Raw genomic sequence first — 44587 nt, 5'->3', positions numbered from 1 at the left:
AAGCGCTGAAAGCATCTAAGTGCGAAGCCCCCCACAAGAAAAGATCTCCTCCTTTAAAGGTAAGACCCGTGGAAGACTACCACGTTGATAGGTCGGAGGTGGAAGTGCAGCAATGTATGGAGCTGACCGATACTAATAGGTCGAACGCTTGACCAATGGTTTCAAGTAAGGAAGTAAAGGAAAGAAAAGTTTACGCTTGACATTATTCAGTTTTGAAGGTACAATACTTTCACAAAGAAAATCCGGTGACTATAGCGAGGAGGTCACACCTGTTCCCATCTCGAACACAGAAGTTAAGCTCCTTAGCGCTGATGATACTTGGCGGGTGACTGCCTGGGAAAGTAGGACGTTGCCGGTTTTTTTAGGCCCTATGGTCAAGCGGTCAAGACACCGCCCTTTCACGGCGGTAACCCGGGTTCGATTCCCGGTAGGGTCACCATAACGAAAAGTCGATTTGCATTTAGTAAGTCGGCTTTTTTTCTTTGTTTTTTCCGGATGAGCGGAGCAAGAAAAGGCTTTGAAAGTACTTGCAAAATTTAACTTGTTATAGTATAATTTAACCTGTTGATTCGCATTTAGATGTTGAAATTTGAATGCTTATACGCGCCTGTGGTGGAATTGGCAGACACGCTAGATTTAGGTTCTAGTGGGCGACCGTGGGGGTTCAAGTCCCTCCAGGCGCACCAAACTATACGAAAGCATCTCAGCTGTAAAAACTGGGATGCTTTTTTCGTGCCAGCATTATCTGCGCTTGCCTGACAAATTTTCAGCAGCCTAAGTATCCGGTGCGGCGTATCGGAAGTGTGGAAATGATTGACATATATCTCCGCGTCAGGCATAATAAAGATATCTGATTATAGTATTATTATTTGAAATGAGGAAGACTATGAAAATGAAACGTATGATAGCCTGTTGTCTGGCCTTTATTATGGTTGTGACATTAATGCCGGCGGTAACATTTGCGGGAACGCAGCCGGAAACACCAAAGACTTTGCAGAAAGCGGATAAGAGCTTAAAGTCCATGGAGAAAAAGGGAAAGAAAGTACGGCCGAAATCTGCGACCACTAAAGAGTATGATGACGAATATTTGTATGGCCCTATGACTGTAGCGGCTGAGCCTTACGACTACAATTCGATTTTGCTCATGTGGGATGACGATGAATATCCGGAAGGCTTTCTGGTTTGGAGGACAACAACGCCCTACAATCCCGACAGCTGGGAGATTGTAGGTGAAGTCTGGGGAGATGATTACGATTTCCTGCTTGGTTACGATTTCTGCAGGATCGATACAGGCCTTAAGACGGGAACGACTTATTATTATATTATTGACTCATGGGATTATTCCTTAGATGCATACGATGATGACGGATTCGTGTTCAGCAATTCCGATCTGATGGTTTCAGCTCGCCCGACTTTAGGCAAAACAACAAAGGTTAAAGCTAAGTCGAAAAAGCGGAAGCAGGTAACGGTAACCTGGAAGAAAGTAGCCGGCGCAAGCGGTTATCAGGTTCAAAAATCCTATAAAAAGAACAAAGGATATAAGAGTGCGGGGACAGTAAAGAAAAAGACCTCAAAGACCATTAAAAATTTAAAGCGTAAGAAGAATTGTTACGTGAAAGTAAGGGCTTACAGAACGGTTTCGGGCAAAAAGGTTTATGGACGCCTGTCAGGAGCCGCAAAGGCAAAAGTAAAATAGAAGGAAACCATCAGGCATGGTTTTGAGTATGAAAGACCCGGGCGCGTTTGGTGCGCTCGGGTCTTTGATGATTAGGATATGGTTACTGATCTTCGCTTCCGCCGAAGGAGTTTTCGATTTTCTTGGCAGCCTCGCCCATTCCGCCGGTGATGATATTATAAAAATTGTTGTTTTCATCAATTTTATCCATTACCCATTGACCGTCTTTTTGCGATAAAGACAGTGTAGCTGTACCGGTATAGTCCTTCTTCATCTTGGACAACTCTGCCGATAGGATCTCCGCGGCTTTATCATTGATCTCCTTTTCGGAGCTTCCGCTCAATGCCATGGAAAAGGCCTGCTTGAGGAATTCCGTTGCAAAATCTGTGAAAGCTGATCCGAGATCGTAGGTTGTGATAGCTACATCAACAGTAGCTTTGTCCCCGTCAATTTTTTCGTTTGATACTTCATAATCGAAGTCAAAGAGCTTATCTTTCATTTCTTCGTTATAGATCTTCTGCAGTGCGTCATCGGCTTTTTCCGCGTCGGTGGATTCCTTCTTCTGCGCTTCCTTCAGCAGATCGATTTCACCGTCGGGGTAAACCGTTTTCAGCGTTTCTGCGTTTTGGCTCTTAACGGCCTCCATAAAATCCTTTGTGACATCGGTAGGACTGGGACTTCCGCATGCGCATAACCCGAGCACCAGGACCATGCTTAAAATGATTCCAATAATTTTCTTCATAATTTCCTCCTGAAATAAGTAATATGATTTTCCCTGCCCCCTCTTTTGTAAAGTTCCTTTCTTACTAAAAGATTATACACTAAGACGGCGCAAAAAAACAGATGACAACGGTGCGGGCTTCTGCGATAATGGGATTAACGGAATTATCTATTTTTGTTCAAAAGGAGGACTTATGGAAAATCAAAATAATCCCAACACGCAGGATCAGCAGCAACCCCCTTATTCCCCTTATGTTGCTCCGCCGGAAGTGAAGAAATGGAACTGGGGTTCCTTTATGTTCAATATCTGGTGGGGGATCGGCCATAAGGTATATTTGCCGCTGCTGTGCCTGATCCCTTTATTCAACCTGGTATGGGTTTTTGTCTGCGGAGCAAAGGGCAACGAATGGGCCTGGAAAACGGGTCAGTATGCCACGCCGGAGGAGCTGAAAAAAAGCCAGGAATCGTGGAGCAGAGCAGGACTTGTTTATTTTATCGTTATGGCTGTATGCGTCATTCTTTATATTGTACTCTTTGGCAGTATGATCGCCGCCATTTTTTCCGGACATGGCCACATGGAGCCGTGGGATGACTTTGGCTATGATGATTATTATGATCTCTAAAGCTCGCCTTAGCCGCGAATTCAATTGAAATAAGGGACCTGCCGGAAACAATCGAAGTCCGGGCAGGCCCCTTATTTATTTTTAGGATAATTATTTGATGGAGCTTTTTATATGCTGGTCCACCACGCTGCGGGCCAGCTTTGGTTTATCGGTTATGATTCCTACCGCTCCCATTTTCAGATAGGATTCCATGGATTGTTGTTTGTCAACGGTCCATACATAGACCGGCAGATAGGCTCTGTTGCATTCAGCGATAAAGCTGTTTGTAGCCATGCTCTCCTCAATAATGAGGAAATCCACATTGAGCTGGCGCAGAGAGTTGAGCCTGGCCTGGCCGAGATTTCCATATACGCAGTAGCCCACCGTATATTCCGGATAATGGGTTTTCAGATCTTCCACCAAACCGTATTCAAGGGACATGATCTCGCAATTCTTCTGGAAATGGTTTTGTTCCACCACCTGGGTTACAGCCTTTACAATATCCCTTTTCTCATGACCGTGAAGCTTCAGCTCAATCAGCAGGTTGATCTTTCCGCGGGAATAATCAATAACCTCATCCAATGTGGAAATCTTTCCTGTCTTATCGTTTTGTTTCAGCTTCAGCCTGGATAATTGACTGGCGGTCATATCATAAACATTGACGTTTTCTCCTGCCAGACGCTTGAGATTATCGTCATGGATAACCATGGGCACTCCGTCCTTGGAAAGCAGGATGTCAATCTCGGCATAATCCGCTTTCGCATCGATCGCGCCCTGAATGGCTCCCAGCGTATTCTCTACGCCAAGCTCACTGCCCCGGTGTCCGACAACCACCTGATCATAGGAATTTGGCTGGCTGTAGAGGAGCCCGAAGATTCCCAGGAAGAGCAGCACACAGACAATGGCCCAGATGGGCTTTTTATGGTTCTGGTAAAAGGGCCGCTGCCGAATCCAGCCGGAAATGGCCAACACCGCACGTTTTAGCGCGTTATAGATCTTCGAGGCGATACCCTGCGTCCTTCTCAATCTGCGGTCGATCGTAGGCATTGCTTCTTCATTGAGACTCACTTTTCCCCGACACTGGAGATACAGCGCCACCAGGAACGAAAACAAAAGAAGCATCAGGCAGATTTGCAGGCACTCCGTAAGGAGAAGCTGAAGGAGGCTTTTCCAGGCAAAGAAGAAGTTTCCTAAGATTTCCACGGGTCCGGCATCGGAAATCCCCGCATAGTAGGTGGGAAGCACTCCCGGAAAGAGGAAAAGCACACACCAGAGAACGAAAATGATAATCAATGGTACGGCGTTCCGCAGTTTCATGGATAAAAGCAGCGCCAGACTGCTCCGGCAGGCCCGGCCGAATTTGCGGCGGCGAAGGACCATGGAAGGAATAACGAAGATCAGACAGAAAAACAGCAGGTACATGAGGACATAGAAGAAAACCATCAGGATGCTGCCGAATGTGGACTTATACAGCTCTCCGCTGATAAAATTGGGAATATCGCCTTCGGGCCGGATGGAGGGGGCGATCCCCATTCCCACCAGCGGGAGCAGACCGAGGACATACAGGATGAAGCCAATAATACCAAAGCTCTTTAGACTTTTGAAGGTGGTCAGAGCCAGCTTTGAGGCATTTACAAGGGTCAGGGGAGTCCCAATATAGCGGTAATAGATCATCAGTACGATGACCGAAAACTCATAGAAGGCCAGGAACGCGCCCAGCAGGCACAGCAGGATGGTAGCGATGATACCTGCCGCATTGGTGAAAAATCCGGCAATATCTCCATTGAAAACCACGTCATGGCCGCTGATCTGCAGCGCCTGCTGCATAATCAGTGACAGCAGGGGTCGAAAAACCAGCGTGCAGACCAGTTTATAAATAATTTCAAAGATCAGGAGAGCCGGCAGGACATGAATAAACGTCATCACTGCCGTTCCGATCATATTTAAAGTTGGTGATTTAACCCGTTTCATAAAAATACCCCAGTCGTTTTCTTTCCATTATAGGCGCTGCGGCCGAAGAATTCAAGTCCGTATCAGGCGGGTATGAGATCAAAGCTTTCGGGCATACTGAAAGCAGGAGGCTCTGGATGAGAGACGGTGGATACAGATGGTTTCGCATTCTCCTGCATATGATATTTACGGCTGGCGTGCTGGCAGTACTCGTGCTGAGCCTGCCGCAAATGATGCTGCATTTACAGGACGAAGGCGGAGCGGCAGAAGGCCCTGCGGTGGAGATGGTCTCACTGAACAAAATATTGGAGAAAAAGACGCTGAATCAGGAGGACTATCGGCTGATCTTTCAGCAAACCGGTTTGGGAGCGCCGGCTGTGGAATCCCTGAAAAACGCCCATGGCTATCGCAGGAAAAAAATCGAGGCTTTTCAGGCGGCAAATTTTTCGCAGCGGCACATTGTCTGCACAAACGCGGGAATATCTATCAGGCAGGACCGATGTCTCCCGGGGAATGGAACAAAGGTCCCGTTGGCTCCGGTGGAAGACGGAGACATTTTAGTTTCTTTCTCGTCTCATTCTCTGGGATGGCGGCACGGTCACGCGGGGATCGTAACTGACGCCCAAAAAGGAATCTGTCTGGAAGCTCTGACTTTAGGGTGCGAATCGGAGCTGAAAGACCTGGATCATTGGCGAAATTATTCCAACTTTGCTGTTTTGCGGCTCAAGGGAGCAGATGCACGCAAGAGAAAGGCCATTGCCTCTTATGCCGGGCAAAACCTGCAAAACATTCCCTACAGCCTGCTAAGCGGTATTTTTAAGGAAGAGGAACCTGAATCGGATTGTTGTTCCTCGGCTCAGTGCGCCTATTTGATCTGGTACGCTTTTGCGCATTTCGGGTATGATCTGGATGCGGACGGCGGTCGAATCGTAACGGTGGCGGATCTTGCCCGCAGCCCATCGCTGGAGATTGTTCAGTGTTTTCACATAAATCCGGAACATTTTGCTTTTCAGCTTCAATAACCCAAATCAGTCAAAATCGGTCATGTAATTTGAATGAATTTGAATGAAAATGATTGACTTTGGAAGATGTGGTGTTATAATAAAACCGACAGGAGGGGAAGAGATGTTACAGGATGAACGGCATGAAAAAATATTAAAGCAGCTGAAAACGCAGCATGCGGTCAAGGTAACCAGCCTGGCGAAAGAACTTGGAATCAGCGAATCCACCATAAGGCGCGATATCAACGAACTGCACCAAATGGGCAAGCTGAAACGGGTATTCGGCGGAGCTGTTTCCATATCAGGCGATATGGCCTCGGGTGAGACGGACGTAGCGGTCAGGTCACAGATCAACATACAGGAAAAAGAGCAGATCGCCAGATATGCCGCTACCATGATTAACGACAATGACTTTATTTTTATTGACGCGGGGACAACGACCGAAAGGATGATTGAATATCTGGAAAAGAAAAATGTTACATATGTGACCAATGGCATTGTCCATGCGAAAAAACTGATTCAAAGGGGATTTAACGCATATATGATAGGAGGCCTGCTGCGGCCTTCCACAGAAGCAGCCATCGGTACGGCGGCTATTGACTCCATCCGGAAATATAATTTTACAAAGTGTTTTATGGGAACCAATGGAGTCGATATCGAGAGGGGATTTACAACGCCGGACATCGGTGAAGCGGCAATAAAGACAGAAGCGATGAAACAGTCCTACATATCGTTTGTGCTGGCAGATCATGCAAAGTTCGGGCTGATTTCTTCCGTGACCTTTGCGGGACTGGACGATGCCTGTATCATTACGGATCGGACGCCGGAGCAGCAGTACTGCCAGCACACGGTCATTAAGGAGGTGGAAGGCGTATGATCTATACCGTTACCTTCAGCCCGGCTATCGACTATGTAGTATACATGGATGACCTGAAACAGGGGGAGACAAATCGATCGAAACGCGAGACGTATTATTTTGGAGGTAAAGGCATCAATGTATCTACGGTACTCAGCCGTCTGAACGTCAAAAATACGGCTATGGGGTTCGTCAGCGGTTTTACCGGGCAGGCTCTGGAGGAGGGGCTTTGCGAGGCAGGCCTTGATACGGATTTTGTACATCTGGAAGAGGGGATAACCAGAATCAACATTAAGATCAAGACCGATCAGGAAACGGAGATCAACGCTCAGGGGGCGGCTATTCCAAAGGAAAAGCTGGAAGAGCTGCTGGGCAAGCTGGATGCGCTTTCTCAGGGGGACACGCTGATTGTATCAGGCAACGTTCCCAATACGCTGCCGAAGGATATCTACGAAACCATGCTGGCAAGACTGGACGGAAGGGGGATCCGGCTGGTGGCCGACGCAACGGGCCCTCTTCTGAAAAAAATACTGAAATACCGGCCGTTCCTGATAAAGCCCAATAAAAGGGAGCTGGAGGAGCTGACCGGAGGCGAAATTCGTACAGAACAGGAGCTTGCCGTAAGAGCGAAGGCCCTGCAGGATCAGGGAGCGCGGAATGTACTGGTCTCGCTGGGCGCGGACGGAGCGTATTTGCTCTGCGAAGACGGGATATCCTATAGGAGGGAAGCCATTGAGGTAAAGGCAGTCAATACCGTGGGAGCAGGGGATTCCATGATAGCCGGGTTCCTAGCGGGTTATTTAAAGAACGGCGATTACCGCTGCGCGCTCCGCCTGGGAGTCGCGGCAGGAGCCGCTACGGCCTGCAGTGAAGGTCTGGCGGAAAAAGAAACGATCATGGAATTGTTCCAAAACAATTAGATGAAAGAGAGGGAGAAGGGACATGCGTATCATCGATTTATTGCAGAAGGGGTCCATTGTACCCACAGCGCAGGTAAACTCAAAAGCGGAGGCAATTGATCTGCTCGTCGATTTGCATGAACAGGCCGGAAATCTGGCCGACAAGAGAGCATATAAAGAAGGGATTCTGGCAAGAGAGGAAGAGGGGACTACCGCCGTAGGAGAAGGAATCGCCATACCCCATGCTAAGAGTGAAGCAGTGAAAAAAGCGGGATTGGCAGCGATAACAGTTCCTGAGGGGATCGATTATCAGGCGCCTGACGGCAAACCTTCCTGCATTCTCTTTATGATCGCGGCTCCGATGGACGGAGATCTGCATCTGGAGGTGCTGTCGAGGCTCATGACTTTACTGATGGATATGGAGCTGAGAGCGGAGCTTTTGAAAGCACAGACTGCGGAAGAGTTTCTTTCCGCCCTTGACGCCAGAGAAAGAGAACGTTACTCGGAGGAGGGGGCGCAAAGGGAAGAAACGGCGGTTTCGGAAAAAGAGAGCACGGAGGCTCGTGAAGGGGGATACCGCATTCTGGCGGTGACTGCCTGCCCGACCGGCATCGCCCATACTTACATGGCGGCGGAGGCCCTGGAGAAAAAGGCCGGAGAAATGGGATACACGCTCAAGGCGGAGACCAACGGGTCCGGCGGCGCCAAAAACGTCCTGACGCCGGAAGAAATCCAGGCAGCTGACGGAATTATCGTCGCCGCTGATAAAAACGTTGATATGGCTCGTTTTGACGGAAAGAGAGTATATAAGACCAATGTATCGGCAGGGATTAATCATCCCGAAGAGCTCATTGAAAAAATCATAAAGGGAGAAGCGCCGATTTTCCACCGGGAAGGGGATGAACCGGCGGAGGCTGAGACTGTCGGCAGGGAAAGCGCCGGCCGTCAGATCTATAGGCATTTGATGAACGGCGTATCCTATATGCTGCCCTTTGTGATCGGCGGAGGCATTATGATCGCGCTGGCCTTTTTGATCGATACGATTGCCGGCGCGCCCCGGGACAGTGATTTCGGAGCTTATACGGCGGCAGCCGCTTTTTTTAAAACCATAGGTGGCATCGCGTTTGGTTTTATGATGCCGGTGCTGGCCGGGTACATCGCACGGAGCATTGCCGACCGGCCGGGATTGGCCGTCGGTTTTGTAGGAGGCTCCATCGCTACGCTGGGCTGCACCTTTGCCAATGTGGCGGGTGATCCGGCGGCTGTTTCGGGGTTCCTGGGGGCCTTAATCGCAGGCTTTGCGGGCGGATACATCGTGCTGCTTTTGAAGAAGCTTTTCTCCTTCCTGCCCAGCAGTCTGGAGAGTATGCTGCCGGTGCTGATACTGCCGCTTTTTGGCATTATCCTCATGGGCGCGTTCATGTGCTTCATCAATCCGGCGGTGGGAGCGATCAATACGGCGATTACCAACGGCCTTAACTCAATGGGCAGCACCAGCCAGATCCTTCTGGGATGTATTCTGGCAGGCATGATGGCCATTGATATGGGAGGACCTTTCAACAAGGCGGCCTATGTGTTCGGCACGGCGGCTATCGCCTCCGGCGGATTCAATGTCATGGCGGCGGTAATGATCGGAGGAATGGTTCCGCCCATCGCCATTGCCCTGGCGACCACATTCTTCAAACACAAATTCACAGCCGAGGAGAGAAAGGCGGGACTGGTCAACTATATTATGGGGCTCTGCTTTATCACAGAAGGCGCGATTCCTTTCGCCGCATCCGATCCGCTGCGGGTGATACCTTCCTGTGTGGCAGGCTCGGCAGTGGCAGGCGGAATTTCAATGGCAATGGGCTGTACGCTGAGAGCGCCCCATGGGGGCATCTTCGTATTCCCGGTGGTGGGCAGCGTAGGCGGCTATCTGCTGGCGCTGGTTATCGGCTCGCTGGTGGGAATGATTTTACTGGCGATTCTTAAAAAAACAAAGACAGCAGCTTAGAGGAGGGGAAAACAATGGTATCGAAAAAACTTAAAGTTACGAATTCCGAAGGCTTTCATATGAGACCGGCGACAAACTTTGCCAATGCCATGGCAAAATACAGTTCGGATATCAAAATCAAGTTCAACAATATGGAGGTCAACGCAAAGAGCGTGATGAACCTGATCGCGGCCTGCATCAAATTCGGCGCGGACATTGAAATCGTGTGCGACGGCGCAGATGAAGAGGCTGCGCTGCAGGAAGCGGCAGGCATGATAGAATCCGGTTTCGGAGAAGAATAGATGGGGTGATCCAGATGCTGAAAGGTATTTCCGTTTCGGACGGGATTGGAATTGGTAAAGCATATATTGTAAGACAGGGGAAACCGGAGTACACTCCCGTTTCCGTGGCTGATACGGAGGCAGAGGCAGCGCGCTTTCACCAGGCTGTAACGTGCTTTTGCGAAAGAACCGAGGAAATGGCTGAGAATATGGAACAGACTGTCGGTCAAAAGGACGCGGCCATCATCCGGGGACATATTCAAATGCTGAAAGATCCTTACATGCTTGCTCAGATTGAAGAACAGATTAAAGAGGGGACCTGTGCGGAAGCGGCCTGCGAAAACGTTCTCAACACGTTTATCGAGATGTTCTCACAGGTGGATGACGAATTGACCAGGCAGCGTGCCACCGATGTGGAGGATATTAAAATCCGCATGCTGGGAATACTCCTGGGAACAGAGACTCAGACTCTGAGGGATATCCCACCGGAAAGCGTACTGGTGACAGAGGATCTGACGCCCTCCATGACTGCTGAGATGGAGAGCAGGCATGTAGTGGGGATTGTCACGGAAAAGGGCGGGAAAACTTCCCATTCCGCGATTCTGGCCAGAGCGCTGGAAATTCCGGCAGTGCTTTCCGTCTCCGGCGCGGCGGCCCAGCTGAAAGCTGGAGATACTGTGATCGTGGACGGCAGAGAGGGACTTGTGGTTCCACAGCCGGATCAGAGGACTCTCAGCAAATATCGGAAGCAGAAAGCAGCTTACGAGGCGGAGCAGGAAGTCCTTTGCCAGTATATAGGCAGGGAAACTGTGACAGCTGACGGTGAAAGAAAAGAAGTCTGCTGCAATATCGGAAATCTTAAGGACGCGGCTGCGGCTGCTGAAAAGGACGGAGAAGGAATCGGTTTGTTCAGAAGCGAATTCCTGTTTATGGATAAGAAAGATGCTCCCGGGGAAGAAGAGCAGTTTGCCGCATATAAAAAAGCAGCTGAGGTTTTCAAAGGAAAACCCGTGATTATCCGGACCCTGGATGTGGGAGGCGATAAGGGAATTCCGTATCTTTCCATGGGGCAGGAGGATAATCCGTTCCTGGGGTTCAGAGGTATTCGCTACTGCCTTGCACACGGCGATTTGTATGATACGCAGCTGAGAGCGATTATCAGGGCCAGCGCCTTCGGTAAGGTGCGGATCATGGTTCCGCTGGTGACCGGAGTGGATGAGATCAGGGCGGTCAGGGAGAAAGTGCAGATAATTACTAGAGAATTCGAGCAAACAGGGGTAGAATATGATAGGAATTTGCAGGTGGGGATCATGGTTGAAACTCCCGCCGCCAGTCTGATTGCCGACCTCCTGGCGGAGGAAAGCGATTTTTTCAGCATCGGTACCAATGATCTGACCCAATATACGATGGCTGCGGACAGGGGCAATTCCCAGGTGGCATACCTGAACAATCCATATGAACCGGCAGTGCTGCGCTCGATTCGCCGGATCATCCGCTGCGGCAAAGAGGCGGGAATCCCCGTGGGCATGTGCGGAGAGGCGGCGGCCGATCCGCTTTTGACTCCGCTGCTGCTGGCCTTTGGCCTGGATGAATTCAGCGTCAGTCCCGCATCGGTATTGGCGACCAGATACAACATTTCCAAATGGACGAAGAGGGAGGCAGAGGCGGCAGCTGACCAGGTTATGAAGCTTAAAACCGCAGATGCCGTAAAAGCCTTTTTAATAAATTTAAACAAGTGAAATTCGAAGGAGGATGAACACGATGACAAAGATTGCAATTAATGGGTTTGGGAGAATCGGAAGACTGGCGTTCAGAAAGGTTTTCAATAATGAAGATTTTGAGGTAGTGGCGATCAATGACCTGACAAAACCGGAAATGCTGGCATATCTGCTGAAATATGACAGCGTGCAGGGAGCATACAGGGATCATACGGTGGAGCACGATGAAGAATCCATCACCGTAGACGGAAAGCAAATCAGAATCTATAAGGAATCCGATCCTAAAAATCTGCCGTGGGGAGAGCTGGGAATTGATATTGTCCTGGAATGTACCGGATTTTTCGCTTCCAAAGCAAAATCACAGGCTCATCTGGACGCGGGAGCTAAGAAGGTGCTCATTTCCGCACCGGCAGGAAACGACCTGCCTACTATCGTGTACGGAGTAAACCATCAGACTCTGACGAAAGATGACCATATTGTTTCCGGAGCATCCTGCACGACCAACTGCCTGGCGCCGATGGCAAAAGTCCTCAATGAGTACAGAGAGCTGAGAACCGGGTTCATGACAACCATCCACGCCTATACGGGCGATCAGATGATCCTCGACGGACCGCATAAAAAAGGCGATTTCAGACGTGCCAGAGCGGGCGCCATCAATATCGTACCCAACAGCACCGGCGCGGCAAAAGCTATCGGTCTGGTAATTCCGGAACTGGCAGGAAAGCTGATCGGGTCAGCTCAGAGAGTGCCGGTTCCATCCGGCTCCATTACCATACTCGATGCGACCTTAAAGGACGAAACGGAAAGCGTAAGCGTAGAGGGAATCAATGCCGCTATGAAGGCAGCTGCCGACGAATCCTTCGGATATTCAGAAGAAGAACTGGTATCCAGTGACGTGATCGGAATGAGCTACGGCTCTCTGTTCGATGCCACTCAGACTCTGGCAGAAAGGTGCGGAACCAGGATTTATGAGGTCCGCGTTGTAGCCTGGTATGATAATGAGATGAGTTACGTTTCCCAGCTGCTTAGGACGCTGGGCCACATGGCAACCATGCTGTAAAGCAGATATTATCGCCGCACCGTTCATACAGCGGCCGGCGGCCATATAAAATTAAACGAATGAGGACGGGGAACTCCGGCGCGCCACTGGCATCGGAATTCCCTGTTTTCTTTTTGCTGTCTCGACAGACTGCCTGTGAATATGTTAAACTTTTGTAAGGAGAAACGCTATGACAGATAAAGAGCTGAGAATCGAAAATTACAGAAGACAGAGGCAGGCGATGCTGGATGCCGGATATAGTGAGCATGTGGAGACCATATCCGTTATAAAGGCCAATATATGGGCGCTGGTGACCGCCGGGCCCTTTGTTGCCGCGGCAGCGGTGCTGTATCTGACGAAATGGGGCGAAATCCTCATTTCGATCCGTATCGGAGGAGTGATCCTGTTTCTTTTGCTGTTTCTGCTGTCGATCCCCGTACACGAAGGCCTGCATGGGCTCACATGGGGCATCTGCTGCCGGAATCATTTTCGGAGCATACGCTTTGGCATTATGAAAGAGTCCGGCACGCCCTACTGTCACTGCATGGAACCGTTGGGCTTCGGCAGCTATATAGCAGGCGGGTTAATGCCCTTTCTGGTTTTGGGTATCGGCTTGTTTTTGGTCAGTCTGTATGTACATAGTTCACTGGTTCTGCTGCTGAGCATGATGAACATTTTATGCGCCGGCGGGGATACTACCATCGCACTGCTGCTTTTACGGTACCGGGACGCGGAAATCCTGGATCATCCTACAGAATGCGGTTTTGCAGCGTTTCGTAAAGAGAAAGGAAGTCAAGACAATGAGTGAGAAGAAAATTTGGGCAATGTATTTCAGTCCTACGGGAACGACGGAGAAGATCGTTCGGTGTGTAGCTGATGTTCTGGCGGGAAACGATCAGGCGGAAGTCTTTGATTTTACCCTGCCGCAAAGCAGGTCGGAAGGGAAAACCTTTACAGAGAAGGACGCCGTAGTCTTTGGCGTTCCGGTGTATGCAGGACGAGTGCCCAACGTACTTCTGAAATATCTGGATACTGTGCAGGGCGGAGGCGCGCTGGCTGTGCCGGTTGTGTTATACGGCAACCGTAATTACGATGATGCGCTGATCGAGCTTCGGAACATTTTGGAGAAGAACGGTTTTCACACCATCGCGGCAGGGGCTTTTATCGGGGAACATTCCTTTTCCAAGATTCTGGCGGCAGGGCGTCCGGATGACAAGGATATGGAGCTGGCTCGGGATTTTGCTTCAAAGATTGTTCTGGAGAACCGTGGTATGATCCAAGTTAAGGGGGAAGACCCCATTCGCGGGTACTATCAGCCCAGGGACAGAAAAGGCGTATTTATTGACATCCGTAAAGTGAAGCCGCTGACGGCCGATAGCTGTACGGACTGTAAATTGTGCGCTCAGGTCTGCCCGATGGGTTCGATTTCCTTCGATAATGTAAGGGAGTTTACAGGAATTTGCATAAAATGCGGTTCCTGCATAAAAAAATGCCCGCAGGGCGCAAAATATTATGAGGACGAAGGCTATCTGTATCACAAGCATGAACTGGAAGAAGGCTATACGCGCCGTGCGGAACCGGAAGTTTTTCTTTAATACTTTGTCTGCGTCGGACTTTATACAAAGAATTCATAGATGCCCAGAATTACAATGAGAATGCCGGAGATTAGCTCTGAATAAGAACTCAGGCGGTTACTTTTGAATTTCTGGCCAATCTTTACGCCAGTCGTCAGCAGGAGCATACTGCAGAGAAATGTGCAGAGGGATGTGAGCAGCACGGGAAGGCCGGCAATGTTGGCCCCTATGCCGAAGCCCATGTTGTTGATCATCAGCACGAAAGCAAGGGCCAGGCTCTGGCGGGTAGTTATGGATATGAGGTTTCCGTGTCCTCCCTGAGGTTCTTTTCCGGCTGTCTGCCGGGACGCTTCCTCACGAGGTTCAGCGCTGTCGGAACCGCCCTGATCTGACGCTTCGCTCTTTCCCGGACGGGTGGATTTTTTCCTTTTTCGGAAAAAGCCGGCGATAAACCACAGTCCCATGATAATGAGGATGCTGCAGCCGATCAGTGCTGCAGTTTCTTTTTTCAAAAAGAGGGCAACGATTGTACCAAGGGACATGGAAATAAACGTTCCGCTGCTGGTAATCAACGCAATGAGCAGGTTGCGCGCAAAGCTGATACTGATTCCGCGGATTCCATAGGCGATTCCAAGGGGAATATTGTCCATATTGGCAGAAATAGCAAATAGAACAGCTGAAATAACATGCATAAGCGACCTCCGTTTTTTTGACACTGCTATATGTATATGAATTCATATCAAAGGAAGGTTCGGGATAAAATGAAAAATATGTTTGAACAAGTCTATGCAATTGTAGCGAGGATTCCTTCGGGGAGGGTGACTACTTATGGTCAGATCGCACGGATGCTGGGAAATCCCAGACTGTCAAGAGCAGTGGGCTATGCGCTTCATGTAAGCCCGGATGGACTTCCATGTCACCGGGTCGTGGATCGGAACGGTAAACTGGCGGATTCTTTTTTTCATGACGGAATCAATGAACAGCGCCTGCTCCTTGAAGAAGAAGGCGTGGCCTTTACGGAAGAAGGGCGGGTAGCACTGGAAAGCTGCATGTGGTACGGAGATTCTGACAAATAGGCCGGGATATGGGATAGAAGGGGAGCAATCTGCGCACACTAGGGAAAGAGGAGTGTGAACAGAATGAATGAGAATAATTTCAATGCGGAACTTTTGAATTTTGTCTATCAGAATTCGCAGATGGGCGTTGATACGATCACGCAGCTTCTTGATATCGCTCAGGAAGAAGCTTTTAAAGAGCATCTCCACGCCCAGCTGAAGGAATACCGGCAGATCCATGATAAGGCGGCTCAGATGTTGGAAGCCAATGGCTTCAACGAGGAGGGTCTGTCTGCCTTTGAAAAGATTCGGACCTATCTGATGATTAACTTTCAGACCCTGTCCGATGACTCCACTTCCCATATAGCGGAAATGCTGATGGTCGGGAGCAATATGGGGGTTATCGACGCCATCAAGAATATCAGGAAGTACAAAGATCTGGCGGAACCGGACATCCTGGATCTGATGGAGCATCTGAAAAAATTTGAAGAAAATAACGTAGAACGGTTTAAAAAGTATTTGTAGCGGAATATGCGGTATCTGTCCTTTTTCGGGCGGGACCGCATTTTTTCAATGAAAAAAGCAAACCCTTCGCAGAGCCTGCGATGTTTGCTTAAAAGAGGGTGCTTTTAAATTGTGATCTGACATTCAGGTGTCAGATTTTTTGCTGCGCGGAACATGCCGGTCCCACCCGGCGGCAGCAAATTCCGATCGGATTGCTTTGCCGATCTTCGTCGTGCCCGGCTACATAGCGGCTTGCCGCAAGGAATCCTTATCGACTTTCTTTTCCTGAAGAAATTTGGACCATTCTATAGCAGCGCCTAAATCGTTTTCCAGGATTTCAAAATTCCGCTGAGCCTGTCTGTGCAGCCGTGCGAAGTTTTCATGCATGGTCTGCTCCAGGGAGTCAACTCTATGCTCCGAGGTGAACATTCGCTGTTCCAGGGCAGAAACTCTTTGTTCCAGGGCATCGACTTTCTGTTCCAGGGCAGTTGTTCGTTTCGAAAGGTCTTCGAATTTGCTTTCAAGGTTAGTGACCCGAACTTTTACCTCTTTCACTTCCTCGTAGATCAGAACAAGCATTTCTTTGATTTCATGAAGTTCCTGTGTCATTTTGCACTCCTTTCCCATTATCTTAGAGACAATGTATATTTCTATAAATTAGATGTCCTTATTATAGCAGGGAGGAAGAAAAGTTACAAGTGAAAAATTGTAAAAAAATTACAATTACAGACAAAAGATTGTAAACTAAAAATAAAAAAGAGTTGACAATGTGAGCGGCGCAGGTATACTAAGAAATAGATTTACTGTTTCATGTTGGAGGTGCGTTATGTCGAAGGCTTTTTCTGCGCAGAACATGGTTTTGTGCGCTCTTTTTACGGCCCTGATCGCAATAGGGGCTTTTATCAAGATTCCCGTTCCCGTGGTACCTTTTACGCTGCAGTTTCTGTTTACCACTTTAGCGGGACTGTTTTTGGGACCCGGGGTTGGAGCCGCCAGTGTGATTTTGTATCTGGCACTGGGGCTGGCGGGGCTCCCGATCTTTGCGCAGGGCGGCGGACCGGGATACGTGCTTATTCCCAGCTTCGGTTATCTGATCGGCTTTGCGGCAGGTACGTGGATTACCGGAAAAATGACGGAGAAAATAGCTGCTCCCAGTTTAAAGCAATTGCTGACGGCTAACTTTTCCGGACTGGCGGTCGTGTATCTGATCGGCATGGCCTATTATTACCTGATCTGCAATTATGTTCTGGGAACGCCGATCGCTTTCTGGCCGCTGTTCCTGTACTGCTTTTTGATGGCAGTTCCGGGAGATATTCTGATCTGTGTTATCTGTGCCTTTCTGGCCAGAAGGCTATTGCCGCAAATAAGGAGGTATGTGAAATGATTGATAAGAGCGAACTTTTAAAACTGTCCCGTCTCCCGCTGGATCGGTTGTGCGAAGAAGCGAATCAGCTGCGGAAGGAAGCGTGCGGCAATGGCTTTGACCTTTGCACCATTGTCAACGGAAAGAGCGGCCGCTGCAGTGAGGACTGCAAATACTGTGCCCAGTCCGCGTGCTACCGGACGGATATCCCGGAATACCCGCTGATGGGAAAAGAAGAGATCCATAAAGAAGCGGTACATAATCAGAAGAAGGGCGTGGTGCGTTTTTCCGTAGTAACTTCGGGAAGGCGATTGTCCGACCAGGAGGTTGAACGGCTCTGCGACGCGTACAGAGAGATTTCACGGCAGGAAAAGATTTCCCTCTGCGCTTCCCACGGGCTGCTCACGGAAGAACAGTTTCGGAAATTAAAGGCCTCAGGCGTGGAGCGCTATCACAACAATCTGGAAGCAAGCGAAGGCTTTTTCTCTCGGATCTGCACAACCCATACCCAGAGGGATAAAAAAGAAGCGATTCTCCGTGCGAGAAAGGCCGGACTCTCCATATGCAGCGGGGGAATCATAGGAATGGGCGAAACCATGGAAGACCGGATCGATCTGGCCCTGGAGCTGAGAAAACTGGAGGTGGGATCCGTGCCGATCAATATTCTGAGTCCGATTCCGGGGACGCCTCTCGGGAGGCAAAAGCCGTTGGACAATGAAGAGGTTTGTCGGACTGTGGCCCTTTTCCGCTTTACCCTGCCGAAAGCTTCGATCCGGCTGGCCGGGGGAAGAGGGCTCCTGCCGGACAAGGGCAGGCAGGCCTTTTGTTCCGGGGCCAACGCAGCGATTACAGGCGATATGCTGACTACTGCCGGAATCAGCATTGAAACGGATTTAAAAATGATAAGAGAACTTGGATATGAGGTGGTGAAACGCAATGACTAAAGGACTTTTTATTACAGCAACAGGAACGGATGTTGGCAAGACTTATATTACCGGACTGATCGTAAAAAAAATGCGCCAGGCGGGATTTGAAACAGGGTATTACAAAGCAGCCCTGAGCGGAGCCGTCCGCCAGGGGGAAACGCTGATTCCCGGAGACGCGGAATATGTGAAACGGACCGCGCAGCTGGAGGCCCCCCTCGAATCGATGGTATCCTATGTGTACGAAACGGCTGTTTCTCCCCATCTGGCGGCAGAACTGGAAGGATGCCCGGTATCGGAAGACAAGGTGCTTGCCGACTACGAAAAAGCCTGCCAAAGCTATGACTACATAACTGTAGAGGGCAGCGGCGGGATTATTTGTCCCATTCGGCGAAAGCAGCCGCAGCTGATGCTGACCGATCTGATCCGGGATATGGGCCTGGGGATTCTGATCATCGCTCCCGCAGAGCTGGGAACCATCAACAGCACAGCGCTGACCATAGAATACGCCCGGGCAAAAGAAATTCCGGTGAGGGGAGTCATCCTGAATTTCTTCCATCCGGGTGATCCGATGGAGGAGGATAACAAACGGTTTATCGAAGAATTCACCGGCGTGCCGGTTTTGGCCTGCGTGAAGGAAAATGACCGTGACATCGACATAGAGCCGGAAGTTCTGGCAGGGCTTTACCGATAAGGAGGAATATATATGGAAAATAGAAAGAACGATTATATCTGGCATCCGTGTACGCAGATGAAGGATCACGAAGACTTTCCCCTGGTTATGGCGGACCGGGCCGAAGGCGTCTGGATCTACGATAAAGAAGGGAAACCCTATCTGGACATCATCAGTTCCTGGTGGTGTACGCTGTTTGGGCACAATAATCCGCGGATCAATCGTGCGGTAAAAAAGCAGCTGGATAAAATAGAGCACGTCATATTTGCCGGCTTTACCCACGAACCGGCGGAGGAGCTTTGCAGGAGACTGGCCGGGCTCCTGCCCAGGGGGCTGGAAAAGTTTTTTTTCGTAGACAATGGTTCCACAGCCGTGGAATGTGCCATGAAGATGAGTTTTCAATACCACCGGCAGACAGGACATCCTGAAAAGCAGCGCTTTATGACCCTGGCCGGCGGATACCATGGGGAAACGTTAGGCGCGCTGTCCATGGGCGGGATGGATTACTATTCCAGGATGTTTCAATCCTTACTGCTGCCTGCCATCCATGTCCCGGGGCCGGACTGCTATCGCTGTCCTTATGGGAAACACAGGGATTCCTGCCAGGCGGAATGCATCGAGGGCGCAGAAAAAGTTTTCGAAGAATACGGTGAGGAAACCACCGCCTTTCTCATCGAACCGATGTTTCAGGGGGCGGCCGGAATGCGGATTTACTCGCCGGTGTACTTACAAAAGCTGCGGAAACTCTGCGATCGGTACAATGTGAATCTGATCGCGGATGAGATCGCCGCCGGCTACGGAAGGACGGGAAAGCTCTTTGCCTGTGAGCATGCAGGAATCAGCCCGGACTTCATGTGCCTTTCCAAGGGACTGACAGGGGGCTATCTGCCCATGGCAATGACGGTGACGACTGCAAAAATCTATGATGCCTTTTATGCCGACTTCAATGAGAAAAAGGCCTTTGTCCACAGTACCACCTACAGCGGGAATCCCCTTGCCTGCGCGGCGGCCGTCGAAGTGCTGAATATTCTGGAGGAAGAGGAACCGCTGCAACATACGGAGGCCGAATATCTGACCAGTGAACTGAAAGCAGCTCTGGAAGGACATAAAAACGTGGGTGAAATACGGAGTATCGGGCTGATCAATGCCATTGAGCTGGTTGAGGATAAGGGGACAAAGAAAGCCTTTGATCCGGAAAAGCGGGTGGGATATGAAATCTATAAGGAAGCCATGGGCAGGGGACTGCTGCTGCGGCCCATGGGCGATGTGCCCTATTTTAACCCGCCGCTGAACATCAAGAAACAGGAGATCGACCGGGCCATAGAGATATGCAGGGAAAGTATCGAAGCGGTTTTAGGTTAAAAAAGCTTGATCGGGGAAGGGTAATCCTATAAAATGGTTAAAAAACAAGCCGAAAAGGCTGGGACTTAGAGGTAGGATAAAATGAGTAAATTATTTCAGGAATTTAAGCTTAAAAATCTGACTTTGAAAAACCGGATTGTCATGCCGCCCATGTGTATGTACTGTGCCGGTGAAGATGGAATGGTAACGCAGTGGCATGTGATTCATTACGGGACAAGAGCAGTGGGAGGAGCAGGACTCCTGCTTGTGGAAGCTACGGGCGTGTGTCCGGAGGGCCGTATTTCATCGGAGGACCTGGGGCTGTGGAATGACGATCAGATCGAAGGCATGAAACGATTGGTTGAAGCCGTCCATGACAACGGAGCCAGGATCGGAATTCAATTGAATCACGCGGGAAGAAAATGCACAGCTGAGGGAATGGATATCGAGGCGCCCAGCCCGATCCCCTTTGACGATGAAAGCGCTACGCCCAGAGAGATGACGGCCTCCGATATTGACGAGACTGTAGAGCAGTTCCGACAGGCCGCGGCCAGGGCGGAGCAGGCGGGGTTCGACTTGATCGAAATTCACGGAGCCCACGGCTACCTGCTCAGCGAGTTCCTTTCGCCGCTGACAAATAAAAGGGACGACCAATACGGCGGCAGCGCCGAAAACCGGGTGAGATTCCTCGGGCGTGTAGTCGATGCGGTAAAGACTGTCTGGCCGGAGGAAAAACCGCTGCAGGTCAGAGTTTCCGCGGAGGATTATGAGGAAGGGGGAAATCGAGCGGAAGACTTGGGCGAGATGCTGAACCTTATCAAAGGAAAAGGCATTGATATTGTCAATGTCAGCACCGGAGGCGTGGTTTCCGCCGCGCCCAAGGCTGTAAAAGGATACCAGATTCCCCATGGGGAAGTGGTTAAAACGATGACCGGCCTTCCAGTGATCGCCGGGGGCCTGGTGACGGAAGCGCAGGAAGCGGAAGAGATCATTGCCTCGGGAAAGGCCGATTTGGTCTATATCGGAAGGGAGCTGCTGCGCAGCCCTTACTGGCCTTTGAAGGCTGCCGGAGAATTGGGCGCTGATATCCCATGGCCAAAGCAGTATGAACGGGCAAAACGATGACAGGAGATGGATTTTTGAAGGCCTTTGTGCTATAATAGATATATATGTGCAAAGGAGTACGGCGGGAAATGAAGGATGAAATTTTAGAAAGAAATCTCAGATTCGCAGAGGCGAATATGGAGTTTGAAGGATTTGAAATCGACGGCAGACTGCGGGAGATGGGCCGCAGGATTCTTTCCGGAGAGTGCAGCGCCGATGCGATAGTCAGCAGCTGTCTGTCCCGGTACGGCGGAGACGCGGAGTAATGGGCGGCTATTTCGTGGAAGGGGCAGATGTCCTGGAAAATAAGCTGGGAATCGACGATCCGGTCAGACTGAAGAAAATTGAAACAGAGATTGTATACGCAAGAATGATTGAACTCACCAGAGAAACCTACGACGGTGAGTTTAATTTTAGGCTTTTAAAGCATTTTCATTACTGCCTGTTTTCAGACATCTATTATATGGCCGGACAGGTGCGGACTGTACGTATCGCCAAAGGAAACAGCGTTTTCTGCTACCCGGAAAATATTGAACAGCAGCAGAGACGGATCTTCGGAAAGTTGAAAGAAGCTTGTTATCTGCGGGGGCTTGCTCGAGAGGAGTTTTTGGAAAAATTTGCTGATCTGGCGGGAGAGCTGAATGCCCTGCACCCTTTTCGGGAAGGAAACGGCAGGACAATCAAGCTGTTTCTATATAAATTGGCCCAATCGGCGGGCTGGCACATCGACTACGGGGCCATCGACGCGTCTGAACTGATGGAGGCCGACATAGCAGCCTTTTACGGGGACCCGAAAAAGCTGATGAAACTGATCGACAAAAATCTCTGCCCCTGGGAAAAGAAATAATTTTTTCATGTATAAGGGTGTTGCGAAAAAGGAGGAAAGAATATGAGCAAGGAACTTTGGGAAAAAGCAGTGAGCTTCCACGGTCATGAATGCGGCGGGATCGCGCTGGGCGTGCGGGCCTGCATGGAAGCGATCCGCAGACTTGGCATAACCTTTTCCCGGGATGAAGATCTGGTGTGCGTGACAGAAAACGACGCCTGCGGCGTAGATGCGGTGCAGGCTATCCTTGGGTGTACGCTGGGCAAGGGAAATCTGATCTATTACGGGACCGGAAAGATGGCCTTTAATTTCTATAACCGGCAGACAGGCGAAAGCTTTCGTATGATCGCAAAGCCCAAAAAGTCGGGCGGCAAAAAAGGTAAGGAATACATAGACTTTGTTCTCACCGGTCCTCTGGAAGAAATCTTTGACGTAGGAGAAACGAGATACCGTCTTCCGGAGAAGGCCAGGAGTCTGAATACCGTCATCTGTGAAATCTGCGGAGAAGGCGCTCCTGAGACAAAGATGCGGCTGCAGGATGGAAAGAAGGTCTGCCTGGAATGTTTTAATGATTACAGCAGGGGGTGGTAGCCGGATGGACTATATCAAGCTGGACAAAAAGGCCATTACCAGCTGGCGTATCGGCAGGGCTATCTCTTTTGTAATCCTGCTTTTGATCTGCTGCGCCCTGTGGGCAGGCAGTATCTTTATACCGCAGACAGAACCGTATCGCTGGATTTTGCAGCTGGTATTGGGTTTGCTGATGCTGTACAAGCTTTTGGGAATTCTGATTTACCCTTTGATCGAATATCGGCAGTGGGGCTATTACATAACAGAAGATAAGGTGGATATCCGCCATGGTATCTTCTTCGTTACCAACACCATTATTCCCATCATTCGGATTCAGCATATTACCGTAAGCCAGGGACCGATCAACCGCAGGATGGGGCTGTACGGAGTGGAAATGTCGCTGGCCAGCAACAGCTTTAAAATTGAATGTCTGGCGAAAGAGGTGGCTGACGAGATCGCGGAGAACCTGAAAAACAGGCTTTACACCAGGCTGGAGGCCAGGGAGGAAGGACAATGAGATTCGGACCGAGACGGGGACATTTCATGTTCATTTTTGAACGCTTCTTTCGGGACTTCGGGTTGCTGCTGGCAGCTGTGGCCGTTTCCCTGATTCTGCGGGATTATCAAAAGCTGCTGGAAAATATTCCGGTGCTGATCGTTGTGCTTTTCGCACCCATAAGCAGGCTGATTCAGTATCTTTTCACCTATTACAGCATTGACGATGAAAAGCTGCTGGTGGAGAGCGGGTGGCTCAAAAAGAAAACGCGGGAAATCCCTCTTTCCAATATAACGACTGTGGATTTTTCCCAGAATATCTTTTTTCAGCTGTTCAAAGTCTACAGCGTGAATGTAGATAACGCCAGCAGCATCAGCGGCGATTCAGGAAGGGTCAGGATGGCCTTTAAAATAGATGACGCTGTACAGGTGAAGAAGCTGCTGCTGTCCAAACGGGAGCAGCCGGAACAGGAGCTGCACGATGACCGTATTTCCGAAGATACCAGCGGCAATACGATCCTGGCAGGTACGGGAGAGATCCTTTTGATGGGGCTGCTCCGTTCAAAGGCTCTGGTTGTCATACAGCTGCTGGCTTACGGCGGCGCGGCCATCAGTGTGATTTCCAGGATTTTTCTTTCCAGGAGTGTTGACGGACAGGAAGTGATGCTGGACTATTTTTTGAGCATTTCCGCGCCCCTGCTGATCGCGGCGGTAATCCTCGCACTTTATTTGGTGGGAGTAGCCATCAGCGTTATGCTGACGATGATTAAGTATTACGGGTTTCGTATTACCAATCGGGAAACCTCTGTTTTCATTGAATACGGACTGCTGAATAAAAAGACCCATACGCTGATTAAGGAAAAGATCAGCGGCGTGTCGTACAATCAGTCGATCCTTATGCGGATTTTCAAACGGGGGACCCTGGAAGTCTTTGCTGTCGGGTATGGCAGCGGCGGAGAGGATAACCAGGAGGCGGCGGTTCTTTATCCCGTCCTGCGGAAGGAAAAGCTCTACGCTTTTCTGGGCCGCTTTTTACCGGAGATCGAAGAACCGAAGGCCTATACAGCTGCGGGACCGAAGGCCTTTCCTTATTTTTTTCTCTGCGGGCGCTTTATCTGCTGCGCCCTGCTTTTGGCAGCTGCGGCAGGAAGCTTTTGGTGGCCCATGCATCCCATGCTCCGAACAATCCTGATCGCAGCATGTGGGATGATTTTTGTGGGAGCCTGCGTGTCCGTGATCCTGGAATATACCAATACGGCGATTACAGGAGATTCAAGGACAATCTCCCTGACCTGCGGAGGTTATACGAAGCGCACGGTACATCTGAAAACAGAAAAGGTGGAGTCCGTTGAGGAGCGGGCAACCCTGCGAAAAAAACGGAGAAAGCACATCACCACCATAAGGCTGGGCGTTCTGGCTCCGGCGGCGGCAGCGCATCAAAAAGTGCGCAATCTGGAAATGAAAGCATTCGAAGGAATCAGAGAAAAGCTGATCTACTGATTCCGGAAAGGAACTTATGTCACAGCTTACACAGCGGGCAATGGCGGCATCTCTGAAAAAGATGCTGGCGAAGAAAACACTGGATAAGATCACAGTCAAAGAAATCGCCGATGACTGCGGCGTGAAAAGACAGACCTTCTATTATCATTTCAAGGACATTTATGACCTGCTGGAATGGACCTTTCTCCAGGAAGGGGAGCAGTTTATCGACAAGGAGCGCATCTGCGAGAACTGGCAGGACGTGTACCTGGAAGTGTTCCGCTATATTGAAAACAATAAGAACTTTACCATAAACGCTTACAATTCCGTGGGCCGGGAGCATTTGGAACGATATCTCTACCGAATTGTCTATGATCTGATCGCTCTGTTCATCAGAGGTATGGAGGGATCGGAAAAGATCGCCAAAGAGGATCGGGATTTCATCTGCGATTTTTACAAATACGCGCTGGTGGGCATCATTCTGGAGTGGATCGGAGGAGGCATGAAGGAGGACCCGCAGCGGATAAGCAGCAAATTGAATAGGCTGCTTAAACGCCACATGGAAGCAGATCTTTTTGATTCGGAAACCGATTAGTTTTTGACAGACAGGGGGCAGTGTTAAAATTTTTAACACTGCTCTTTTTTTGTCTATGGCGTAACCGGTTTCAAAGGCATAAAATGAACAGGATTTAAGAGGAAAGAAGGAGGCCGGATATGTTAAAGTTCGGAGAGAAAGTAGTAAAACACAGGAGAGTCATCTTAGTTGTCTGCCTGCTGCTTTTGATTCCGTCCGTTCTTGGGATGATCAAAACCAGAATCAATTATGATGTGCTGACCTATCTGCCCGGCGACATTGAGACCATAAAAGGCCAGGATATCCTGATGGATGACTTTGGCAAGGGAGCCTTTTCCATGGTTATGACAGAAGGCCTTTCCACCAGTGCGAAAGTGGACCTGGAAGATAAAATCAAAAAGGTCGATCATGTGGATTCGGTTATCAGTTATGAAACTGCGCTGGACCCATCCATTCCGGAAGAGATCCTGCCGGACAAATATAAGGATGCCATACAAAAAGGCGATACATCCCTGATGGCAATTTTTTTTGACACATCTACCTCTGCGGATGAGACCATGGATGCCATACGGGATATCCGCCGCTTGTCCGCCGAAAAATGTTTTGTCAGCGGCATGTCTGCTGTTGTTACAGATACAAAGGATCTGGCGGAGCACGAGGAGCCGATCTATGTCATGATCGCAGTCGCCCTGGCAGCCATTGTTCTGGCGATCTGTATGGATTCCTATATCATACCGGTTATATTCCTTGCCGGAATCGGCATGGAGATCCTGTACAATCTGGGAAGCAATTACTTCATGGGCGAAATCTCCTATGTGACCAAGGCCCTCAGCGCAGTGCTGCAGCTGGGCGTAACCATGGACTATTCGATTTTCCTCTGGCACAGCTATCAGGAGGAATGCGAAAAGCTTCCCGGCGATAAGCCTGCTGCCATGTCCCGTGCCATCGCCCATACCATAACGTCGGTTTCGGGCAGCTCGATCACAACCATTGCCGGATTTATCGCCTTATGCTTTATGACTTACAAACTGGGGCTGGACTTGGGAATCGTAATGGCCAAAGGCGTCATCTTCGGTGTTGTGGGGAGCGTAACGATTCTGCCCTCCATGATTCTGGCCTTTGACAGGCTGATCGAAAGAACCATGCACCGGGAAATCATACCTGTCATGGATCGGCCGGCGGCTTTCATTATACGACATTCACGGCTTTTCGGACTTTTGTTCCTGATTCTGTTGATACCGTCTCTGATCGGATATACCAGGACCGATGTCTATTACAATCTGGATGCCAGCCTGCCGAAGAACCTGGACAGTATCGTGGCAAATGAAAAGCTGGATAAAGAATTTGATATCGGATCTACCTATATGATTCTGGCTGACGCCGATCTGTCAACCAAAGCGGCAAACCAGATGACGCAGGATATTGAGAAGGTGGACGGTGTGAATACCGTACTGGGGTTCAATTCCGTTATGGGACCGGCCATTCCCAAAGAAATGATACCGGACAGTGTGCTGAATGAACTGCAGGAAAACGGGCGGCAGCTGATGATCATTAATTCTAAATATAAGGTAGCTACAGGAGCTGTCTATAAGCAGATAAAAGAAATCAACAAAATTGCCGATAAATACGATCCCAAGGCAATGGTTATTGGAGAAGCTCCCTGCACAAAGGATCTGATTTCCATAACCAACCACGATTTCAAGGTTGTAAGCTTTATTTCCATCATTGCGATTTTCCTGATTATCGCCATTAATTTCAAATCGGCATCCCTGCCGGTCATACTGGTGGCTGTTATTGAGCTGGCGATCTTCATCAATATGGGAATTCCGTTTTACACCGGCACACGCCTGCCGTTTATCGCTTCCATCTGTATCGGCACCATTCAGCTGGGGGCGACCGTAGACTACGCGATACTGATGACAACCCGTTTTCGGCGGGAGCTGCAGCTGGGGAAGGATAGGCATCAAGCGGTTCAAATCGCTCTCAGCACCTCGATTCCGTCGATTATCGTCAGCGCGCTGTGCTTCTTTGCGGCCACCTTCGGCGTGGGGATCTACTCGGATATTGATATCATCAGTTCCCTGTGCGGCCTTATGGCAAGAGGGGCGCTGATCAGTATGGTTATTGTAATCTTTATTCTGCCTGCAATGCTGGTACTGTTCCACAGGATCATATGCGGCACCAGCAAAGGCTTTAAGTATTCAAAGGAGGAAGCAGAAAATGAGCAGAAACTTGCGGCATCAAAGTAGAATACTGGCTGTGATTTTAAGCCTGGCACTTGCGGCAGGCAGCGCCAGTCCGGCGTTTGCAGCCGAGAAAAAGAATGCGTCCGATTCAAACCTTTCCAAGGAAGAAACCGTATACGTTATGAGCGATGAAAACGGCGGGGCCGACAAGATCATCGTCAGCGAATGGTTGAAAAACACGGGAGAGCTGAGCCTGGTCAAGGACTATACGGAATTAAAAAAGATTGAAAACGTAAAAGGCGATGAAACCTTTGATGAGAAAGATGGAAAGGGCACCTGGAAAGCCGGGGGCAAGGATATTTACTATCAGGGTGAGATAAAAAAGGAACTGCCGGTAGAGATGAAGGTCAGCTACTATCTCAACGGTAAAGAGGTTTCTCCAAAAGAACTGGCAGGCAAAAGCGGCAAGGTGAAGATGCGCTTTGATTATACCAATAACCAGAAACTGCACGGTGTCTATGTTCCCTTTGTGGTTATGACAGGTATGAGCCTGGATAACGATAAATTCAGCAATGTGGAAGTGACCAATGGGAAAGTCATTAACGACGGGCAGAAATCCATGGTCGTCGGATATGCCCTTCCGGGGCTTTCGCAAAGCCTGGAATTGGAGGATGCCGGTGTCTCCATACCGGATTATGTGGAGGTGACTTGTCAGGCGGAGAAGTTTTCACTGGATGGAACCATGTCCGTAGCGACAAGCAGCTTACTTTCTGATCTGGATTTGGGGGACATCGAGCAGATGGACGACCTGAAGGCTGCGCTGGGTGAGCTGCAGTCAGCGGCAGCGCAGCTTCAGGATGGCTCGGAGAAGCTCCAGAGCGGGGCCGGTGACCTGGAAAAGGGAACGGGCGATCTTTATAAAGGAAGCGGAACGCTTTCCAAGGGGACCAAGGACTTGTACAAAGGAACCAAGACTCTGAAAGAGAAGGTGGCTCAGCTGGGCGATGGGCTTACGGTAGCCAAAGACGGAAGCGCGCGTCTGAAAGAAGGAGCAGCTAAGCTGCAGGCCGGAGCCGGGGACCTGGAAGCAGGGGCCGTGCAGCTGCAAGGCGGAATCGGGCAGATTCCGGATAAATTGCAGGAAGCGGTTGGCAAAGTAACGGCAGGAATCCAGGGATCCCAGAGCCAGGCAGGAACAATGCAGGCTGACCAGGCGGCGCTGAATGCTTTAAACGCAATTGATGCAAGTAAATTATCCGATGATGGAAAAGCTGCTTTGGCACAGGCAAAAGGCGCCATTCAAAAGAGCATTGACGGACAGAAGCAGATTGCATCTTCACTGGCGTCAGAAAGCGCAGGGATGAAAGACAGTGTGACCAAGCTGCAGACCGGGGCCGATAAACTGGTCAAGGGGACTAAGGATCTGGAAAGCGGACTCACGGATCTTTCCGGCGGCGCGAAGGACCTCAATACAGGAATTACGCAGGCCTGTGAGGGCGCAGGTCTTTTGGAATCCGGAGCAGGCGATCTGAAAAAGGGCGCCAGCAAGGTAAACGATGGAGCCAGCGCTTTGAATGCTGGAGCAAGGAAAGTAAACGACGGTGCGGGTACGCTGGCAACAGGCGCCAGAGACCTGGCAAGTGGAATCGCGAAATTTAAAAGCGATGGAGTCGATAAGCTGGTGAAAGCTTTTGACGGGGATGTTTCAAAGGTTGTGGACCGGCTGAAAGCTCTGCAGGACGCGGCTGCAGATTATCAGAGCTTTGCAGGAAAGAAGGCGGAGACTAAAGGAACCGTGAAATTTATCTATAAAACCGACGAGATTGAGTAAGACAATTGCTTTTCCAGACGCATATGTGATAAAATCACAGCAGAATCAACAAATGCGGGAGGAATAGATATGGTAATTGCAGTAGTAGACGGACAGGGCGGCGGTATCGGAAGAGCCATTGTGGAAAAGATAAAGGCGGCGATGCCTGAGGTGCATGTGATCGGTCTGGGCACCAATTCAGTGGCCACAGGGCAGATGCTCCGGGCAGGCGCCGATGACGGCGCCACAGGCGAGAACGCCATCGTTCACAATATGCAGCACGTAGATATCGTAGTGGGCGTCATCGGTATACTTAACGCCAACTCCATGATGGGAGAGCTGACTCCAACAATGGCTTCTGCCATCGGCGGCAGCCATACCTACAAGGTGCTTCTGCCGATCAATCGCTGTCATATCCATGTCGTCAGTGTAGAAGACATTCCTCTGGGCAGGCATATCGACAACGCGGTCAGCGCCATTCAAAACTTTATAGCAGAAAATCAATAGGCGATCAAAGGCTTGAGCAGTCAGGAAGGAATTTTGAAATTCCTTCCTTTTTAGTTTCTCATATCTGGAACTTGCGAGCTGTTTGGCCTGCCGTGCGGCCGGCCTGCCTGGCGCTTTTTGCTTCGAAATGGGACCGGAGCGGATGAAATATGTGGGTTTGTGGGTTTTTCGGATTTGTCTTTTTGAAATTTTCGCTTGAAATCGGCCGGCAAGGATAAGAAACGTTGAAAAAAGATCCGCTTTCACTTCTTTTTTCTGATGAAAGATCCGAAAATACTTTAACACGTTATAATGTGAAATCAAACAGACGCTTCTTCCTGGCCGGATGCAGCAGAGATGCGGCCTGAACGGAGCCCGGATGCGGCAGAGGGCAGAGACTGGTTTTGAGTTTGCGACCAAGGCGCTTTTTTCGGCTCAATGGTCGCGGAATTTGCCAGGTAAATCACAATTTGGTCGCAAAAACCCTCAGCCATACGCAGCGGCATCCGGGCCGCGAAGCACAAATCGCAGCTTTTTAAACGAAGCGGCATAAAAAATATAAATTGTTAGCACTCTTATCGAGTGAGTGCTAAAAAGTTCTTTACTTTTTGTTTCCCCAGTATTACAATATACGTGTAAGATAAAATTCCTGGTTAATACTAAGGTTAACAGGCGCGGAGGTGAACATAAATGAACTTAGAAAAATACACACAAAATGCCCAGGGGGCCATTATGGATTGCCAGAATATCGCCATAGAAGAAGGACACCAGCAACTTGACGGGGAGCATCTGCACCTTGCACTTGTCATGCAGCAGGACGGGCTCATCCCGAAACTTCTCAAGTTCATGGAAATAAATGTTGGGGCTGTTATTGGGGATTTAGAGGAAGAAATGGAAAAGCTTCCGAAAGTAACCGGCGGAGCCGACAACATGTATTCGTCCAGGCGACTTTCACAAATCCTGATGAAAGCGGAAAAAATTGCCGGAGACTTCAAGGATGAATATGTCAGCGTAGAGCATATGTACCTGGCGCTGCTTGAAGAAAAAGGCACGCCGTCTTCAAAGATTTTCAAGAAGTACGGCATCACAAAGAACAAATTCCTGGAGGCTCTGGAAAAGGTCAGGGGCAATCAGAGAGTCACCAGCCAGAATCCGGAGGACAACTACGATGCGCTCAACAAGTACGGGCGTGACCTGGTTGAGATGGCAAAAGAGGGCAAGCTGGACCCGGTAATCGGCAGAGACGCCGAGATCCGTCACACCATCCAGATCCTTTCCCGAAGGACAAAGAACAATCCGGTATTGATCGGTGAACCGGGCGTCGGCAAGACGGCGGTTGTAGAGGGGCTGGCTCAGCGTATTCTCAACGGCGACGTACCGGAAGGGCTGAAGGATAAGACCATCTTTGCACTGGACATGGGCGCGCTCATCGCAGGGGCCAAATTCCGGGGCGAATTTGAGGAACGTCTGAAAGCAGTCCTGAGTGAAATCGAGAAATCCGAGGGCCGGATTATCCTCTTTATCGACGAGATCCATAACATCGTAGGCGCGGGCAAGTCGGAAGGCGCTATGGACGCGGGCAACCTGCTCAAGCCGAAGCTGGCCAGAGGGGAGCTTCACTGTATTGGAGCAACCACGCTGGACGAATATCGCAAGTATATTGAAAAAGACGCAGCGCTGGAGCGGCGTTTCCAGAAGGTGCTGGTAGATCAGCCAACGGTAGAGGATACCATTTCTATCCTGCGGGGCCTCAAAGAACGCTTTGAGATCCACCACGGCGTGCGGATTACCGACAATGCGCTGATTGCGTGCGCAACCCTTTCGGACCGGTATATTACAGACCGTTTCCTGCCGGATAAGGCTATCGACCTGATGGACGAAGCGGCATCCAAGATTCGTACGGAAATCGACAGTATGCCGGCGGAGCTGGATGAGATTTCAAGAAAGATCATGCAGCTGGAAATTGAAAAGCAGGCGCTGAGCAAGGAAACAGACAACGCTTCCAAGGCCAGAATGGACCACCTGGAAAAAGAACTGTCTCAGCTGAAGGAAGAAAGCGCTACCATGAGAGCTCAGTGGGAAAACGAAAAGAAGGCTATCACGGAGTCCAAGAGCACAAAACAGCAGATCGAAGAGGTTAAGCTGCAGATTGAAGAGGCTGAGAGAAATTATGATCTGGAAAAGCTGGCCCAGTTGAAATACGGAACCCTTCCTGAGCTGGAAAAGAAACTGGAAGGCGAGATGGAGCAGGCCGACGAAGCAAAGGAAAATCGTCTGCTGAAAGAAGAAGTGGGCGAAGAAGAGATCGCCGAGGTAGTGGCAGGCTGGACCGGAATTCCGGTGAGCAGGCTGGTGGAGTCGGAGCGGGAAAAGCTGCTGCGGCTGCCGGAAACCCTGCACAAGCGGGTAATCGGCCAGGATACGGCGGTGGACGCGGTAGCGGAAGCCGTGCTGCGTGCGAGAGCCGGGCTGAAGGACGAGAGCAAACCGATCGGTTCCTTTATCTTCCTGGGGCCCACCGGCGTGGGCAAGACCGAACTGGCGAAAGCGCTGTCAGAGGCAATGTTCGATTCGGAACGAAACATGGTTCGTATCGATATGTCCGAGTATATGGAAAAGCACTCCGTATCCAGACTGGTGGGAGCGCCTCCGGGATATGTGGGCTACGATGAAGGCGGACAGCTGACAGAGGCTGTGAGAAGAAAACCTTACAGCGTTATCCTCTTTGACGAGATTGAAAAGGCTCACCCGGATGTGTTCAATATCCTGCTGCAGCTTTTGGACGACGGCCGCCTCACTGACAATCAGGGCCGCACGGTTGACTTCAAAAACACAATCGTCATCATGACCTCCAACATCGGAAGCCAATACCTGATCGACGGAATCAAGGCCGACGGTACGGTGGACGATGAGGTAAAACAGCAGGTTGAGGATGAGACGAAGAAATATTTCAGACCGGAATTCTTGAACCGTGTCGACGATATTGTCGTATTCTCGCCGCTGACCGAGGATCAGATCGGCAGAATCATTCAGCTGTCCATGGTGGATATCGAAAGACGGCTGGCCGACAAGAACATCCGCCTGACCCTCACCGAGGATGCGAAGAACTTTATCGCCAAAGAAGCATATACGCCGGCCTACGGCGCAAGACCGGTCAAACGGTATCTGCAAAAATATGTGGAAACCGAACTGGCGGGTGAAATCATCCGGGGCAATATCAAGGACGGCGACAGCGTAGAGATGAGCACGGACGGAGAAAAACTGACCTTTAACGTTCAATAAAAGAATCATTGACAAAATAACGGGCGAACCTGCACAGGCCGCCCGTTTTCACTGTGTTTCGCAAATTTTTTCCTTCACGGGACAGATTCTTTGTGTACCGCTGGATTTTAGCAGCCGAAACTGGTAGAATCTATCGTGTGTGAGGGATTGAAACTTAGATAGGAGATAGATGACAGATGATTGAACTGGACCAATTGAAGCGCAGCACGCTGGCGCGGTTTTATACCAGAGGAAAACAGCTGTACGAACAGGGGCACGTACGCAACCTGACTGTCCAGAGTTTTGGCGAAGGAGGCGGAGCGCCGTCTACCCACGTGAAAGGGGAAGTGCTGGGCAGCAGCGGACAGCTTTACAAGACCAGTGTCTTTATACGCAAGGATAAAATGTTTTCTTACGGCTGCACTTGTCCGGCAGTCAATCAGTTTCCCTATCCGTGCAAGCACTGCATTGCTCTGGCAATGCGCTATCGGCAGCAGCAGGAGGACGCTGCGGGAAATACAGGAGCGCAGTTCCTCAGGCAGGAGCTGCAGCGTCAGGAAAGGATGCAGGAAGAACGGTTTTCCAGGAGTCTTTCTTCTTCTGCGCAGGTGAAGGATCTGATCTATCAGTATTCCATGAGGGATAAGGCGAGGTTCTTTCAGGCTGAGATTAACGGAAGCGTTGACCTGGAACCAATTCTGCACAAGAGCAGAGGGCTGCCCTGGCAGCTGGAATTTAAGATCGGTACGGAAAAAAGGAAATATGTGCTGAAAAATATTGTGGATTTTGTGCGGGCGGTGGAGAAAAAGGAAACGGTTGCTTATGGGAAAAATCTGGAGTTCATCCACGAAGCCAGCGCCTTTACAAAGCGGGCTCAAAGATTCTATGAATTCCTCAGGCAGTGCCTGGAGGAGCGGTCTGCGCAGGACGGCAGGTACAGTTATCTGGCCAGCTACCGCAGCCCGGAGGCCATACGAAAGCTGAACCTGACTGACAAAAACCTGGCGGATTTCTTTTCGATTATGCGGCCCCAGCCATGTCAGATCGGCGATGGTGGAGCTGCCCGCATCTATTTTACCGAGGAGGAGCCAAGACTGGAATTGGCGCTTGTGGAGGCTGCGGGAGGCGGGTATGACCTGGCGGTTCCCAAGGCGCAGATGGTCAGTAACGACCGTGAGACATATCTGGTAAGCGAAGATAAAATTTATCAATGTTCGGATGAATTCCGTGACCGCATGGAAGAGCTGTGCGACATAGCGGGCGGTCGGTACGGCGGAGAAGTGCTTCATATCGGTGAACGGGATATGCAGGCCTTCTGCACATCGGTGCTTCCCCAGATACAGGAATTCTCCGAAATCGCCGGACTGGAAGCGGCGGAGCGTTTTATGCCGGAGCCATGCCAGATTCGTTTTTACCTTGATAAAGAGGATGGAATGTTTGTTTGCCGACCGGAAAGTCTTTACGGAGAAGGCCAGCGCTTTAATCTGCTGGAAAAGCTGGATGTCAGCGAGATGTACCGGGACGCGGCGGCTGAGGGAAAAGCTGTGTGGACGGCAGGCCGGTATTTCCCGGAAAGAGACGACAGGCGATTCCTCCTCGATGAAATGGACGAGGACCGTGTGTACGAGCTTTTCACAGACGGAATAATCGAGCTGGAGCAGTTGGGTGAAGTCTTTCTGTCCGCCGCTCTCAACCGGATATCCATCAGACAGGCGCCCGAGGTGGGAATCCATGTCGGACTGGACAGTGGGCTTTTGGATCTGTCCATTGATGCGGGCGACATGCCTCAGGAGGAGATGGAGGACCTGCTGCAGGCGTATCGGCTTAAGAAAAAGTATTACCGTCTGAAAAACGGCGATTTTATGCGCCTTGCGGACAGCGGACTGGAAGCGGTATGGGAACTGGCCGACGGCTTGGGCCTGACGGATGAAGACCTTCGGGACGGGCATATTCGTGTGCCTCAATACAGATCCTTTTATATCGACCAGGTGTTGAAAGCCTGCGACGGCGCCATTGTCAGCCGTTCCTCATCCTTCAAAACCCTGCTGCGAAATATCAAGGCCGTAGAGGACAGCGATTACGAAGTGCCGGCGCCGATGGTTTCCGTCATGAGAAGTTATCAAAAGAACGGCTACCGATGGCTGATGACATTGAGAGATCTGGGCTTTGGCGGCATACTGGCCGATGATATGGGGCTGGGAAAAAGCCTGCAGATGCTGGCCTTCCTCTATGCGGCGCGGGAAGAAGCCAAAAAGAGCGGAGCCCACAGAACCAATCTGCTTATCTGTCCTGCTTCTCTGGTCTACAATTGGATGGAGGAGGTTATAAAGTTTGCTCCCGATATGAAGACGCTGCTCATAACCGGTACAGCGGCAGAGCGGGAGATGCTGGTGGAGGACTGGGAGCAATACGATATTCTCATTACTTCCTACGATTTGCTAAAACGGGACGAAGGCAACTATATTGGAAAAACGTTTTACTGCCAGATCCTGGACGAAGCGCAGAATATAAAGAATCACCAGACAAAGGCGGCGAAGGCGGCAAAGAAGATTCAGGCGCAGGTCAGGTTCGCCCTCACCGGCACGCCCATTGAAAACCGTCTCAGTGAGCTGTGGAGTATCTTTGATTACCTGATGCCGGGAATCCTGGGCTCCTATGCCTCCTTTCGAAAGAAGTATGAGCTGCCCATCGTGCAGAATGGGGATGCGGGAATCGCGCAAAGGCTGCAGCGGATGATCAGCCCCTTTATTTTGCGGAGGCTGAAACGTGATGTACTCAAAGAACTGCCCGATAAGAACGAGACCATTGTCTACGCCAGAATGGAAAAGGAGCAGGAGGCGATTTACAGAGCCAATGCCAGACAGCTGTCGGAAACAATCGCAGGGAAAAACGGCGATCAGTTCCGTACAGGAAAAATTGAAATTCTCTCTGCGCTGACCCGCCTGCGCCAGCTGTGCTGCGATCCGCACCTCGTTTATGAAAACTATGAAGGCTCCGCTGCCAAACTGGATACCTGCATGGAGCTTTTGGAGACTGCTATTGAATCGGAACAGAAGGTGCTGCTCTTTTCGCAGTTTACTTCCATGCTGGACCTGATCGCAAAAGAGCTGGAACAAAGAGGGATTCCTTACTATATGCTGACCGGCGCTACCGGTAAGAAAGAACGTCTGGAAATGGTGCATCAGTTCAACGAAGGGGATGTGCCGCTGTTTCTCATCTCGCTGAAGGCGGGAGGAACCGGGCTCAATCTGACCGGCGCCACGGTAGTCATCCATTATGATCCGTGGTGGAACGTGGCTGCGGAAAACCAGGCATCTGACCGGGCCCACCGCATCGGTCAGGACAAACAGGTTACCGTATTCAAGCTGATTATGCAGGATACCATCGAAGAACGGATACGCAGGCTGCAGGAGAGCAAAGCTCATCTGGCCGATGAAATGGTGAGCGGCCAGGGAATGGCCCTGTCCCAGCTGACGAGAGAGGATTTTATGGAACTTCTTAGAGTGTAAGATGCGGGCTGCCCGCCAAAAGGGCAGCTGCGGTAACTTATCCGGATTTTTGCGAAAAGTTACCGCAGCTTGCAGGACTGAGTTATGTCGAGCATTTTTCACCATTTTATGCCACAGATTTGCGAGATCGTTTGTGTTCGGAATCAATAAATATCAAATGGCTTCCGAAAAAAGCGCAAAAACGATAGTCTGGCCCGGGCGGCCATTGGAAAATGAGGGAGAATATCAAAATTTTGCTTTTCTATTAGACTTATTGATATTTAGGCGATCTGGCGGTCGTATGAGTTTGCAGATATTGACGAAAGATAAAGAAGAGAAAAGGAGGTAAGGGAATGACGTTTGTAAAAGAAAGCTGCGAGGATTTTGTGGAGGTGCTTTCCGGCAGTGAGCCTGTGCCGGGAGGCGGCGGAGCGTCCGCCTTGGTCGGCGCCATAGGAACGGCGCTGGGAAACATGGTGGGTTCTCTCACTGTGGGAAAGAAGAAATATAAAGATGTGGAAGAAGAGATCAAAGCGCTGATGGACAGGTCCAGGCTGCTGCAGCGTGAACTTCTGGATTTGGTACAGCAGGACGCGGAGGTGTTTGCGCCCTTGGCTAAAGCATATGGTATGCCTAAAGAAACCGAGGAACAGAAGGAAGAAAAAGTCCGGGTTATGGAGCAGGCGCTGGTTGGAGCCTGTGAGGTGCCGCTGGCAATTATGGAAAAATGCTGTCAGGGAATTGAGCTGTGCGGCAGATTCGCGGATAAAGGAAGTACAATGGCAATAAGCGATGCGGGCGCGGGCGCAGCCTTTTGCCGGGCGGCTCTTGCGGGAGCCAGTCTGAATGTATATATCAACACAAAGGCGATGAAAAACCGGGAATATGCGGATGCAGCCAATAAAAGAGCGGATGAGATGCTGAAAAACTATACGGAAAAGGCTGACCGGATTCTGGAACAGGTCTTGGCCGCGATCAAATAGGAGAGAAAGAATGACACAACTTTTAAAAGGAAAAGAAGTAGCCGATGCGCTGACAGAGAGACTGCAAAATCAGACGGCGGAATTGCAGCGGCGGGGGGTGAAGCCATGTCTGACTATCGTCCGCGTGGGAGAAAACGACAGCGATTTGTCCTATGAGCGGGGAGCGATGAAACGGGCGGAAAAAGTTGGCGTGACTGTGAAACAATACATTTTTGAAGAGACGATCTCGCAGGAAGAACTGCTTGGTGGGATTGAGGAAATCAATGAAGATGCCAGTATTCACGGCGTACTGATCTTTCAGCCGCTTCCAAAGCAAATAGACGATGCGGCAGTCAGGAAGGCGCTGCGGCCTGAAAAAGACGTGGATGGAATAACGGAAGGTTCTCTGGCAGGGATTTTTACGGGAACCCACAGAGGCTTCGCGCCGTGTACGGCCAGGGCCTGTATGGAAATTCTGGACCATTACGGTATCGATCTGATCGGTAAGCGGGTGGCTGTCCTGGGAAGGAGTCTGGTTATCGGCAAGCCGGTGGCTATGATGGTTATGGAGAAAAACGGCACTGTGACAGTCTGCCACAGCAAGACCGGCAAGGAGGCCATGATTGAAATCTGCCAGAACAGCGATGTGCTTATCGCGGCTATGGGCCGGGCGGCAATGATCGATAAAAGCTATGTGAAAGCCGGACAAACGGTAATCGACGTGGGAATCAATGTCAATGAAGAGGGCAAACTGTGCGGCGATGTGGATTTTGATTCGGTATCGCCCTTGTGCGGTGCGATTACGCCGGTGCCGGGAGGCGTAGGGGCCGTGACTACAGCAGTTCTGATGCTTCAGGTTATTGAAGCTGCGAAACTGTCCGTATAGAAGCCCAAAAGCGGATTGACAAAATTGTTAAAAAATATACGACAAAATAACAATCTGAATCAGAATAAAATACCATCGGGTGGCTGTTATTTTAAATTAAAGGCTTTTTTTACTGTATAAGTGAAAGGGCCTTTTTTCTGTGTCTCTGATCGAGCAAAAAAATGATATAAAATTCACAATAATATAGCAATAATAATAAAATATCTCAAAATAGAGAAAAATAGTGACGAAATGAGAATTCAGTGATATAATGCTGATGGATTTGTCGAAACGGGGCGGATTTTCGTCGACGGATCATCGCAAAATGGGGCGGGGAGAGATTGAAAAATACTATTATCATTTTAAGGAGGACTATATGGATTCATATGGTATTTTAAGCGTTCTTCCGGTAATTACCATACTGGTGATCGCGGTGACAACGAAGCGGACCCTGTTTGCTATGGTCTGCGGACTGTCGGTAGGCGCAGTGATTTTGGGAGGAGCAAAAGGCTGCGTTGTCAATTGGTTCAAGTATATTTACTCGTCCATGTCCAATGAGACGCTGCAGTGGCTGTTGCTGGTAATTTCCATGTTTGGAATTCTCATTGTGCTGTTTGAGCAGTCCCATGCGGTAAAGGACTTCGGCTACTGGGCGTCGAACTTCATCCACACAAAGAGACAAGCGCTGACAGGTACGGCCATCCTGGGCGTAATTATCTTCCTGGATGATTATCTCAACAACCTGGCTGTTGGTACGACCATGAAAGGTATCACGGACAGATTGCGTATTCCCAGATCTCAGCTGGCTTTCGTAGTAAACTGCGTAGCTGCGCCGGTCTGCATCCTGATCCCGCTTTCATCCTGGGCCGTGTACTTTGCGGCGCTTCTGGAAAAGGAAGGCATCACAGTAGGCGGAGAGGGCATGGGCGCGTATCTGAAAGCTATGCCGCTGACTTTCTACGCATGGATCATGGTTATTCTGGTATTTCTTCATGCTCTGGGCCTTTTCCCCAAGCTGGGCATGATTAAGAAGGACTCCCTTCGTGCTGAGGAAACAGGCGATGTGTTCCCCATCGGTGGAAGTGTAGAAGCGGTAGATCCGGGCTTTGAAGAAGAGGAGCTGCCGGAGGGCTATAAGGCCCGTCCGTGGAATTTCCTGATTCCTCTGGTGGTGATGATCGCAGTGACGCTTTTATGCGGCAGCGAAGTTCTTTACGGTTCCTTTGCCGGCGTAATCGTAGCTTTCCTGCTTTACCTGATTCAGGGCAAGCTGAAGTTTAAGGAAATCCTAACCTGTTGCTATGACGGCGTTCTCAGCATGGGCTTCGTGCTGATCCTGTCGGTACTGGCGTTTTCCGTGCAGGCGGTTAACACAGACCTGGGCCTGGCAAATTATATTATCGAAATAACACTGCCGATTATGAAGGGCGCTTTCCTGCCTGCGGTAGTATTCATTGTCTGCGGTATCTATGCTTATGCCACAGGCTGTTTCTGGGATCTGGCCGCAATCATTCTGCCGCTGGTAATTCCATTGGCTACGGCTATGGACGTAGACCCGATTCTGGCTTCGGCTGCTGTTTTCTCAGGCGCTGCTTTCGGAAGCAACACCTGTCTGTACGGTGACGGCGTTATCATGTGCGCGCAGGGCTGCGAAATCAAATCCATCGACCTGATGTTCGCCACACTGCCTTACGCCTGTATCGCAGGCGGGCTGACGCTGATTCTGTATCTGGTATGCGGATTTGTAATGTAGAGGAGTAATTATGAAAAAGAATTCAATGTTAGAAACTTTGTACAACCTGGACAATACCTTCGGTGTTTCCGGAAACGAAGAAGAGACGGCCGCGGCCCTGCAAAAAGAGATGGAGGGCCTGTACGATGAACATATCGAGGACCCGCTGGGCAGCCAGATCTTTATCAAATACGGAAAAGACCGGGACAGAAAAATCGTTCTCTCCGCTCACATGGATGAGATCGGATTTATCATCAACTACATAGAGGACAACGGAATCGCCAGATTCCTGCCGGTGGGCTACCACGATGACAGAACCGCAGTAAATCAGGATATGGTAGTTATGACCGACAGCGGCAAGAAGGTTTACGGCGTGACCGGCTCCAAACCGGCCCATATCATGACCGAAGAGGATCATGAAAAGGTAATCAAAATCGAGGATCTTTTTGTTGATTTCGGAACCATGTCCAGAGAAGAGACTAACGCTCTGGGTGTGCAGGTGGGCGACTACATGGGCTTTGCCAGAGAAGGCTATATGCTCAACGACGGGAAATTTTACACCGGAAAATCGGTGGATGACAGAGCAGGCTGCGCGGTGCTGGTGGAAATGATGAAGCGCCTGCAGGATACAGAGCTGGAGCCAACCATCTGCGTAGTGGGATCGGTTCAGGAAGAAGTAGGCATCCGCAGCGGCGGTCCGCTGGTTAACAGGCTGAATCCGGAACTGTTCCTGGCTATCGATGTGACCCTTACCGGCGATACACCGGGCGTTGAAATCAATAAATGCTCTGAAAAGATGGGCGACGGACCGGGAATCAAGTATTATGACTGGGACCCGATTCTGGGAGCTACCGGCAATAATGTGCCCCGCAAGCTGACCAGAAGGCTGATTCAGACCGCAGAAAAGCACGGCATCCCTTATCAGAGGGAAGTCATGACCGGAGGCGGTACGGATGCCTGGTCCGCAGCAATGGCCGGCGGCGGAGTTCTGGCGGGCGGCGTATGTATTCCGCAGAGATACATGCACACAGCTGTGGGAACCATCAATATGGACGATATGGAAAACACCGTGCAGCTGCTGGTGAACTTCCTGAAAGAATATTAATCGTTAAAAAGCGATTTTCAGTTTTTAAAAAATGAGTCGCTCAGACCGTTGCAAAGTTACCCATATTCTCTTGTTTTCGGGAGAATATGGGTATTTTTATTTTTGCGAGGCGCGGGCAGAGGTGATTTCGCTTTACAGATACGACAGAATGTGGATAAACCAACCAGAAAAGGCGAGGGTTACGAAACGACATAATTCCTGCAAAAATCCCTCTTGCAAAGCGGTTTGCGTCTGATAAAATGTAAGGGGTAAGTTAAGCCAAGAAAGGAAAATCCAATGGGCATAAATCGAGAGCTGCCTCCTAAAAATCGAAAAAACTCTGTGCAATTGATTGGATGAAACATTGTGCAGAGTAAGTTCCTTTTCATCGAAAACTATGGTTTGCGGACAGGCAGGCCTTTTTTCGGTGTACTCTTAAAGAAGGCTGCTGTGGGCAATGTTTTGTCCGCAGTTTTTTAATGCAGCGAATGTTTAAAGGAGAGGAACTATGAAACGATTAGAAACACCGATTATCACAGAGGAAACCATCAGCGGCATGGAGGATATGTCCTTTTTTACTCATGCTTTGATCTTTGATGATCTGCTGATTATAGCTCAAAAAGAGACCAATTGTTTTGTCCTGAAATCCACAGAAGGCTTGATCGTGCTTGATGCCATCTGGCCGTGTCGGGAGGCCTTTGATGCGATTGTTTCTGCGATTCGGGATGTGGGCTGGAAGCCGGAGGATATAAAGAAGCTAGTGCTGACCCATGGGCATGCGGATCACACAGGCTGCGGAAAATGGATCGTAGAAGCCTATCGGCCGCAGACGTATCTTTCCCGGCGGGATGACCGGTTCTGGCAGGAGGAGCCGGTGAAGAAAGAGCGGCCCGATACGTGGAAGGATTATCAGATTGATGTCTATATTAAAGAAGGGGATGTTATGGTCCTGGGCGATAAAACTATATGGGTGTACGATACGCCTGGGCACACGCCTGGCGGTCTGAGCTTTATCTTCCCTGTTACAGAAGAAGGAAAGGTTTATCAGGCAGCGCTGTGGGGCGGCTCCAATCCTCCCGGGGATCTAGCGTCAGTGACCTGCTATCTGCGGTCTCTGGATCATTTTCTTAAAAAGGCAGAAGAAAAGAATGTGTCGGTTGCCCTCAGCAACCATACGGCCCTGGATAACGGCCTGGAACGTATTGCGTATTCCCAAAAGCGGATGAGTTATATGCCTAACATCTATTTGGTCGGGCAGACCGGATTTCGGAAATACTGTCAGCTGTTTCGAAACCTGTGTTATGAACGGCTGGACGCCTTGGCGGCGGAATTTTTGTAAGAAGAAGGTTTGATTTTAGATGCATGGGGAAAGCTAATGGTGCGGATGGACTTCCGTATGAAAAGCAACTTAGGAGATCAAACTATGACAGAAAAGTTAAGAGAGGCCTTCCGGACGTTTCCCCTGGCAAATGCGCAGGAACTGGAAGAGAAATCGAATGTTGCGATTCCTTCCAAGCAGGATGTGGAAGACGCAAAAGAGTGGGTGGATTTTAAAGAAATGTAGGTAATTAAAAGGAGCGCTGCAGCATTGAATTTTATTTGATGCCGCAGTGCTTCTTTCGTTATGGACAGATTAAAAACCAGCCGCTGAAATCCTTGGAAACTTATCCATACTTGGTTTAACATAAACGAATATGGGTAATTGCTTTTCATGTTAGATTTCCAGAAATAGGGGAATAAATAATCATACGCGGAACATATGGCGTATTTTTTGACGGATATAATTAAGCAAAATGGATAGATTGAGGTGGTAAAATGATGACATTTTGGGGATTGATGATCCCCCTGCTGGGCACAACAGCCGGTTCGGCCTGCGTTTTTTTCTTAAAGGCTAAGATTCGTCCATCCCTGCAGAAAGCGCTGCTGGGCTTTGCGTCCGGCGTGATGATAGCGGCTTCTGTATGGTCTCTTTTGATGCCTTCTATTGACATGTCAGAGGATATGGGGAAGCTGGCCTTTCTTCCTGCGGCTGTAGGAGTTGTGGGCGGCGTGCTTTTCCTGCTGGTTCTGGACCGGAGCATACCACATCTTCATTTAGATGCAAAGGAGCCGGAGGGCCCGAAGAAAGAAAAGCTGAAAAAGGTGACCATGCTGGTTTTGGCGGTCACTTTGCACAATATACCGGAAGGAATGGCCGTAGGCGTGACTTTTGCCGGTGCGGTTGCAGGAAACAGTGAGATTACGATGGCAGGAGCCTTTACGCTGGCCATTGGTATAGCCATTCAGAATTTTCCCGAGGGTGCGATTATTTCCATGCCCCTCAGGAGCGATGGGAAGGTGAGCAAGGGGAAAGCTTTTCTTTATGGCACCTTGTCCGGGGTTGTGGAACCGGTGGCAGCGGTCATCACGATCCTGCTGACCAGCTTTGTAACGCCGATTCTTCCCTACTTGCTGTCCTTCGCTGCCGGAGCCATGATCTATGTGGTCGTGGAAGAACTGATTCCGGAGGCCAGCGAAGGGGATCACAGCAATATTGGCACCATTGGATTCGCAGCAGGGTTTGTCATTATGATGGTTTTAGATGTTGCTTTGGGGTAAAAGCTGCGATGGAAGATGCAATTTGTGCTTCCGTGGGTATTCAAAAAAATCCCAATTGCCATTTTATGTTCCAAATAGCACTTTAGGGCCGTCTCGTGAACATGCTTTTTGCGAATTGTGTGGGATGCCTGAACAATTCTGGACCTTCACTAGAGGTGAGGCGCAAATTTGTTTGTGTGACTGCTAATATGGGAACAAAATAATTCTTTTGAGAGTTTGAGTAAGTATATTTTATGTTCAGGACTGCTACAAAAGACGCAGTATGGAATATAAATCGCACTTTTTTAATCCATCGTCCCTATCGCCACAGCTGCGAATCTGCCATCGTGGATTCAGGGAAGCATTGAAAATTGCGGCAATTTGCGGTCGTAATTCGTTCCGTCATTATTTTGTGCGTAAGCCCTGGTAAAGGGCTTTTTTCTGTTTCACCTGATTTGCAGTTGTGGTATAATGGTTCCATTGATTGATACGGCGTTGCCGTAAGGAAGGAACCATTGAAATATGCTCGACTGGGCTCGCATATTATAATGAACCCATTGATTGATACGGCGTTGCCGTAAGGAAGGAACCATTGAAATATGCTCGATACAGCTCACATATTATAATGGTTCCATGTGATTGAGCCGGGCTGCGCCCGGCGGTAACTTTTTGAAAAAATAAGGAAAAGTTACGCAAAGATGTGGGTTTGTGGGGGTTCGGAACCGTAAAAAATGCAGATTTGTGCTGTCGGTCGTTTCGGCGGCCGCGGGAACGTTGAAATGTGCGTAACTTTGCGCAAAAAAACGAAAAAGTTACCGGAATTCCATTTTTTGAAAAAGCCCTGCGATTTGTTGCTTTGACGGGAGAGTGAATATACATGGAGCTGAGCCGGGCTGCGCCCGGCGGTAACTTTTTGAAAAAATAAGGAAAAGTTACGCA

At 49.9% G+C, this 44587-nt stretch carries 41 protein-coding genes, 2 tRNA genes and 2 rRNA genes; 40 read left to right on the top strand and 5 right to left on the bottom strand.

The window, feature by feature from the left end; translation table 11 throughout:
- From NE619_RS15975 to NE619_RS15955, 5 genes are all read left to right on the top strand, one after another.
- A 23S ribosomal RNA gene (locus NE619_RS15975) occupies window positions 1-156 on the top strand; the annotation flags it as partial.
- An 85-nt stretch (window positions 157-241) separates the two neighbouring features.
- A 5S ribosomal RNA gene (gene rrf, locus NE619_RS15970) occupies window positions 242-358 on the top strand.
- A gap of 6 nt (window positions 359-364) precedes the next feature.
- A tRNA-Glu gene (locus tag NE619_RS15965) sits at window positions 365-439 on the top strand.
- Between the two features lie 164 nt (window positions 440-603).
- Window positions 604-686, top strand: a tRNA-Leu gene (locus NE619_RS15960).
- 200 nt (window positions 687-886) lie between these two features.
- A complete protein-coding gene (locus tag NE619_RS15955) occupies window positions 887-1696 on the top strand; it encodes a hypothetical protein (RefSeq protein ID WP_256133462.1) in 810 nt (269 codons plus the stop codon).
- An 82-nt stretch (window positions 1697-1778) separates the two neighbouring features.
- On the opposite strand, the gene NE619_RS15950 is transcribed toward NE619_RS15955, so the two are convergent.
- Complete coding sequence (locus NE619_RS15950; protein ID WP_256133461.1) at window positions 1779-2417, bottom strand: DUF4878 domain-containing protein; 639 nt, start codon at window positions 2415-2417, stop codon at window positions 1779-1781.
- A 172-nt stretch (window positions 2418-2589) separates the two neighbouring features.
- On the opposite strand from NE619_RS15950, the gene NE619_RS15945 reads away from it, so the two are divergent.
- The gene (locus NE619_RS15945; RefSeq protein WP_256133460.1) at window positions 2590-3018 is read left to right on the top strand and encodes a ribonuclease G; all 429 of its coding nucleotides are present in this window, start codon (window positions 2590-2592) and stop codon (window positions 3016-3018) included.
- A 90-nt stretch (window positions 3019-3108) separates the two neighbouring features.
- On the opposite strand, the gene NE619_RS15940 is transcribed toward NE619_RS15945, so the two are convergent.
- On the bottom strand, window positions 3109-4968 hold the full coding sequence (locus NE619_RS15940) for a glycerophosphodiester phosphodiesterase (protein WP_256133459.1): 1860 nt from the start codon (window positions 4966-4968) through the stop codon (window positions 3109-3111).
- A 116-nt stretch (window positions 4969-5084) separates the two neighbouring features.
- Here NE619_RS15940 and NE619_RS15935 point away from each other — a divergent pair, with 116 nt between their 5' ends.
- The 9 genes from NE619_RS15935 to NE619_RS15895 all read left to right on the top strand — a co-directional run bounded on the left by NE619_RS15935 (window position 5085) and on the right by NE619_RS15895 (window position 14311).
- Window positions 5085-5969, top strand: coding sequence for a hypothetical protein (locus tag NE619_RS15935; protein WP_256133458.1), 885 nt, complete (start codon window positions 5085-5087; stop codon window positions 5967-5969).
- Window positions 5970-6072: 103 nt separating this feature from the next.
- On the top strand, window positions 6073-6825 hold the full coding sequence (locus NE619_RS15930) for a DeoR/GlpR family DNA-binding transcription regulator (protein ID WP_256133457.1): 753 nt from the start codon (window positions 6073-6075) through the stop codon (window positions 6823-6825).
- Window positions 6822-7724, top strand: a complete 903-nt coding sequence (gene pfkB / locus NE619_RS15925) for a 1-phosphofructokinase (protein WP_256133456.1) — start codon at window positions 6822-6824, stop codon at window positions 7722-7724. Before NE619_RS15930 ends, pfkB begins: the two co-directional genes overlap by 4 nt.
- Before the next feature lie 22 nt (window positions 7725-7746).
- Window positions 7747-9699: a PTS fructose transporter subunit IIABC gene (locus tag NE619_RS15920; protein WP_256133455.1), complete on the top strand. Its 1953-nt coding sequence runs from the start codon at window positions 7747-7749 to the stop codon at window positions 9697-9699.
- 14 nt (window positions 9700-9713) lie between these two features.
- On the top strand, window positions 9714-9980 hold the full coding sequence (locus NE619_RS15915) for an HPr family phosphocarrier protein (protein WP_256133454.1): 267 nt from the start codon (window positions 9714-9716) through the stop codon (window positions 9978-9980).
- A 14-nt stretch (window positions 9981-9994) separates the two neighbouring features.
- Window positions 9995-11698 (top strand): phosphoenolpyruvate--protein phosphotransferase, encoded by a 1704-nt coding sequence (gene ptsP, locus NE619_RS15910; RefSeq protein WP_256133453.1) that lies wholly within the window; start codon window positions 9995-9997, stop codon window positions 11696-11698.
- Between the two features lie 22 nt (window positions 11699-11720).
- Window positions 11721-12737 carry a type I glyceraldehyde-3-phosphate dehydrogenase gene (gap, locus tag NE619_RS15905; protein WP_256133452.1) on the top strand — a complete coding sequence of 339 codons (1017 nt, stop codon included), beginning with the start codon at window positions 11721-11723 and terminating at the stop codon, window positions 12735-12737.
- A 169-nt stretch (window positions 12738-12906) separates the two neighbouring features.
- Window positions 12907-13524, top strand: coding sequence for a DUF3267 domain-containing protein (locus tag NE619_RS15900; RefSeq protein WP_256133451.1), 618 nt, complete (start codon window positions 12907-12909; stop codon window positions 13522-13524).
- Window positions 13517-14311 carry an EFR1 family ferrodoxin gene (locus tag NE619_RS15895; protein ID WP_256133450.1) on the top strand — a complete coding sequence of 265 codons (795 nt, stop codon included), beginning with the start codon at window positions 13517-13519 and terminating at the stop codon, window positions 14309-14311. The genes NE619_RS15900 and NE619_RS15895 overlap by 8 nt, the downstream gene beginning before the upstream one ends.
- Before the next feature lie 20 nt (window positions 14312-14331).
- Here NE619_RS15895 and NE619_RS15890 read toward each other — a convergent pair whose 3' ends face one another.
- Complete coding sequence (locus NE619_RS15890) at window positions 14332-14982, bottom strand: manganese efflux pump (RefSeq protein WP_256133449.1); 651 nt, start codon at window positions 14980-14982, stop codon at window positions 14332-14334.
- 69 nt (window positions 14983-15051) lie between these two features.
- Here NE619_RS15890 and NE619_RS15885 point away from each other — a divergent pair, with 69 nt between their 5' ends.
- Entirely contained in the window at window positions 15052-15366 is a 315-nt protein-coding gene (locus NE619_RS15885) for an MGMT family protein (protein WP_256133447.1), read from the top strand.
- Window positions 15367-15429: 63 nt separating this feature from the next.
- On the top strand, window positions 15430-15870 hold the full coding sequence (locus NE619_RS15880) for a hypothetical protein (RefSeq protein ID WP_256133446.1): 441 nt from the start codon (window positions 15430-15432) through the stop codon (window positions 15868-15870).
- 219 nt (window positions 15871-16089) lie between these two features.
- Here the strand turns inward: NE619_RS15880 and NE619_RS15875 are convergent, their stop codons facing one another.
- Window positions 16090-16458, bottom strand: coding sequence for a hypothetical protein (locus tag NE619_RS15875; protein ID WP_256133445.1), 369 nt, complete (start codon window positions 16456-16458; stop codon window positions 16090-16092).
- Window positions 16459-16675: 217 nt separating this feature from the next.
- Between NE619_RS15875 and NE619_RS15870 the strand changes: the two genes are divergently transcribed.
- The 23 genes from NE619_RS15870 (at window position 16676) to NE619_RS15760 (ending at window position 43669) form a co-directional block, all read left to right on the top strand.
- Window positions 16676-17233, top strand: a complete 558-nt coding sequence (locus NE619_RS15870) for a biotin transporter BioY (protein WP_256133444.1) — start codon at window positions 16676-16678, stop codon at window positions 17231-17233.
- A complete protein-coding gene (gene bioB, locus NE619_RS15865; RefSeq protein WP_256133443.1) occupies window positions 17230-18156 on the top strand; it encodes a biotin synthase BioB in 927 nt (308 codons plus the stop codon). Before NE619_RS15870 ends, bioB begins: the two co-directional genes overlap by 4 nt.
- Complete coding sequence (gene bioD, locus NE619_RS15860; RefSeq protein WP_256133442.1) at window positions 18149-18829, top strand: dethiobiotin synthase; 681 nt, start codon at window positions 18149-18151, stop codon at window positions 18827-18829. The genes bioB and bioD overlap by 8 nt, the downstream gene beginning before the upstream one ends.
- Window positions 18830-18841: 12 nt before the next feature.
- Window positions 18842-20170, top strand: a complete 1329-nt coding sequence (gene bioA, locus NE619_RS15855) for an adenosylmethionine--8-amino-7-oxononanoate transaminase (protein WP_256133441.1) — start codon at window positions 18842-18844, stop codon at window positions 20168-20170.
- 81 nt (window positions 20171-20251) lie between these two features.
- Window positions 20252-21274, top strand: a complete 1023-nt coding sequence (gene namA / locus NE619_RS15850; RefSeq protein WP_256133439.1) for an NADPH dehydrogenase NamA — start codon at window positions 20252-20254, stop codon at window positions 21272-21274.
- A 68-nt stretch (window positions 21275-21342) separates the two neighbouring features.
- Window positions 21343-21519 carry a hypothetical protein gene (locus tag NE619_RS15845; protein WP_256133437.1) on the top strand — a complete coding sequence of 59 codons (177 nt, stop codon included), beginning with the start codon at window positions 21343-21345 and terminating at the stop codon, window positions 21517-21519.
- Entirely contained in the window at window positions 21519-22100 is a 582-nt protein-coding gene (locus NE619_RS15840; RefSeq protein ID WP_256133436.1) for a Fic/DOC family protein, read from the top strand. The genes NE619_RS15845 and NE619_RS15840 overlap by 1 nt, the downstream gene beginning before the upstream one ends.
- 42 nt (window positions 22101-22142) lie before the next feature.
- Entirely contained in the window at window positions 22143-22670 is a 528-nt protein-coding gene (locus NE619_RS15835; RefSeq protein ID WP_256133435.1) for an FmdE family protein, read from the top strand.
- A 4-nt stretch (window positions 22671-22674) separates the two neighbouring features.
- Window positions 22675-23166 (top strand): PH domain-containing protein, encoded by a 492-nt coding sequence (locus NE619_RS15830; RefSeq protein ID WP_256133434.1) that lies wholly within the window; start codon window positions 22675-22677, stop codon window positions 23164-23166.
- Window positions 23163-24644: a PH domain-containing protein gene (locus NE619_RS15825; RefSeq protein WP_256133433.1), complete on the top strand. Its 1482-nt coding sequence runs from the start codon at window positions 23163-23165 to the stop codon at window positions 24642-24644. Before NE619_RS15830 ends, NE619_RS15825 begins: the two co-directional genes overlap by 4 nt.
- A gap of 16 nt (window positions 24645-24660) precedes the next feature.
- On the top strand, window positions 24661-25218 hold the full coding sequence (locus tag NE619_RS15820) for a TetR/AcrR family transcriptional regulator (RefSeq protein WP_256133432.1): 558 nt from the start codon (window positions 24661-24663) through the stop codon (window positions 25216-25218).
- A 119-nt stretch (window positions 25219-25337) separates the two neighbouring features.
- On the top strand, window positions 25338-27446 hold the full coding sequence (locus NE619_RS15815) for an efflux RND transporter permease subunit (protein WP_256133431.1): 2109 nt from the start codon (window positions 25338-25340) through the stop codon (window positions 27444-27446).
- A complete protein-coding gene (locus tag NE619_RS15810) occupies window positions 27418-29214 on the top strand; it encodes a hypothetical protein (protein WP_256133430.1) in 1797 nt (598 codons plus the stop codon). The genes NE619_RS15815 and NE619_RS15810 overlap by 29 nt, the downstream gene beginning before the upstream one ends.
- A gap of 69 nt (window positions 29215-29283) precedes the next feature.
- Window positions 29284-29700, top strand: a complete 417-nt coding sequence (locus NE619_RS15805; RefSeq protein ID WP_256133429.1) for a DUF3842 family protein — start codon at window positions 29284-29286, stop codon at window positions 29698-29700.
- A 669-nt stretch (window positions 29701-30369) separates the two neighbouring features.
- Complete coding sequence (gene clpB / locus NE619_RS15800) at window positions 30370-32961, top strand: ATP-dependent chaperone ClpB (RefSeq protein WP_256133428.1); 2592 nt, start codon at window positions 30370-30372, stop codon at window positions 32959-32961.
- A gap of 176 nt (window positions 32962-33137) precedes the next feature.
- Complete coding sequence (locus NE619_RS15795) at window positions 33138-36449, top strand: DEAD/DEAH box helicase (RefSeq protein ID WP_256133427.1); 3312 nt, start codon at window positions 33138-33140, stop codon at window positions 36447-36449.
- 332 nt (window positions 36450-36781) lie between these two features.
- Window positions 36782-37411: a cyclodeaminase/cyclohydrolase family protein gene (locus tag NE619_RS15790; protein WP_256133426.1), complete on the top strand. Its 630-nt coding sequence runs from the start codon at window positions 36782-36784 to the stop codon at window positions 37409-37411.
- Between the two features lie 10 nt (window positions 37412-37421).
- Window positions 37422-38276 carry a bifunctional 5,10-methylenetetrahydrofolate dehydrogenase/5,10-methenyltetrahydrofolate cyclohydrolase gene (locus tag NE619_RS15785; protein WP_256133425.1) on the top strand — a complete coding sequence of 285 codons (855 nt, stop codon included), beginning with the start codon at window positions 37422-37424 and terminating at the stop codon, window positions 38274-38276.
- 355 nt (window positions 38277-38631) lie between these two features.
- The gene (locus NE619_RS15780) at window positions 38632-40008 is read left to right on the top strand and encodes a Na+/H+ antiporter NhaC family protein (protein ID WP_256133424.1); all 1377 of its coding nucleotides are present in this window, start codon (window positions 38632-38634) and stop codon (window positions 40006-40008) included.
- 10 nt (window positions 40009-40018) lie between these two features.
- The gene (locus tag NE619_RS15775; protein WP_256133423.1) at window positions 40019-41092 is read left to right on the top strand and encodes a M42 family metallopeptidase; all 1074 of its coding nucleotides are present in this window, start codon (window positions 40019-40021) and stop codon (window positions 41090-41092) included.
- 487 nt (window positions 41093-41579) lie between these two features.
- The gene (locus NE619_RS15770; protein WP_256133422.1) at window positions 41580-42410 is read left to right on the top strand and encodes an MBL fold metallo-hydrolase; all 831 of its coding nucleotides are present in this window, start codon (window positions 41580-41582) and stop codon (window positions 42408-42410) included.
- An 84-nt stretch (window positions 42411-42494) separates the two neighbouring features.
- On the top strand, window positions 42495-42635 hold the full coding sequence (locus NE619_RS15765; RefSeq protein WP_256133421.1) for a CDIF630_02480 family spore surface protein: 141 nt from the start codon (window positions 42495-42497) through the stop codon (window positions 42633-42635).
- Between the two features lie 251 nt (window positions 42636-42886).
- On the top strand, window positions 42887-43669 hold the full coding sequence (locus tag NE619_RS15760; protein ID WP_256133420.1) for a ZIP family metal transporter: 783 nt from the start codon (window positions 42887-42889) through the stop codon (window positions 43667-43669).
- Between the two features lie 667 nt (window positions 43670-44336).
- On the opposite strand, the gene NE619_RS15755 is transcribed toward NE619_RS15760, so the two are convergent.
- Window positions 44337-44587 (bottom strand): hypothetical protein (locus tag NE619_RS15755; protein ID WP_256133419.1); only part of this gene is annotated, 251 nt, incomplete at its 5' end.

It is taken from the genome of Anaerovorax odorimutans, from assembly GCF_024459955.1.
GTDB classification, from domain to species: Bacteria; Bacillota; Clostridia; order Peptostreptococcales; family Anaerovoracaceae; genus Hominibacterium; species Hominibacterium odorimutans_A.
Note: the sequence above shows the minus strand (reverse complement) of the source record. Positions and strands in the feature narration are given on the sequence as shown.

Bases quoted from the DNA above. Each gene is read 5' to 3' on its own strand.
- NE619_RS15955 (WP_256133462.1), top strand. From the start codon at position 887: ATGAAAATGAAACGTATGATAGCCTGTTGTCTGGCCTTTATTATGGTT.
- NE619_RS15950 (WP_256133461.1), bottom strand. From the start codon at position 2,417: ATGAAGAAAATTATTGGAATCATTTTAAGCATGGTCCTGGTGCTCGGG.
- NE619_RS15945 (WP_256133460.1), top strand. From the start codon at position 2,590: ATGGAAAATCAAAATAATCCCAACACGCAGGATCAGCAGCAACCCCCT.
- NE619_RS15940 (WP_256133459.1), bottom strand. From the start codon at position 4,968: ATGAAACGGGTTAAATCACCAACTTTAAATATGATCGGAACGGCAGTG.
- NE619_RS15935 (WP_256133458.1), top strand. From the start codon at position 5,085: ATGAGAGACGGTGGATACAGATGGTTTCGCATTCTCCTGCATATGATA.
- NE619_RS15930 (WP_256133457.1), top strand. From the start codon at position 6,073: ATGTTACAGGATGAACGGCATGAAAAAATATTAAAGCAGCTGAAAACG.
- pfkB (WP_256133456.1), top strand. From the start codon at position 6,822: ATGATCTATACCGTTACCTTCAGCCCGGCTATCGACTATGTAGTATAC.
- NE619_RS15920 (WP_256133455.1), top strand. From the start codon at position 7,747: ATGCGTATCATCGATTTATTGCAGAAGGGGTCCATTGTACCCACAGCG.
- NE619_RS15915 (WP_256133454.1), top strand. From the start codon at position 9,714: ATGGTATCGAAAAAACTTAAAGTTACGAATTCCGAAGGCTTTCATATG.
- ptsP (WP_256133453.1), top strand. From the start codon at position 9,995: ATGCTGAAAGGTATTTCCGTTTCGGACGGGATTGGAATTGGTAAAGCA.
- gap (WP_256133452.1), top strand. From the start codon at position 11,721: ATGACAAAGATTGCAATTAATGGGTTTGGGAGAATCGGAAGACTGGCG.
- NE619_RS15900 (WP_256133451.1), top strand. From the start codon at position 12,907: ATGACAGATAAAGAGCTGAGAATCGAAAATTACAGAAGACAGAGGCAG.
- NE619_RS15895 (WP_256133450.1), top strand. From the start codon at position 13,517: ATGAGTGAGAAGAAAATTTGGGCAATGTATTTCAGTCCTACGGGAACG.
- NE619_RS15890 (WP_256133449.1), bottom strand. From the start codon at position 14,982: ATGCATGTTATTTCAGCTGTTCTATTTGCTATTTCTGCCAATATGGAC.
- NE619_RS15885 (WP_256133447.1), top strand. From the start codon at position 15,052: ATGAAAAATATGTTTGAACAAGTCTATGCAATTGTAGCGAGGATTCCT.
- NE619_RS15880 (WP_256133446.1), top strand. From the start codon at position 15,430: ATGAATGAGAATAATTTCAATGCGGAACTTTTGAATTTTGTCTATCAG.
- NE619_RS15875 (WP_256133445.1), bottom strand. From the start codon at position 16,458: ATGACACAGGAACTTCATGAAATCAAAGAAATGCTTGTTCTGATCTAC.
- NE619_RS15870 (WP_256133444.1), top strand. From the start codon at position 16,676: ATGTCGAAGGCTTTTTCTGCGCAGAACATGGTTTTGTGCGCTCTTTTT.
- bioB (WP_256133443.1), top strand. From the start codon at position 17,230: ATGATTGATAAGAGCGAACTTTTAAAACTGTCCCGTCTCCCGCTGGAT.
- bioD (WP_256133442.1), top strand. From the start codon at position 18,149: ATGACTAAAGGACTTTTTATTACAGCAACAGGAACGGATGTTGGCAAG.
- bioA (WP_256133441.1), top strand. From the start codon at position 18,842: ATGGAAAATAGAAAGAACGATTATATCTGGCATCCGTGTACGCAGATG.
- namA (WP_256133439.1), top strand. From the start codon at position 20,252: ATGAGTAAATTATTTCAGGAATTTAAGCTTAAAAATCTGACTTTGAAA.
- NE619_RS15845 (WP_256133437.1), top strand. From the start codon at position 21,343: ATGAAGGATGAAATTTTAGAAAGAAATCTCAGATTCGCAGAGGCGAAT.
- NE619_RS15840 (WP_256133436.1), top strand. From the start codon at position 21,519: ATGGGCGGCTATTTCGTGGAAGGGGCAGATGTCCTGGAAAATAAGCTG.
- NE619_RS15835 (WP_256133435.1), top strand. From the start codon at position 22,143: ATGAGCAAGGAACTTTGGGAAAAAGCAGTGAGCTTCCACGGTCATGAA.
- NE619_RS15830 (WP_256133434.1), top strand. From the start codon at position 22,675: ATGGACTATATCAAGCTGGACAAAAAGGCCATTACCAGCTGGCGTATC.
- NE619_RS15825 (WP_256133433.1), top strand. From the start codon at position 23,163: ATGAGATTCGGACCGAGACGGGGACATTTCATGTTCATTTTTGAACGC.
- NE619_RS15820 (WP_256133432.1), top strand. From the start codon at position 24,661: ATGTCACAGCTTACACAGCGGGCAATGGCGGCATCTCTGAAAAAGATG.
- NE619_RS15815 (WP_256133431.1), top strand. From the start codon at position 25,338: ATGTTAAAGTTCGGAGAGAAAGTAGTAAAACACAGGAGAGTCATCTTA.
- NE619_RS15810 (WP_256133430.1), top strand. From the start codon at position 27,418: ATGAGCAGAAACTTGCGGCATCAAAGTAGAATACTGGCTGTGATTTTA.
- NE619_RS15805 (WP_256133429.1), top strand. From the start codon at position 29,284: ATGGTAATTGCAGTAGTAGACGGACAGGGCGGCGGTATCGGAAGAGCC.
- clpB (WP_256133428.1), top strand. From the start codon at position 30,370: ATGAACTTAGAAAAATACACACAAAATGCCCAGGGGGCCATTATGGAT.
- NE619_RS15795 (WP_256133427.1), top strand. From the start codon at position 33,138: ATGATTGAACTGGACCAATTGAAGCGCAGCACGCTGGCGCGGTTTTAT.
- NE619_RS15790 (WP_256133426.1), top strand. From the start codon at position 36,782: ATGACGTTTGTAAAAGAAAGCTGCGAGGATTTTGTGGAGGTGCTTTCC.
- NE619_RS15785 (WP_256133425.1), top strand. From the start codon at position 37,422: ATGACACAACTTTTAAAAGGAAAAGAAGTAGCCGATGCGCTGACAGAG.
- NE619_RS15780 (WP_256133424.1), top strand. From the start codon at position 38,632: ATGGATTCATATGGTATTTTAAGCGTTCTTCCGGTAATTACCATACTG.
- NE619_RS15775 (WP_256133423.1), top strand. From the start codon at position 40,019: ATGAAAAAGAATTCAATGTTAGAAACTTTGTACAACCTGGACAATACC.
- NE619_RS15770 (WP_256133422.1), top strand. From the start codon at position 41,580: ATGAAACGATTAGAAACACCGATTATCACAGAGGAAACCATCAGCGGC.
- NE619_RS15765 (WP_256133421.1), top strand. From the start codon at position 42,495: ATGACAGAAAAGTTAAGAGAGGCCTTCCGGACGTTTCCCCTGGCAAAT.
- NE619_RS15760 (WP_256133420.1), top strand. From the start codon at position 42,887: ATGATGACATTTTGGGGATTGATGATCCCCCTGCTGGGCACAACAGCC.